Annotated in this window: 47 protein-coding genes and 1 pseudogene; 40 read left to right on the forward strand and 8 right to left on the reverse strand. The window is 63.9% G+C overall.

Annotation, left to right across the window (positions count from 1 at the left end; all coding sequences use genetic code 11):
• The coding region (locus VGH41_RS16430; RefSeq protein ID WP_331598550.1) for a hypothetical protein at window positions 1–201 on the reverse strand (201 nt) is incomplete at its 3' end.
• 77 nt (window positions 202–278) lie between these two features.
• On the opposite strand from VGH41_RS16430, the pseudogene VGH41_RS16435 reads away from it, so the two are divergent.
• Window positions 279–374: pseudogene (locus VGH41_RS16435) on the forward strand (hypothetical protein); the annotation flags it as partial.
• Window positions 375–394: 20 nt separating this feature from the next.
• Here VGH41_RS16435 and VGH41_RS16440 read toward each other — a convergent pair.
• Window positions 395–907, reverse strand: coding sequence for a LysR substrate-binding domain-containing protein (locus VGH41_RS16440; RefSeq protein WP_331598615.1), 513 nt, complete (start codon window positions 905–907; stop codon window positions 395–397).
• A 427-nt stretch (window positions 908–1,334) separates the two neighbouring features.
• On the opposite strand from VGH41_RS16440, the gene VGH41_RS16450 reads away from it, so the two are divergent.
• The 6 genes from VGH41_RS16450 (at window position 1,335) to VGH41_RS16475 (ending at window position 8,132) form a co-directional block, all read left to right on the forward strand.
• A complete protein-coding gene (locus tag VGH41_RS16450) occupies window positions 1,335–2,234 on the forward strand; it encodes a LysR family transcriptional regulator (protein ID WP_331598551.1) in 900 nt (299 codons plus the stop codon).
• 129 nt (window positions 2,235–2,363) lie between these two features.
• The gene (locus VGH41_RS16455; RefSeq protein WP_331598552.1) at window positions 2,364–3,050 is read left to right on the forward strand and encodes a histidine phosphatase family protein; all 687 of its coding nucleotides are present in this window, start codon (window positions 2,364–2,366) and stop codon (window positions 3,048–3,050) included.
• Between the two features lie 23 nt (window positions 3,051–3,073).
• The gene (locus VGH41_RS16460) at window positions 3,074–4,093 is read left to right on the forward strand and encodes a phosphotransferase (protein WP_331598616.1); all 1,020 of its coding nucleotides are present in this window, start codon (window positions 3,074–3,076) and stop codon (window positions 4,091–4,093) included.
• A 42-nt stretch (window positions 4,094–4,135) separates the two neighbouring features.
• Window positions 4,136–4,900, forward strand: coding sequence for an SDR family oxidoreductase (locus VGH41_RS16465; protein WP_331598553.1), 765 nt, complete (start codon window positions 4,136–4,138; stop codon window positions 4,898–4,900).
• 66 nt (window positions 4,901–4,966) lie between these two features.
• Window positions 4,967–6,211, forward strand: coding sequence for an acyl-CoA dehydrogenase family protein (locus VGH41_RS16470; RefSeq protein WP_331598555.1), 1,245 nt, complete (start codon window positions 4,967–4,969; stop codon window positions 6,209–6,211).
• Between the two features lie 769 nt (window positions 6,212–6,980).
• Window positions 6,981–8,132 (forward strand): porin, encoded by a 1,152-nt coding sequence (locus VGH41_RS16475; protein WP_331598556.1) that lies wholly within the window; start codon window positions 6,981–6,983, stop codon window positions 8,130–8,132.
• A 55-nt stretch (window positions 8,133–8,187) separates the two neighbouring features.
• Here VGH41_RS16475 and VGH41_RS16480 read toward each other — a convergent pair whose 3' ends face one another.
• Complete coding sequence (locus VGH41_RS16480) at window positions 8,188–8,880, reverse strand: Crp/Fnr family transcriptional regulator (protein WP_331598557.1); 693 nt, start codon at window positions 8,878–8,880, stop codon at window positions 8,188–8,190.
• A gap of 397 nt (window positions 8,881–9,277) precedes the next feature.
• Between VGH41_RS16480 and VGH41_RS16485 the strand changes: the two genes are divergently transcribed.
• The 6 genes from VGH41_RS16485 to VGH41_RS16510 all read left to right on the forward strand — a co-directional run bounded on the left by VGH41_RS16485 (window position 9,278) and on the right by VGH41_RS16510 (window position 15,992).
• Window positions 9,278–10,921: a fatty acid--CoA ligase gene (locus tag VGH41_RS16485; protein WP_331598558.1), complete on the forward strand. Its 1,644-nt coding sequence runs from the start codon at window positions 9,278–9,280 to the stop codon at window positions 10,919–10,921.
• A gap of 30 nt (window positions 10,922–10,951) precedes the next feature.
• Window positions 10,952–11,416 (forward strand): MaoC family dehydratase, encoded by a 465-nt coding sequence (locus VGH41_RS16490; protein ID WP_331598559.1) that lies wholly within the window; start codon window positions 10,952–10,954, stop codon window positions 11,414–11,416.
• Between the two features lie 47 nt (window positions 11,417–11,463).
• Entirely contained in the window at window positions 11,464–13,182 is a 1,719-nt protein-coding gene (locus VGH41_RS16495) for an alpha/beta fold hydrolase (RefSeq protein ID WP_331598560.1), read from the forward strand.
• Window positions 13,183–13,241: 59 nt separating this feature from the next.
• Window positions 13,242–13,664, forward strand: a complete 423-nt coding sequence (locus VGH41_RS16500; protein WP_331598561.1) for a TIGR01841 family phasin — start codon at window positions 13,242–13,244, stop codon at window positions 13,662–13,664.
• 199 nt (window positions 13,665–13,863) lie between these two features.
• Window positions 13,864–14,706: a poly(3-hydroxyalkanoate) depolymerase gene (phaZ, locus tag VGH41_RS16505; protein ID WP_331598562.1), complete on the forward strand. Its 843-nt coding sequence runs from the start codon at window positions 13,864–13,866 to the stop codon at window positions 14,704–14,706.
• An 83-nt stretch (window positions 14,707–14,789) separates the two neighbouring features.
• On the forward strand, window positions 14,790–15,992 hold the full coding sequence (locus VGH41_RS16510) for a DUF445 domain-containing protein (RefSeq protein ID WP_331598564.1): 1,203 nt from the start codon (window positions 14,790–14,792) through the stop codon (window positions 15,990–15,992).
• A 29-nt stretch (window positions 15,993–16,021) separates the two neighbouring features.
• Here VGH41_RS16510 and VGH41_RS16515 read toward each other — a convergent pair whose 3' ends face one another.
• A complete protein-coding gene (locus VGH41_RS16515) occupies window positions 16,022–18,775 on the reverse strand; it encodes a LuxR C-terminal-related transcriptional regulator (RefSeq protein ID WP_331598565.1) in 2,754 nt (917 codons plus the stop codon).
• 384 nt (window positions 18,776–19,159) lie between these two features.
• On the opposite strand from VGH41_RS16515, the gene VGH41_RS16520 reads away from it, so the two are divergent.
• From VGH41_RS16520 to VGH41_RS16575, 12 genes are all read left to right on the forward strand, one after another.
• Entirely contained in the window at window positions 19,160–19,909 is a 750-nt protein-coding gene (locus VGH41_RS16520; protein ID WP_331598566.1) for an electron transfer flavoprotein subunit beta/FixA family protein, read from the forward strand.
• A gap of 15 nt (window positions 19,910–19,924) precedes the next feature.
• A complete protein-coding gene (locus tag VGH41_RS16525; protein WP_331598567.1) occupies window positions 19,925–20,872 on the forward strand; it encodes an electron transfer flavoprotein subunit alpha/FixB family protein in 948 nt (315 codons plus the stop codon).
• Window positions 20,873–20,886: 14 nt separating this feature from the next.
• A complete protein-coding gene (locus tag VGH41_RS16530; RefSeq protein ID WP_331598568.1) occupies window positions 20,887–22,677 on the forward strand; it encodes an acyl-CoA dehydrogenase C-terminal domain-containing protein in 1,791 nt (596 codons plus the stop codon).
• Between the two features lie 124 nt (window positions 22,678–22,801).
• Entirely contained in the window at window positions 22,802–23,503 is a 702-nt protein-coding gene (locus VGH41_RS16535) for an OmpW/AlkL family protein (protein ID WP_331598569.1), read from the forward strand.
• A 498-nt stretch (window positions 23,504–24,001) separates the two neighbouring features.
• Window positions 24,002–24,241, forward strand: a complete 240-nt coding sequence (locus VGH41_RS16540) for a YtcA family lipoprotein (protein ID WP_331598570.1) — start codon at window positions 24,002–24,004, stop codon at window positions 24,239–24,241.
• 39 nt (window positions 24,242–24,280) lie between these two features.
• Window positions 24,281–25,372 carry a multidrug transporter subunit MdtN gene (gene mdtN, locus VGH41_RS16545; protein ID WP_331598571.1) on the forward strand — a complete coding sequence of 364 codons (1,092 nt, stop codon included), beginning with the start codon at window positions 24,281–24,283 and terminating at the stop codon, window positions 25,370–25,372.
• Window positions 25,369–27,606, forward strand: coding sequence for an FUSC family protein (locus VGH41_RS16550; RefSeq protein WP_331598572.1), 2,238 nt, complete (start codon window positions 25,369–25,371; stop codon window positions 27,604–27,606). The genes mdtN and VGH41_RS16550 overlap by 4 nt, the downstream gene beginning before the upstream one ends.
• Window positions 27,607–27,612: 6 nt before the next feature.
• Window positions 27,613–29,142, forward strand: coding sequence for an MdtP family multidrug efflux transporter outer membrane subunit (locus VGH41_RS16555; protein WP_331598573.1), 1,530 nt, complete (start codon window positions 27,613–27,615; stop codon window positions 29,140–29,142).
• 186 nt (window positions 29,143–29,328) lie between these two features.
• Entirely contained in the window at window positions 29,329–29,766 is a 438-nt protein-coding gene (locus VGH41_RS16560; protein ID WP_331598574.1) for a MucR family transcriptional regulator, read from the forward strand.
• Between the two features lie 176 nt (window positions 29,767–29,942).
• Window positions 29,943–30,422 (forward strand): helix-turn-helix domain-containing protein, encoded by a 480-nt coding sequence (locus VGH41_RS16565; RefSeq protein ID WP_414696672.1) that lies wholly within the window; start codon window positions 29,943–29,945, stop codon window positions 30,420–30,422.
• 2 nt (window positions 30,423–30,424) lie between these two features.
• The gene (locus VGH41_RS16570) at window positions 30,425–30,823 is read left to right on the forward strand and encodes a DUF3331 domain-containing protein (protein ID WP_331598575.1); all 399 of its coding nucleotides are present in this window, start codon (window positions 30,425–30,427) and stop codon (window positions 30,821–30,823) included.
• Window positions 30,824–31,036: 213 nt separating this feature from the next.
• Window positions 31,037–32,818: a LuxR C-terminal-related transcriptional regulator gene (locus VGH41_RS16575; RefSeq protein WP_331598576.1), complete on the forward strand. Its 1,782-nt coding sequence runs from the start codon at window positions 31,037–31,039 to the stop codon at window positions 32,816–32,818.
• A 16-nt stretch (window positions 32,819–32,834) separates the two neighbouring features.
• On the opposite strand, the gene VGH41_RS16580 is transcribed toward VGH41_RS16575, so the two are convergent.
• Window positions 32,835–35,888: an ATP-binding protein gene (locus tag VGH41_RS16580; protein ID WP_331598577.1), complete on the reverse strand. Its 3,054-nt coding sequence runs from the start codon at window positions 35,886–35,888 to the stop codon at window positions 32,835–32,837.
• Window positions 35,889–36,131: 243 nt separating this feature from the next.
• Here VGH41_RS16580 and VGH41_RS16585 point away from each other — a divergent pair, with 243 nt between their 5' ends.
• The 5 genes from VGH41_RS16585 to VGH41_RS16605 all read left to right on the forward strand — a co-directional run bounded on the left by VGH41_RS16585 (window position 36,132) and on the right by VGH41_RS16605 (window position 45,583).
• A complete protein-coding gene (locus VGH41_RS16585) occupies window positions 36,132–39,230 on the forward strand; it encodes an ATP-binding protein (RefSeq protein WP_331598578.1) in 3,099 nt (1,032 codons plus the stop codon).
• Between the two features lie 218 nt (window positions 39,231–39,448).
• Complete coding sequence (locus tag VGH41_RS16590; protein ID WP_331598579.1) at window positions 39,449–41,158, forward strand: thiamine pyrophosphate-dependent enzyme; 1,710 nt, start codon at window positions 39,449–39,451, stop codon at window positions 41,156–41,158.
• A gap of 430 nt (window positions 41,159–41,588) precedes the next feature.
• Window positions 41,589–43,766: a TonB-dependent siderophore receptor gene (locus VGH41_RS16595; RefSeq protein WP_331598580.1), complete on the forward strand. Its 2,178-nt coding sequence runs from the start codon at window positions 41,589–41,591 to the stop codon at window positions 43,764–43,766.
• A 25-nt stretch (window positions 43,767–43,791) separates the two neighbouring features.
• Window positions 43,792–45,012: a PepSY-associated TM helix domain-containing protein gene (locus tag VGH41_RS16600; RefSeq protein ID WP_331598581.1), complete on the forward strand. Its 1,221-nt coding sequence runs from the start codon at window positions 43,792–43,794 to the stop codon at window positions 45,010–45,012.
• A 112-nt stretch (window positions 45,013–45,124) separates the two neighbouring features.
• Window positions 45,125–45,583: a hypothetical protein gene (locus VGH41_RS16605; RefSeq protein WP_331598582.1), complete on the forward strand. Its 459-nt coding sequence runs from the start codon at window positions 45,125–45,127 to the stop codon at window positions 45,581–45,583.
• A gap of 28 nt (window positions 45,584–45,611) precedes the next feature.
• Here VGH41_RS16605 and VGH41_RS16610 read toward each other — a convergent pair whose 3' ends face one another.
• From VGH41_RS16610 to VGH41_RS16620, 3 genes are all read right to left on the reverse strand, one after another.
• The gene (locus VGH41_RS16610) at window positions 45,612–46,400 is read right to left on the reverse strand and encodes an SDR family NAD(P)-dependent oxidoreductase (RefSeq protein ID WP_331598583.1); all 789 of its coding nucleotides are present in this window, start codon (window positions 46,398–46,400) and stop codon (window positions 45,612–45,614) included.
• Window positions 46,401–46,490: 90 nt separating this feature from the next.
• Entirely contained in the window at window positions 46,491–47,876 is a 1,386-nt protein-coding gene (locus VGH41_RS16615; RefSeq protein ID WP_331598584.1) for a hypothetical protein, read from the reverse strand.
• Window positions 47,877–47,977: 101 nt separating this feature from the next.
• Window positions 47,978–48,307 (reverse strand): hypothetical protein, encoded by a 330-nt coding sequence (locus VGH41_RS16620; protein WP_331598585.1) that lies wholly within the window; start codon window positions 48,305–48,307, stop codon window positions 47,978–47,980.
• Between the two features lie 152 nt (window positions 48,308–48,459).
• Between VGH41_RS16620 and VGH41_RS16625 the strand changes: the two genes are divergently transcribed.
• The 10 genes from VGH41_RS16625 (at window position 48,460) to VGH41_RS16670 (ending at window position 57,544) form a co-directional block, all read left to right on the forward strand.
• A complete protein-coding gene (locus tag VGH41_RS16625; protein WP_331598586.1) occupies window positions 48,460–48,888 on the forward strand; it encodes a DnaJ family domain-containing protein in 429 nt (142 codons plus the stop codon).
• A complete protein-coding gene (gene tadA / locus VGH41_RS16630; RefSeq protein WP_331598587.1) occupies window positions 48,885–49,637 on the forward strand; it encodes a tRNA adenosine(34) deaminase TadA in 753 nt (250 codons plus the stop codon). The genes VGH41_RS16625 and tadA overlap by 4 nt, the downstream gene beginning before the upstream one ends.
• A 27-nt stretch (window positions 49,638–49,664) precedes the next feature.
• The gene (gene ldcA / locus VGH41_RS16635; protein ID WP_331598588.1) at window positions 49,665–50,591 is read left to right on the forward strand and encodes a muramoyltetrapeptide carboxypeptidase; all 927 of its coding nucleotides are present in this window, start codon (window positions 49,665–49,667) and stop codon (window positions 50,589–50,591) included.
• Between the two features lie 322 nt (window positions 50,592–50,913).
• The gene (locus tag VGH41_RS16640) at window positions 50,914–51,630 is read left to right on the forward strand and encodes a GntR family transcriptional regulator (protein ID WP_331598589.1); all 717 of its coding nucleotides are present in this window, start codon (window positions 50,914–50,916) and stop codon (window positions 51,628–51,630) included.
• 358 nt (window positions 51,631–51,988) lie between these two features.
• The gene (locus VGH41_RS16645; protein ID WP_331598591.1) at window positions 51,989–53,473 is read left to right on the forward strand and encodes an NCS1 family nucleobase:cation symporter-1; all 1,485 of its coding nucleotides are present in this window, start codon (window positions 51,989–51,991) and stop codon (window positions 53,471–53,473) included.
• Window positions 53,474–53,507: 34 nt separating this feature from the next.
• Window positions 53,508–54,281, forward strand: coding sequence for an aspartate/glutamate racemase family protein (locus tag VGH41_RS16650; RefSeq protein WP_331598592.1), 774 nt, complete (start codon window positions 53,508–53,510; stop codon window positions 54,279–54,281).
• 192 nt (window positions 54,282–54,473) lie between these two features.
• Window positions 54,474–55,424, forward strand: a complete 951-nt coding sequence (gene puuE, locus VGH41_RS16655) for an allantoinase PuuE (protein ID WP_331598617.1) — start codon at window positions 54,474–54,476, stop codon at window positions 55,422–55,424.
• On the forward strand, window positions 55,421–55,942 hold the full coding sequence (gene uraD, locus VGH41_RS16660) for a 2-oxo-4-hydroxy-4-carboxy-5-ureidoimidazoline decarboxylase (protein ID WP_331598593.1): 522 nt from the start codon (window positions 55,421–55,423) through the stop codon (window positions 55,940–55,942). The genes puuE and uraD overlap by 4 nt, the downstream gene beginning before the upstream one ends.
• 79 nt (window positions 55,943–56,021) lie before the next feature.
• The gene (gene alc / locus VGH41_RS16665) at window positions 56,022–57,035 is read left to right on the forward strand and encodes an allantoicase (RefSeq protein ID WP_331598594.1); all 1,014 of its coding nucleotides are present in this window, start codon (window positions 56,022–56,024) and stop codon (window positions 57,033–57,035) included.
• Complete coding sequence (locus VGH41_RS16670) at window positions 57,032–57,544, forward strand: ureidoglycolate lyase (RefSeq protein ID WP_331598595.1); 513 nt, start codon at window positions 57,032–57,034, stop codon at window positions 57,542–57,544. Before alc ends, VGH41_RS16670 begins: the two co-directional genes overlap by 4 nt.
• Window positions 57,545–57,671: the final 127 nt, after the last annotated feature.

Genomic DNA, 57,671 nt, shown 5'->3' on the forward strand with positions numbered 1-57,671 from the left:
GATAGCATCAGCCAGCGTAAACCTGGCCGATGGCAAGGCTGACCTGCTGCTTCCCGCCTCGCCGACGCCATGCTCCAGCAGGATTTTCTGGCGCGTTTCCCAGCGTTGCGCTTCCGCTTCGGTCCCAAAGCTCTGGGTGACCGTACGGCCATTGACGGTGACACGTACCTGGAATTTGCCACCACGTACACGAATACTCATTGCTCTGACCCCTTGGACAGAGCCTGGACAGGGACATACTGAAACGGCGAAAACACCCGTCAGGCAGTGCTTCCAGCCATGTGTCGAACCGGATCATCAACGAGGTGCGGGGGATCAACCGCGTCGTGTATGACATTTCGGGCAAGCCGCCGGAGACGATCGAGTGGGAGTGATCCCCGCGCTCACCTCCACCTCAAAGCGTGCCGCTCGCGCTGCGTAGCGCGGCACCGAAGATGCGAATCGCTTCCTGCATCGATGGGTCGCGCACCCGCGTGTAAGTCGCAATCTCGATGGGTGCAAGGGGCGGTAGCCCGAAACGGCTGCCGACGTCGATTGCGCGCGGCGGGCAGCCGCGTCTGGTCATCGGCGCAACGGCAAGCCCCGCCAGCACCGCGGCGCCGACAGTGCCGATGCCGCCGCCAACGAACACCTCGGTCCATTTGATGCCGGCTTCGTCGAGCGCTTTCAAGGCGTTCTCACGAACGCCGCAGGGCGCGGATAGCGAAGCAATCCGCAAGGGCTCGTCTGGGTGATGCGACCACTGAGGCGCTGCGAACCATCCACATTGTTCGATGAACAGGCGCTCCGCGTCACGCCTTGCCGGGTCGCGTCGCGCAAACGCAGCGTCGAGTTCGCCGGCGTCGTAGGCCGCGAGCATCTCACTGGAGGCGCCAATCCTGATTTCGACGCATAAGGTCGGGTCAATTTCACATCAACCCGAGATGGCGTGATTTCGGGCGGTTCCCGATCCGGCGCGCCGACATTGTGCGTCTCCAGTAACCGGGTGCATTTTCGTTTTGCGCGCGGCCTGGCCGCTCGACGGCGGTATCCGGCCCGGCCAGGACGGACTGAAAGCCGTGGCGCTGGGCGCGCACGGCACGATGGCCGCTGGGCCTTTCTCTACGGACTGGCGGCAGAAGACGAGAAAGGCCGAAGACGCAGTGTGGAAATCATCGCGGCGGAACTCGATACGACAGTGGCATGATGCGGATACGCGGACATCACGTCGGTTGGACCGGAGATTCTCGCGGCTCCTCAATTGCCCCGCTTTTAGCGAGCTTTGTGGTGCCGAGGCGAGTGCCTGAACAAGATGAGCTGGAAATCCAGTGCGAGCGGCGTCGGGGAATTCGAAAATGGGCCTGTCAAAAGTTGATCTGAATCTATTCGTCGTCTTCGAAGCCGTCTACCGAACGCGCAACCTGACGCGCGCAGCGGAGTTGCTGTTTATCAGTCAGCCAGCTGTCAGCAATGCGTTGGCGCGCATGCGCAAGGCGTTCGACGACCCGCTGTTCGTCAGTACGTCGGCGGGCATGATACCAACGCCCGTTTCGGAAAACATCATCGGACGGGTTCGTGAGGCGCTGCAACTGCTTGATTCGAGCACTCACGCCGGAGGACAGTTCGATCCCGCCTCGTCTGAGCGCACCTTCCGGCTCAGCATGACCGACCTCACGGAGGCGCTCCTGCTGCCTGCGCTGGAGGAAGTGCTGCAGCGCCTCGCGCCCGGCATCCGCATCGAAAGCTACTTCACCACGCGTAGAGAGGTTCCGGAAGCGTTGGCCAGCGGTGCGGTCAATCTTGCGATCGACGCGCCGCTGCTCGACGACCCCTACCTCGAGCAGGAGCCGCTCGGCCGCGACCGGTATGCATGCATGCTGCGCCACGACCATCCGTTTACGGGAAAGAGGCTGACTATCGATGATTACCTCGGGTTCGGTCATATCCACGTATCCAGCCGCCCTCAGGGACCGGGTCTCGTCGATGCGGAACTGAACCGGCTAGGGCTCAGGCGCTCGATACAGACGCGCGTTCAGCACTATCTGGTCGCCCCGCTGATCGCGATGCGCACCGATCTCGTCCTCACCGCACCGCTGGTGCTCCTGCAGCGCTACGACGCGCGAATCCTCGATCTGCCGTTCGATCTTCCTGATCTGGAGTCGCATTGCTACTGGCATCGAAGCGTGACGGGGGATCCGGCGCACCGTTGGCTGCGCGAGCAGATTGGCCGTCTCATGGGGGAAATGAGCCAGTAGCCGGGGCCTATGGCCGTCGCGGCAGTGGCGTGAAGTGTCACGAAAACTTATAGCCAGGTATCACAACAATCAATTTCCTGAATGCCGCAACGCCAGGTATTCTGCTATCCATACTGCAACGAGGATGGCATGGCAGAACTCTATCTGGTACGGCATGGTCAGGCGTCGTTTGGCGCGGACAACTATGACGAGCTATCACCTTCCGGTCATACCCAGGCAGGTTGGCTCGGCGAGTACTTCGCGCAGGCGAAATTGCGCTTCGATCGTATTGTCATCGGCACCATGCAGCGGCATCGGCAGACTGCGGATGCCATTCTTGCCGCAATGGGTGGCCTGCAAGCCGAGATCGCACAAGACGCCGGTTTGAACGAATACGATTTCCAGGCATTGTTCGCAGCCCTCGGCGAGGAAGGCACACCACCGGGTTCGTCAGCAGGCCGCTCTGCCTTCAGTTCAAAGAAGGACTTTTACAAGGGGCTCAGGCACGCGCTGCAGCTGTGGGCCGATGACCGTTTGCCGGGCCCCGTTCCCGAGACATGGCAGCAATTCCAGATGCGTGTTCAGCGTGCGCGCCTCGACATCCAGCGAGCCGGTGGCAAGCGCGTTCTGGTGGTGAGTTCGGGTGGTCCGATCGCGGTCACGGCCCAGCAGGTTCTGCAGGCGCCCAATGCCACCGCGATTGCATTGAACATGCAGATTCGAAACAGCAGCGTTTGCCAATATGTCTTCAACGACAGTGCGATGTCGCTGGTCAGTTTCAACGCAGTGCCTCATCTCGAACGTGCCGAGCGGCATGAATTTGTCACCTACGGCTGAGCTCCAGTCGCAACTGCAGCAACATCATGAATACCAGCCTCCAATTCGATATCGAAGATCTCACCCGTTATCTGACGGCGCACGTGGCCGGCTTTCAAGGGCCGCTATCCGTCGAGAAATTTCCCGGCGGACAATCCAATCCGACCTTTCTTCTGAAGGCGCAAAGCGGTCGCTACGTGCTGCGGCGTCAACCTCCCGGCACGCTGCTCAAGGCCGCCCATGCCGTTGACCGTGAGTTTCGCGTGCTATCGGCGCTCGGCGCGACAGAAGTTCCTGTCGCCCGTGCCTGGCATCTTTGCGAGGACCGTGGCGTCATCGGCAGCCTGTTTTACGTGATGAGCTACGAAGACGGGCGAATCTTCTGGAACCCGGCGCTGCCCGAAGTACCTGTCGAGGCACGTGGCTCCATTTACGACGCACTGCTCGGTACGATGGCGGCTCTGCACGAGGTGGATATCGACGCAGTCGGGCTATCGGACTACGGGCGTCCCGGCAACTATTTCGCACGTCAAATCGACCTCTGGACGAGGCAATATCGTGCTGCGCAGACCGATGCTCTGGAGCCGATGGAGTCGCTGATCGCGTGGCTGCCCGCCCACTGTCCGGCGGAAACCGGAAAGCCTGCGCTCGTGCACGGCGATTTCCGGATCGACAACCTCATTTTCAGGCACGATGCGCCGCAAATTCGCGCCGTTCTCGACTGGGAGCTGTCCACGCTCGGCAATCCGCTGGCGGATATCGCGTACTTCTGCATGTGTTTGCGGCTGCCGCCCCAAGGCCATATCGCCGGGCTTGCGGGCTTGAATCGAGCGGCTCTGGGCGTGCCTGACGAGGCGTCGATCGTCGAGCGGTATTGCGCGCTGCGGGGAATTTCGACAATCGAGAACTGGAACTTCTACCTGGCGTTCAGCTTCTTCCGGCTCGCCGCCATCGCACAGGGTGTGAAGAAGCGGGCTTTGAGCGGTAACGCATCGAATGAAAAGGCGCGCCAGGTGGGCGAGATGGCTGGGGCGCTTGCGAGGATGGGCACGGACCTGATCTGACAACAGACAGGAAGCCGGAACGTAGATTTATGGAGACTGATTGTGACTACTAATCTGTTTGATCTGAAAGAGAAGATTGCTCTCGTAACGGGCGCGAGCCGAGGTATTGGTGAGGAGATCGCCAAACTGCTCGCCGGGCAGGGTGCCCACGTGATTGTGTCGAGCCGCAAGCAGGAAGACTGCGAATCTGTAGCACGCGCGATCAGGGACGCGGGCGGCAGTGCGGAAGCGTACCCGTGCCATGTCGGGCGAGTCGAGGACATTCTCAGGATTTTCCAGCATATCCGTGCACAGCATGGGCGTCTCGACATCCTCGTCAACAACGCCGCGACCAATCCGTACTTTGGCCATATTCTCGACACCGATCTTTCGTCATTCGAAAAGACCGTGGAAGTCAACCTGCGCGGTTACTTCTTCATGTCCGTGGAGGCGGGCAAGCTGATGCGGGAGCACGGCGGTGGCGCGATCGTCAATACGGCTTCGGTCAATGCACTGCAGCCTGGCGACGGTCAGGGAATCTATTCGATCACCAAAGCCGCCGTCGTCAACATGACGCGCGCCTTCGCCAAGGAGTGCGGGCCGTTGGGAATTCGAGTGAATGCGCTGCTCCCGGGTTTGACCAGAACCCGCTTTGCGGGGGCGCTGTTCGAAGATCAGGATACCTACAAAAACTGGGTGTCGCAGATCCCGCTGCGGCGCCATGCTGAACCTCGCGAAATGGCGGGAACGGTGCTTTACCTCGTGTCCGACGCCGCGAGTTATACCAATGGGGAGTGTGTCGTCGTCGATGGCGGACTGACGATCTAGTGACGTCGTCGAAGCACGGTCCCCCGACGCGTCGACGGTATTAACCAGGATTATGGAAGAGTAAAAATGGATTTCGCCTACACACCGAAAGTCGAAGCGCTGCGCACACAACTGCGCACGTTCATGGACACGCATATCGTTCCGCGTATCCGGCAGTGGCACGAAGAAGTGAGTGCCGGTCAATATCCGGTTTCCTTTATGGAGGACCTGAAGCAGCGGGCACGCGAAGCGGGTCTATGGAACCTGTTTCTTCCGCATCTGCGCGATGATGAACCCGGCACGCGCCTGACCAATCTCGAGTACGCACCTCTGGCCGAAATCATGGGGCGCGTAGCGTGGGCGTCGGAGGTGTTCAACTGCAATGCGCCGGACACGGGCAATATGGAACTGCTCCATATGTTCGCCACGCCCGCGCAGCGCGAAACGTGGCTCAAGCCGCTTCTCGACGGCAAGATCCGCTCGGCGTTTGCAATGACGGAGCCGGCGGTCGCCTCCTCGGACGCGACCAATATCACGACGTCGATTCGCCGCGACGGGGACGATTATGTCGTCGACGGTCGCAAGTGGTTCATCACGAATGCGGCACACCCGAATTGCACGCTCTTCATCGTGATGGGCAAAACGGATCCGGAGGCACCGAGCCACGCCCAGCAGAGCATGATTCTCGTGCCCCGCGATACACCCGGCGTCAAGGTGATCCGCAATATCACGGTGGTCAATCACATGGCGCCGGAAGGGCACTGCGAGATCGAGTTCAAGGGCGTGCGCGTACCCTGCTCGAATCTTCTCGGCGAAGAGGGCAGCGGCTTTGCGCTCGCGCAGGCGCGCCTCGGGCCGGGACGGATTCACCATTGCATGCGTTCGATCGGCGCCGCGGAACTGGCGCTCGAGTTGATGGTGGAGCGGGCCCAGGCACGCACGGCATTCGGCAAGGCGCTGTATCAGCATGGAAGCATCGCTGAAGGGATCGCGAAGTCCAGAATCGAAATCGATCAGGCGAGGCTGTTTGTTCTCAAAACCGCATGGATGATCGACAACGTGGGGGCTAAGGAGGCCCGCAAGGAGATCTCGATGATCAAGGCGCTCGTGCCGGGCGTTCACACCGCCGTATGCGAGCGGGCGATCCAGGTGTTCGGCGCGATGGGACTGAGCCCCGACACGCCATTGGCCGATAGCTGGACGTGGGGCCGTGCGTTGCGCTTCGCGGATGGCCCGGACGAGGTTCATCTGCAGAGCATTGCACGCATGGAACTCAAGGGGCAGCCCTACGAGCCGGGAAAAGACAATCCCTATCTGATCACGTCGGTCTGATGATCTGGATTACGTTCCAGGCTGTGCGTTGAAGTTGAGTCAGTGACCTCGCCGGGGCGCTCGGGAATTCCGGCGCCCCGGCGAGACGGCTGGCGCCCGTCGTCCGATCCCTCCAGCATGGGCCGCGTGTCTTCCGACGGTTCTGCGCTGAGTACGCTTTCAATCGTGTTCATCCCGCCGGACACCGCGTATTGCGGTGACCAGAGCCCTCCCGAATCGCCCTTGTCCCGACTCGCTTCCCACGCTGCCAGCGAGGTATTCCCGTAGATGCCGACCAGCGACAGCCGGTGATCGACGATTGCCGGCGGAATATCCGCAAGCAGGTTCCGGAGCAGGGCGTTGCAGCGCTGATAACCCTGATTCCACTTGTCCGCTCGCCAGTTTCAGAAGACGGTCGGCTGGATTGATTTGTTGCTTGGGCGACGCACTTTACCGGGTTCATAGGGTTATCCCCCCGAGCCTCTCCAACACGATGGAATAAGGCGCGCCGCGGTGGCCGATGCATTCGCCGCACGAAAAGTAATTTTTCTGGCAGTCGTGGCCCAAGTTTCCACGCAAGGTGTGGTTGTGGACACACCGCGTTGATTCGCGTGTGCTGCCAGGAGATGAGGTTTGCGCCGATCCGGCTGTCTCATCAGGGCATCGCGGGCTCATCGACTCGCGCAGCAGGAACAGATCAGGCGCGCGTCTTCAGCCGGTATTGGCCACGTTGCAGGCGTGAATTACATCATTCGTAGTACGACATAATCATAAGATTGGAGCATAAGGCATGTCGAAGGTAAGGAGATTGTCCGGAAAAGAGCGGCATCGGCGCAAGGCCGGCCTGTTGGCGGCCATCGTGTCTGGCGCGACGCTGTACTCGGTCTCGGCAGCGGCGCAGTCGTCGGTGACGCTTTTTGGCGTCGTCGACGAGGGAATTCGCTACTCGACTCATGCGAATCCGCAAGGCGATTCTCGCGTGCAGATAGGCAACGGTGCGAGCGAGAGTCTGTGGGGATTCAAGGGAACGGAAGACATTGGTGGCGGAACGAAGGTCGTATTCGAGCTCGAGAACCGCTTCTTCCCGAACAGTGGTGAAACCGACCCCGCTTATCCGTTCTTCAATACGGCTTTTGTCGGACTGCAGTCGAGCAGTTATGGAAAGTTGACCATGGGGCGTCAGATCAACCCGCTTGCTGACGCTGTTCTGGGTGCCTACATCACCAATCCCTGGTTGCCGACCTTCTATCAGTTCCGGCCGGAAGTGATGATGGCCCAGGGCGTGTGGACCAGCAACATGGTCAAATACGCGGCACGCTGGCAATACGTGACGGCGGAGGCGTCCTATGCATTTGGCGGCAACGCAGGCGCGTTTGGTTCGGGAAGCCAGATTGGCGCATCGATTGTTTATGTGCCTGCCATACCCTTGCGCCTGGCAGCCGCGTACCTGGACTCGCGCGACGCCGTCAACACTTCCGCGCATCTCAAGTCCTGGACGGCCGGCGGCTCATATTCGTTCGGCGATACGACGGTCATTGCCGGTTGGGCCGTGAACCGGGAGGACGCCGGATTCGTCGGCAATTTCCCTAACGGTCCGTTCACCCCGCAGGAATTGACCGCGCTCAAATTCAATACCTTCAGTGCCCGGCAAATGTTCTATGGCGGCGTCACACAGCTGATAGGGGACGCCACGCATCTTTCCGCGAATGTCTGGCGCACGATCCAGACCGGCAAGACGCAATCGGCCGACGGCAACGCGACGCAATTCCAGCTGGTCGCGGACCATAACTGGTCAAAACGTACGGATACCTATCTGGAAGCCGATTACTCGCTGTACCGCGGCGGCATGGTAGGCGCCCAGTTCCAGGGGATCAATGCGCTGAGCTCGTCGTACACCACAACCCAGCTGAGCATCATGGCCGGCGTGCGGCACATTTTCTAGGCTGCAGGCGGGATGACGGGAGCCGCAAGGATGAAGGGGATGCCAACAAGCGCAATTACGGATGATCCTGAAAGGACGCGAGAATGTCTTTCGAGCATATTTCGATTCGTCCATACCGCAGAGCGATCGCGCCTTGTTCGGCCATTGCCTTCAGCTCCAGCGAAAGCGTCTGGCGCGTGATGCCGAGCATCATGGCCAGTGTGTCCTGCGAGACGCTGACGTTCTGGCGGCTCTGCGGCCATGTTGTGACATCGCCCGACGCAAGCAGCAGCAGGCGCCGGGCGACGCGTGCGCGCGTCGAGTGGAGGGTCGCGTCTTCGACCAGGCGATAGAGCCAGTTCATGTGGATGGACTGCAACTCGGCAATGGCCCGGAGGAACACTTGACTCTGCATCAGCTCGTCAAAGGCGGGTGTGCCCACCACGAAGAGGGTCGATCGCTCGATTGCCACGACATCCCGCGCGCGTGGCTGACGACCGGCCATGGAAGTCTGCCCAAACCAGTTGCCGGCTTCGATGACGGCCAGGATCGCCTCCTTGCCGTCTTCGCGTAGCGTGAAGGCTTTGAGTCTGCCGCTCTTGAGACCGCAGAAGCCAGTCGGCACGTCGCCGCGGCGAAACAGATATTCGCCCGGGTGCAGCGTGATCAGTTCGCTCCGCTGGATCAGGGCCTCCTGCTCGCTGGCAGGCAAGGAGCAGAACCACTGGTTTGTCCGGATTTCTTCGGACGTGTCGGTCATCAGTGCCATTTCGAAGCATTCGATGTACACAGGTGCTGAAAACGCGGCGCACTCGCACGTCTGTGGAGTGTGCCGCGTGCCTGTTAGACCGGCTGGCGGTGGGTCCCGCAACCATGATCGGGTTCGGGCCGCTGATCGGGAAAATCAATTCATTCTATACGTGCTGAAAATTGCAATGCAAGTCCAGATGCTGCGTTACGGGTTTGCATGGGCGTCGTGATAACTCATTGAGCGGGCCACGGAACGCCTGTCCCCCGCTTGTCTCCGCGACACTCCCCCATTCAGGGGGTGTTCCGCGAGTCCCGACACTTGGATGATTGTCACCACGCAAGTTCACAGCAAGCCGGGAAAAAATAACATCAGCAGCACCCGCTTGCGATCCATTTTGGGAATGAAGGAGATACAGATGCAGGACGAATTCAACACGCCGGCGGCCAACGCCTACGCCTATCCGTTGCTGATCAAGCAACTGCTGCTCACACCGTTCGTCCAGTCGCAGGACGAGGAGATCGTCTACCGGGATCAGTTCCGGATGACCTATTCGACCTTGCGCGAGCGGATCGCACGCCTCGCTAACGGTTTGAGCCAGCTCGGCGTGCAGCACGGCAGCACCGTTGGGGTGATGGACTGGGACAGCCACCGCTATCTCGAGAGCTATTTCGCCGTGCCGATGATGGGCGCAGTCTTGCAGACCGTGAACGTGCGTCTGTCTCCGGCAGAAATCGCCTACACGATCAACCACGCCGGCGCGCAAGTCCTGCTGGTCCACACGGATTTTCTGCCGGTGGTCGAATCGATCAGGGACAAGCTGGAAACAGTGCGGACGTTTATCCTGATCGACGAGCCGGGCAGTGAAGCTTGTGAACACAGTATTCCCTTCTCCGCTGAATACGAGTCGATGCTCAGTGCGAGCAGCACGAGCTACGTGTTTCCGGACTTCGACGAAAACACTCGCGCGACGACGTTCTACACCACGGGCACGACGGGTCTTCCCAAGGGCGTCTATTTCACGCATCGGCAGCTGGTGCTGCACACCATCACGCTGATGGCGGCACTCGCGAGCCCGGTGTCGGGACAGCGTTTTCATCGCGGCGACGTGTACATGCCGCTCACCCCGATGTTTCACGTCCACGCCTGGGGCATGCCGTACATCGCCACGGTGATGGGTGTGAAGCAGGTTTACCCGGGACGCTATTTGCCGGACCGGCTTGCCCGGCTCGTGCGCGACGAGGGCGTCACGTTCTCGCATTGCGTCGGCACGATCCTGCATATGCTGCTCGCGTGCGAGGAGGGCAAAACGACGGACATGAGCAACTGGAAGGTCATCATCGGCGGCGGCGCGTTGCCGCAGGGCCTCGCCAAGGCGGCTGTGGATCGGGGTATCGACGTGTTCGTCGGTTACGGCATGTCTGAAACGTGTCCGGTATTGAGCCTCGCGCAACTGCCGCCTGGCGCCGAACTGCTCGACGCCGACGAGCAGCTTCGCCTGCGCTGCAAGACCGGCCTGCCGGTTCCTCTGGTGGATCTGCGGCTGGTCGACGACAACATGGACGAACTCGCTCACGACGGCAAAGCGACTGGCGAGATCGTCGCGCGCGCACCGTGGCTCACGCAGGGCTATCTGAACAATCCCGAGGCTTCACAGCAGTTGTGGGCCGGCGGCTATCTGCACACGCAGGACATTGCCAATATCGATCCGACCGGCAACATCCAGATCACCGATCGTCTCAAGGACGTGATCAAGTCCGGCGGCGAGTGGGTGTCATCGCTCGAAGTCGAAAATCTGATCTCGCGCTACGAAGGTGTTTCCGAAGTGGCCGTGATCGGTATCAAGGACGACAAGTGGGGAGAGCGGCCCGTCGCGCTAGTCGTGCTCAAGGAGGGAGTAGCGGTCACCGAGGACGACATCAAGCAGCACGTGCTGTCGTTCAGCACGTGCGGGAAGATTTCCAAATACGCGGTGCCGCAGATGGTGAAGTTCGTCGATGCGCTCGACAAGACAAGTGTCGGCAAGATCAACAAAAAGTGGCTGCGCGAGCAGTTCGCCTGATTGTCAAACAGATTGCGAGGAGTGCAAACGATGAACATGGAGAACTACAGCGTCGCCACCATTGGCGAGTTCGTGGGCCGCGAGTTGGGCGTATCGGACTGGGTGGTTGTCGATCAGGCGCGGATCAACGCGTTCGCCGGGTGTACGGGCGACACCCAATGGATTCACGTGGACGAGGAGCGGGCCAAACGTGAGAGCCCGTTCGGCGGCACGATCGCACACGGCTACCTGACCCTGTCGTTGCTGGGAGCCATGGCGATCGAGATCGGCATCGTTCCGGCAGACGCCAGGGCGGGCCTCAACTACGGTCTCGACAAGGTGCGTTTCATGACACCGGTGAAGGCGGGTGCGCGGGTGCGTAGCCGGGTCTCGCTCGTGTCGGCGGAGCACAAGGGCGGCGGCCGCGTCCTCATCAAGACCATGAACGAACTGCAGATCGATGGCGAGGACAAGCCGGCACTCGTTGCAGAAACCCTCGCGATGCTGGTCGCGTGATCCATGACGTCTGGCGTAGCGCAAGATATTCCGCAAGGAGCAGCAAAATGGCAGTAACCACTGAAAGCCCGCAACAAAGCCCGCAACCAAACGACAAGGCCGACGATCTCGCCGCTTCGGCGGCGGAGGGAATGCTGGGCCCCAATCCGTTTGTCGGTCTGCGCCCATGCGATATCGTCGCAACCGCGCAGAAAATCGGCGCGCAGGCATGGCGCCAACCGGGCCTCGTCCTGGAGCAGGAGGCGGCTCTCGCTCGCGAGCTTTTCGGGCTTTTCTCGGGCAACACGCACGCGACTCCGCCCAAGGGCGACAAACGCTTCACCGACGCTGCATGGCAGAACAATTCGCTGTATCGCGCAACGCTGCAAGGCTACCTCGCGTGGCGAGATGCCCTGGGCGGTTTCGTCGAGCGTTCCGGACTGGATCCGGCAAACAAGGAACGCGCGCGCTTTGTGATGTCGCTCATCACGGACGCGGCGTCTCCCACGAACACGCTGCTGGGCAATCCCGCGGCACTCAAGAAGGTGATTGATACGGGTGGCGCGAGCCTCGTGGACGGTGCGAGCAATGTCGTGATGGACCTGCTCAAGAACCACGGTATGCCTGCCCAGGTCAACAAGACGGCCTTCGAGGTAGGCAAGAACCTCGGGACATCCACAGGTGCCGTGGTGTTTCGCAACGAAGTGCTGGAACTGATCCAGTACGCGCCGACGACGCAGCAGGTCTATAGCCGCCCGCAACTGATCGTGCCGCCGCAGATCAACAAGTTCTACATCTTCGATCTTTCCGAGGGCAAGAGCATCGTCGACTATCTGGTCAAGAACGAGCTGCAGGTGTTCGTCGTCAGCTGGCGCAATCCGACCGCGGCGCAAAGCCACTGGGATCTGGACACGTACGTCAGCGCGCTGCTCGAAGCGATTACGGCCGTGCGCGAGATCACCGGGTGCGACGACGTCAATCTGCATGGCGCCTGTTCCGGTGCGATGACGATCGCGGCCTTGCTTGGACATCTTGCGAGCCGGGGTGACAAGACGGTCAATGCCACCACGCTGATGGTCGCCGTACTCGACAATATCGCCGACTCGCAACTCGGTCTCTTTGCAACGCCTGAAGCGATTGCGGCGGCCAAGCAGCACAGCATTTCACGCGGCGTGCTGGCGGGCGAGGAAATGGGACGCGTGTTCGCCTGGATGCGGCCCAACGATCTGGTGTGGAATTACTGGGTCAACAACTACTTGCTGGGCAATGCGCCGCCTGCGTTCGACGTCCTTTACTGGAACAACGACACGACCCGGCTGCCGGCGAAGCTGCATGGGCAATTGCTCGACATTTTCACGCAGAACCTGTTCAGCAAGCCGGCGGGACTGACGATCCTGGGCACCCCGATCGACCTGTCCCAGGTCAACTGCGACAAGTACGTGGTGGCGGGCATGACGGATCACATCACGCCGTGGAAGGGGGTGTACAACACCGCCACGACGTTTGGCGGCAATACCCGTTTCATCCTCAGTTCGAGCGGTCATATCCAGAGCCTGATCAATCCGCCCGGCAACCCGAAGGCCAAGTACTACCTGAATTCCGAACTGCCTGCGAACGCCGATGCGTGGCTGGCCGGCGCACAGACGCAAGCGGACTCGTGGTGGGGCAACTGGCGCGACTGGCTGGTCGCCCGCTCCGGTGAGAAGCGGGCAGCGCCTGCGACATTGGGCAGCAAACGGCACAAGGCCGGCGTCAAAGCACCCGGGACCTACGTTTCGGAAGCCTGACAGGTCCGATTACCGGACAGAGAAATCCATTTTTTATCAACCTATCCAAGGGAGTCATCATGACCGCAACCAACCCCAGCAATATTTTCGGCGAATATACGAAGCTCATTACGCAGTTCAAGCTGCCTGGCGTCGATGTAGCCGCCCTGCTCGAGTCGCGCCGCAAGGACATTGAAGCGCTCGCCGAGGCGAATATGACCGCGCTCTCGGGTGTGCAGCAACTCGGCCAGAAGCAGATGGAAATCGCCCGTTCAACAATGACGGAACTGCAATCGCTCGTGACCCGCTTGCGGTCGCCCGGCAGCGAATCCGCTGCGGCAGCGGGAGAAGGGGTTCAGAAGACCTTGCAGAAGGCCTTCGTGGACATGCAGGAACTCGCGGATGCGGCATACCGCGCGCAGACCGACAGTATCGCCGTGGTCACGAAGCGCTTTGCTGAGCATGTCGAAGAACTGAAAGCGCTCATGCAGCCGAAGAAGTGATCTCGGGGCGGTGCGAGTCGCAACCGTAGCGAAGCCATGTTGCATGGGACCAGAGTAGGAGCTTTGCATGGGACCAGAGTAGCGCGCTAGAGCGCGAACTCTGGCCGACAGCTAAAGCGCGAACTCTGGTCGACCGCCTTGCATGGGACGGAAGCAGGTGCTAAAGCACCAACTCCCGTCGACACATAGGATCAATCGGATGACAGAACTACAAACAAGCCCGGAGTTTCTCGACACCATGCAGATTCAGACGATCGATCTGGACGGCCAGTTGCTGCGCGTCGCAATCCGGCAAGGTAGCGACGCCTCGCCGCCGCTGCTCGTGTTCAACGGCATCGGTGCGAATCTCGAACTGGTCGAGCCGTTCGTTGCGGCTCTGGATGACGTGACGGTCATCATCTTCGACGTCCCCGGCGTCGGCGGCTCGCCTGTTCCCTTGATGCCGTACCGGTTCTCGACGCTTGCCGTCCTGTCCGACAAACTCCTCACGCGGCTCGGTTACCCGGACCCGGTCGATGTGCTCGGCGTATCGTGGGGCGGGGCGCTCGCCCAGCAGTTCGCGCACCTGTACCCGCGGCGCTGCCGCAGACTGATTCTCGCGGCCACGTCGCCCGGGGTGATCATGGTGCCCGCGCGACTGTCGGTGCTGTCAAAACTGATCGGGCCGCGACGCTACACCGATCCGGCTTACCTGCGCCAGATCGGAGCTGAGATATACGGCGGCGCGTACCGCCGCGATGCCGCGCTGCTTGAAGCGCACAGCCGCCACATCCAGGCGCCGCGCGGCCGTGGCTATCTCTACCAATTGCTGGCTGCCTCGGGTTGGACCAGCTTGCCGTGGCTCGGCGCGCTGCGGCAAACGACACTCGTGATGCATGGAAACGACGATCCGATCGTGCCGCTCACGAACGCCAAGATCCTCGCCGCAAGGATTCCCGATGCGACCCTGCACGTCATAGACGACGGCCATCTCTTTCTGATCACGCGTGCAACTGAAGTCGCTCCAATAGTGAAGCGTTTCCTGCGGCAGGAGGCGCGTTGAGCTTCGTGACGCAAAGAGAAGGGAATTCCGGACGCGCGCAGCTGGATCCGGCAGAAACCGGGAAACGGCTTCGGCTGGAGCGTATGCGCACGACGGCAACCTGTTTGCTCGCGGCAATGATCGGACTGCTACTCATCTGTGTGGCCTGGCAGGCTGCGCATCCGTGGCTGGCGTGGCCGCGTGCCTTTGCCGAGGCGGGGACGGTCGGTGCGATTGCGGACTGGTATGCGGTCGTCGCTTTGTTCCGCCATCCATGCGGGATTCCGATCCCGCACACGGCCATCATCCCGAAGAACCAGCAGCGCATCGCCGAGAGTCTGGGGAGTTTCGTCGAGCAAAACTTCCTGACCCCCGAAGTCATCCTCGGGCGACTGAGTGGTTTCAACGCGGCACAGGCGCTGGCGGGGTGGCTCACGGTACGCGAAAACAGCGCGGTGATCGCGGATGTGATGGCTGGCTCGCTTCCCCGCCTGCTCGAGGACATCGACGAAAAGGATGTCGAGCATCTGTTCGAGCGCCTCGTGATTCCGCGCTTGCGCACGCTCGATGTATCTCGCACGGCCGGCCAGCTCCTGAAGATACTGACCGAAGGCAAGCGCCATCAGCCTTTGCTGGATCGCGGCCTGAGTGCCGCGCAGGCGTGGTTGAGCAGCAACGTGGATCTGATCAAGGCGAAGTTCAGCGAGGCGTCGAAATACACGCCGGCCCCGCTGGACGCGTACATCGTCAACAAGTTCGTCGAAGGCATCGTCGCGCTCATCCATGAGGTCGTGGCGAACCCGGAGCACGAGCTTCGGCGTCAGTTCGACGCGGCGGTGCGCGATCTATCCGGGAACCTGCAGCGCTCGCCTGTCTATCGCCGGTTTGGCCGGCTGTTGCTGCGCGACTGTATCCGGCACCTTGAAAATGGCCGCTATTACGGTGTCCTGCTCGATCACCTGCGCGCGCACGTGCTTGCCGATCTCGGCGGCAAGGACTCCGTCGTGCGCGACATGCTGGCCGGTACATTCGTATCCATCGGCCATGGCCTTGCGAACGAGCCATCCATCCAGCACAAGTTGAACGCATGGTGGCTCGACATTGCCGGCCTGCTCGTGCGGCGCCATCGCCATCAATTGTCGGCGTTGATCACCGACGTCGTGAAAGGCTGGGACGAGAAGGAGGTGAGCCGCAAGCTCGAAGCCGAGATAGGCCGGGACCTGCAGTTCATTCGAATCAACGGCACCTTTGTCGGCGGCACGGTGGGCGTCCTGATCCATGCCTGTGTATCGCTGGTCTGGCGATAAGCCGGGTACGTGGCGCGCCGCATCGGCGGCTAGCCGTGTTTGACGAGTCCGAGCGCCTGTGCGCGTGCGACGGCTTGAGCGCGCTTGTCGACCGCGAGCTTGGTGAAGATGTTCTTTACATGAGACTTGACCGTTTCAGGGGTGATTCCGAGCGTGCGCGCAATTTCCTTGTTCGACTGTCCTTGAGCGATCAATTCGACAATGCCGCGCTCACGGGAACTGAGGCGCTCCTGCTCGGCTTCCTGACGCGGTTTGCTGCCGGGTTCGTGCTGTTCCAGCCAGCGATCCAGCAGACAGTCGAGCCAGCTCACGATGACCTGCGCGTTGCCGGTGGTGCGGGCCGTGTCGCGCGCCAGCTTCAATAGCGGGCCAATCTCCGGCCCGTGATCGACGATGGACTGACAGACCCCGGCGGGCGCGGCGATGGTCGCAACGTCGTGGAAGATCTCGAGCGCCCGCTCGCGTTCGCCCGCATTCAGCCACGCGAGCGCGAGGAGCGTGCGCAAGCGCAGCGCCAGATAGGTTCCGTGCAACTGTTGAAGACGCTCCAGTGCTCCGCTCAAAATCCCGACCGCCTCGGGTATCTGCTGTCGCCGTATCGCGAGGCACGCAGCCGCGAGGTCCCGATAGTTTTCGATCTCCGGCGACACCGGAGTCGCCGGCTCTACGGCAGAGCTGGCCAACTGCCGCAACTGCGCCACGCACGCGCCCGCTTCGGTAAGCCTGCCTTCTGCAAGATTCAGCCGGGTTCGTTCGGCGAGCGCAGCGGCAATCAACCGGTTCCATCGGCGTGCCTGACCCAGTGCCTGGGCGCTGTCGAGCAACGCATACGCATGCGCAAAATTGGCGCGCGCCACGGCGATTCGAATGAGTATCCGGTAGCTGATCAGCACGCTGTCGAGAAACACCGCAAGTTCGATCACCGGCATGAGTTCGACGAGCAGCGCTTCGGCTTCGTCCAGCCGTCCCTGCTCGTATCGCAATTGCGCAATCATCGGCGCGCACAGCGCCGCGGCGATCGACTGCGGGCCCGAATGGTGCACGGCGAGCGCCATTGCTTCATTGAAACGGCGCTCCGCGAGCGGAAACTGCAACTGCTGCATTTCCACATGGCCGAGCAGGCAGAGCCGATACACCGAGGAGAACACGCTGCGCTGATCTTCCTCGATCGAGTCGGGAATCCACGGTGTGGCGTGAAGGGCCTCGAGATGCCCCGCTTTCCAGTGAGCGAAGCGGGTCACGTTCGAGATCACGTTGGTGGTCCAGGAATCGCGCGAGGGCCGCTCCAGATAGTGTTGCGCGAGCGCGAGCGCCCTGTGCGGGTCGTCCTGCAGCGCTGCCAGTGCTGCGCGAATCGCGACGCACTCCGAGCGGACGCGCTCGGCGTCGGCCCCCTGGCCGGCGGCATCGCGTTCAATCGAGTCCAGCAGCGGGAGCGCGTCGTCGAAGCGCATGGCGAGTACCGTGCCCCAGGCCATCGCCAGCGTGACCGTGACCTGGGCCCGCATCAGGTCGGCGGGGAATTGACGCTGCCAGCCGACCAGCGTGAGCAGATCGCCCCGTTTGAGGAGCGACATGGCGCAGTGTTCCATGAGGCGAATGGCGTCGCCGGTGGCGCCGGCCGCAATCGCATGCCTGACCGCGTCGGTCCACTGCTGCTGGGCCGCATACCATTGCCACGCGCGCCGATGCAGTCCGGTGATTTCCTCGTGATAGCGGGCCTCCAGCCGACGCCGCAGATACTCGGCCATCAGCGGGTGATAGCGGAACCAGTGTCCTTCCAGATCGAGCGGCTCCAGCAGCAACTGGCGCGCGACGATGGCATCCAGCATGACCTGGCCTGGCTTCACGCCGGTGACCGCCTCGCACAGCGGTGCGCTCAGATGATCGAGGATTGCCGTACGCAGCATGAAATCGAGCATCTCTGCAGGCAGGGACTGGAGGATGTCTTCGAGGTAATCCGCGAGCGGCCTTGATGCGCCAGTCGGAGCGTTGGCACGCCAGCCGCGGGGGCGATCGTCCTGGGCCAGCACCGAAGCGGAGATGCGCAGCGCGGCAGCCCAGCCTTCGGTGCTCGCGAAGAGCGACTTCATGTCGGTCGTGCGGAGCTTGCCGGGACATTCGTGCTCGACGAAACGGCGCGTTTCGTCGAAATTGAATCGCAATGTGGACGCGTCGATCTCGAGGAGCTCGTTGCGGGCTCGCAGCTTCGCCGTCGGAAGCGGGGGATCGGTTCGGGTGCACAGCACCACGTGGACCTGCGAGGGTGCGTTGGCGATGAAGAGCGACATCGCTGCGTGAATCGGTGCTGCGCTGATCAGGTGGTAGTCGTCGATGAAAAGGTAGACCTCGTCGTCGACATCGACGAGTTCGTTGATCAACGTCGACGCGAGCGAATTGGCCGGCACGAACGACGCTTCGGCGGTCAAGCCGATCACGGCGGCGCCGACGTTGCCGCAGGCTTGCCGCAACGCATGCGCGAGATGATTGAAGTACCGCGCGGGCTCGTCGTCTTCAGCGTCCAGAGAGAGCCAGGCGACCCGCGCGCTGCTCGTTGCCAGCGCGTTTATCCAGGTGAGCGCAAGTGAAGTCTTGCCAAAGCCGGCGGGAGCCTTGATCACCGTCAGACGCTTCATTTCGGTTTGCGCCGCCAGAGAAGCAAGGCGCGGGCGCTCGATCAGGCCGGTGGGCAGGCGTGGCGGAAAGACCTTCGTGGCGAGGAACAGCGGGGGCCGCTGCGGGGGCGGCGCTTGTGTCGCTTGTGTCGCTTCTGTCACGTGCATCAGCTGCTCCAGGCGTACGGGTTGACCCTGGCTGCCATCCCCCGTCCATGCAATCGTGCTCCCCTTTAAGGGGGATTCTGCGCGGTGCTGCGCTCAGACACTATGGGTTCCAGCGAGGAGGCACGCAGTTCCACAGCTGGACAACGGTGCGGCACGCCGGCCGGTCATCGGGAATGGCCCCTCGGCGGGCGCCCTGAACCGGTGTCTTGCTCACCAAATGATACGCCCAACCATCTTCCGGGTGAGACGTGTCTACCGCGGCGGGTCGTATTGCGGCGCACAAACTCCGCGCGGCGGCGCGGGTCCTGCATGAACAAAACGAAACCTTGAGCGACTGGTTCACGCGGACGGCGTGACGCAGTCCTGATCGAAATGGAGTAGGCAATGAAAGTACTGGTTCCTGTCAAACGCGTCGTCGATGCGAATGTGCGTGTCCGCGTGAAAGCCGACGGCAGCGCCGTCGACATCGCGAATGTGAAGCTGTCGATGAATCCCTTCGACGAAATCAGCGTGGAAGAGGCCGTGCGTTTGAAGGAAGCCGGTGCGGCAGCAGAGGTCGTCGTCGTGTCGTGCGGGGTGCAAGGGTGCCAGGAAACGCTGCGCACGGCGCTTGCGACCGGCGCCGATCGCGGCATTCTCGTCGAGACTGACGCCGAGTTGCAGCCGCTCGCCGTGGCGAAGCTGCTCAAGGCGCTGGTGGATAAGGAGCAGCCGCAACTCGTGATGCTCGGCAAGCAGGCCATCGACGACGACGCGAACCAGGTCGGCCAGATGCTCGCGGCGCTGCTCGGCTGGCCGCAGGCGACCTTCGCATCGAAGGTGAGCGTCGAAGCCGGCAAGGCGCTGGTGACGCGAGAGATCGACGGCGGACTCGAGACGCTCGAAGTCGATCTGCCGGCCGTCGTGACCACCGATCTGCGGCTCAACACGCCGCGCTATGCGACGCTGCCCAACATCATGAAAGCGAAGAAAAAGCCGCTCGAGGTGGTGACGCCCGCGGCTCTCGGCGTCGATATCGCGCCGCGGCTGACCACGCTGAAGCTCGCGGAGCCGGTGAAGCGCGAGGCCGGCACGCGCGTCGCCGACGCCGCGGATCTGGTGGCCAGGTTGAAGCACGTGGCACACGTCATCTGACCGGAAGAGGAAACCATGTCCATACTCGTTATTGCAGAACACGACAATCAGACGCTCAAGTCTGCGACCTTGAACACCGTCAGCGCCGCTGCGCTTCTTGGCGAAGACATTCATGTTCTCGTCGCCGGCTCGCAATGCGCGAGCGTGGCCGAACAGGCCGCGCGCGTCACAGGCGTCACCCGCGTGCGGGTCGCCGATGCGCCGCACTATGCGCATCCGCTCGCCGAGAACCTGGCTGCGCTGATCGCGACGCTCGCACCCGATTACAGCCACGTGCTGGCGGCCGCCACGACCACCGCGAAAAACGCGCTGCCGCGTGTGGCGGCGCTGCTCGACGTCGCGCAGATTTCCGACATCGTGGCCGTCGAGTCCGCCGATATCTTCGTGCGCCCCATCTACGCGGGCAACGTGCTGGCTACCGTGCGCAGCGCGGATCGCATCAAGGTCATCACAGTCCGCACGACGGCCTTTGCGGCGGCTGGCGCCGAAGGTGGCGCGGCGCCGCTCGAGGCGCTTGCGCCAGGCGTCGAGGTGCCGGGCTCACGGTTCGTGAGCCAGCAACTGACCCGCTCCGAGCGTCCCGAGCTGACATCGGCGCAGCGCGTGATCTCGGGCGGCCGCGGCATGGGCGCCGGCGAAAACTTCGCCCTGCTGGAAGACATTGCCGGCAAGCTGGGCGCGGCGGTCGGCGCCTCGCGCGCCGCGGTGGATGCCGGCTTCGCACCGAACGACTATCAGGTGGGCCAGACCGGCAAGGTCATTGCGCCGCAACTCTATATCGCGGTCGGCATCTCCGGCGCGATCCAGCATCTGGCCGGTATGAAGGACTCCAAGGTGATCGTCGCGATCAACAAGGACGAGGAAGCGCCGATCTTTCAGGTTGCCGACTATTGGATCGTTGGCGATCTCTTCAAGGTATTGCCTGAGCTGTCCGCCGAACTGGACAAACTGCAACAGAACTGATTCCGGAGACCACGATGAGCACCTATATTGCACCGCTGCGCGACATGCGCTTTGTGATGACGGAACTGGCCGGACTCGGCGAGTTCGCTTCCTTGCCGGGCTTCGACGAGATGAGCCCCGAACTTGCCGAGGCCGTCCTCGATGAAGCGGCGAAACTCGCGACCGAAGTGCTGGCGCCGCTCAACAAATCCGGTGACGCACAAGGCGCACGCCTGACCAGGGACGGCGTGGTGGCCGCGGACGGTTTTGCGGCGGCGTACCGGCAGTTCGTCGCAGGCGGCTGGAGCGGTCTGTCCGGCGACCCGGAATTCGGCGGCCAGGGGTTGCCTGAACTGCTGCATGCGGCGACGGTCGAGATGTGGAATTCGTCGAACATGGCGTTCGCTCTGTGTCCTCTGTTGACGGCGGGCGCCACCGAGGCGCTCAGGCAGCACGGCTCCGAAGAGCTCAAAGGGCGCTATTTGCCCAATCTCATCAGCGGCGAGTGGACCGGCACCATGAACCTGACCGAGCCGCAAGCGGGTTCGGATCTCGCCGCCGTGCGCACCAAAGCGGTTCCCGAAGGCGACCACTATCGCCTTTATGGGCAGAAGATTTTCATCACGTGGGGCGATCACGATATGACGGGCAACGTCATTCATCTGGTCCTCGCCCGCACGCCGGATGCACCCGAGGGCGTGCGCGGCATTTCGCTCTTTGTCGTGCCCAAGTTCCTGCTGAACCCCGATGGTTCCCCCGGACAACGCAACGACGTGCACTGCGTCTCGCTCGAACACAAGCTCGGCATTCACGCGAGCCCGACCTGCGTGATGAGCTTCGGCGACCAGGGCGGAGCGATCGGTTATCTGGTGGGCCAGGAGAACAAAGGTCTCGCGCATATGTTCACGATGATGAACGAAGCGCGCCAGAAGGTCGGCATTCAGGGACTCGCGATGGCGGAGCGCGCTTATCAGCAGGCCCGCGAATACGCGAAGGAACGCGTCCAGGGGCGCCCGGTGGCCAGCAAGTCGGGCGGTGCGGTTGCCATCATCCATCACCCGGATGTGCGGCGCATGTTGATGACGATGAAATCCCAGATCGAAGCGATGCGGGCTTTCGCCTACGTGATGGCCGCGGACATGGACCGCGCTCACCGTGACCCGGACTCCGCGGCGCGCGCCCGCCACCAGGCGCGGGTCGATCTTCTGATTCCCGTGTTGAAGGCGTGGTGCACGGAGTTGGGCGTCGAGATTGCGTCGATGGGTTTGCAGGTGCATGGCGGCATGGGCTACATCGAAGAGACGGGCGCATGCCAGTTCCTGCGCGATGCGCGCATCGCACCGATCTACGAAGGCACGACGGGCATCCAGGCTGCCGACCTCGCGGGCCGCAAGCTCGCCTCGGATCAGGGCGCGGCGATGGCCGCACTGATTGCGCAAATGCGTGAGGCCGTACTGGAGCTCACGCACGGCACGGATTCGCAAGTCGTGGCGATCGGCACGGCGCTCGCGGCCGGTGTAGATGCGCTCGACGATGCCACCGCCTGGATGCTGAACGCCTTCGCGACCCGGCCCGACGCAGCGCTTGCCAGTTCGGTCGACTATCTGATGCTCACCGGTTACGTATGCGGCGGGTGGCAGATGGGCCGCGCCGCGCTGGCTGCCTCGAGAAACGGCGCAGCGAATGAAGATCCGGATTTCCATCGCACCAAGCTCGCTACTGCGCAGTTCTACGCCGACAAGATCTTGCCCAAGGCAAATGCGCTTCTGGAAACCATTCGCAGCGGTGCATCGGGCGGAGCGAACCTGCCGGTCGAGCAGTTCTGAGCGGCGACACAAGAAAAAGCGGCGATGTGAAAGCAGTGATATGTAATGCGAAATAAATGGGTAGGAGACGATGAGAAGACTTGCATGCCTTGCACTCATACCGTGCGCGATAGGTTCCAGTGCGATGGCGCAGAGCGCGGGCAGTGTCATCACCAGCGTGGGTGGCACCTGGCTCGACTTTGGCGGGTCTTCCTCGACATCGCTGCAAAGCAGCTCGGCTGCGGGCACGTTCACGTCGGCGGGAACGGGTGGTCAGATCCACAACACGTTCACGTTCGAGCTTTCAACCGCCTACTTTGTGACTGACCACCTTGCGCTGGACCTGGCAACGGGCGTACCACCCAAGCTGAAGCTCTATGCGCAGGGCACGGTCAAACCATTCGGGGCCGGCGGACCCTCGCTCGGGCTGGGAGATCTGCAGCCGCTCGCCACGACCCGCTCGTGGCCACCCATTCTTTTCGTCAAGTATTTCTTCGGCGACGCGCAAGCGAAGCTGCGCCCGTTTGTCGGACTCGGCGTGAACTACACGTGGTTCTCGCATACCGAACTCAATCCGACCTTCGGCGGCGCGCTCCAGCAGGCTGCGGGGCCGGGCGGACAGGTCAGGACCTCGCTCAGTTCTTCATGGAACCCCGCGTTCGATGTGGGTGCCTCTTACAACTTCAGCAAGAACTGGTACGTGACTGCGTCGGCGACCTACCTGCCTCTGAAGACGGATGCGACCGTCAGTGCCGTGGCTGCCAACGGTCAGACGGTGCTGTCCAGCAAAACGCACATCACGGCGAATCCGTGGATCACCTTTGTGGGCATTGGCTACCGCTTCTAGCATGAACGAGGGTGGGTGCCGGCGCTTGCCCAATACACCGGTGCACTGGTGCACCAAGGCACCGATGCGTGCAAATTCGATACGTCACCGTGCGAATCCTAAAGCAAACCCGGGCGAGCCACGACACCATGGTCGCAGTCAACCCGAGGCCGCCGTCTCACGTGCCCGCAGGCCTCGTCACCGGGAGAACTGGATGCTGAAGGGATACACCGTGCCGCGCACGCCGACGTCGTCAGCGCACGCCAGGAACTGATCATGCCGCCGATGACCACCGTCGGTGAAGCCTGGCATTTCGGCCTCTTCATGATGAAGGCGGTGATGGACGGCCGCGGCGGCGAGCTGATCGATCTCGCGAAAGTCAACCTGACGCGCTGAAACGGAATGCTTCATCACGGCCATCAGGGGGAGACGGCAATGTCGAGTAGTTTGCGCCGTGCGCGTTGGCGCCGTGCGCGTGGGCACCCTGCGCGAGGGCGCCCCGCGCGCCATGCGTGGGCGATGCTGATGTCGTGCGCGCCGCTCGCGGCGTGCAGCGACGCGCCTTCGGTCGGCGTGCTGGGCGCGTATTTTCCGGACTGGCTGTTCTGCGTCGGGGGGGGCACGGTGCTGGTCGCGTGCGTGCACGTGCTGCTGACGAAGAATGGCCGTAGCGGATGGCTCGCGCCGCCCGCGATCGTCTACCCGGCGTTGACGGTGCTGTTTTCGATCGCGCTCTGGGTAACGGTCTTCAACCTGTAAGCCCTCTCAACTCTTTTATCTTTAGCAGACCGTTCGACCATGACCGCTGCCCACAGCACCGACGCAGCCAAGCAGCGTCCGCGAACCTGGCCCGCCATATTGCTGATCGTGCTGGCCGCGCTCGCCGTATTTGCCGTGATCTGGCGCGTGGATACCGTGCCGCGCACCGATGACGCGTATGCCTATGCCGACACGATCGGCGTGTCGCCCGAAGTCAGCGGCAAGATCGTGACGCTCGCGGTGCGCGACAACCAGGCGGTGAAACAGGGCGATCTGCTGTTCGAGATCGATCCGCGTCCGTATCAGTTCGCATTGGAGCGTGCACAGGCGTCGCTCGCGCAACTCGATGCGCAGATTCCGCTGACGCAGCGCACCGTCAATGCGCAAGGATTCAGTTCCGACGCTGCCAGATCGGCGGTGGTGCGCGCACAGGCCGCCGCGAAGCAGGCGGGGGACACACTCGCGCGCATGGAGCCGTTGATCGCGAAGGGTTACATCTCCGCCGACGAACTGGAGCGCGCCCGCACCGCGCAACGCTCGGCGCTCGCCGAACTCGCGGCCGCGCAAGCGCAGGCGCGCGAGGCCCAGGCGGCGGTCAGCAGCGTCGCCGCGCTGGTCGCGCAGCGCGCCGTGCTGCAGGCCGAAATCGCGACGGCGCGTCTCAACCTCGAATATGCGACGGTGCGCGCGCCGTTCGACGGCAGCGTCGTCGAGCTGCGCACCTCGGTCGGGCAATTCGTGTCCGCGCAAAAACCGGTCTTCACGCTGATCGATACGCGGCACTGGTACGTGGTGGCCAATTTCCGCGAGAACGAGCTCGGCAACATCCGGCCCGGCACGCACGCGACCGTGTATCTGATGAGCAATACCCGTCTCCGTTTCAGCGGGTCGGTCGACTCGATCGGCTTCGGCGTCGAACCTCAGGACGGCGGCGGCACCGCGAACGGTCTGCCGAACATTCAGCGCAGCATCAACTGGGTGCACGTCGCGCAGCGTTTTCCGGTGAAGATCCGGGTTGATCATCCGGACCCGCAACTGTTCCGCATCGGCACGTCCGCCGTCGCCGTGCTGCAGCCCGGCCGGCGCGACAATAGCGCGAGGCGCGCGAGGTCCGACGGAGCGCCCTCATGAGCGGCCTCGACGGGGTCGGGCGGCGTCTCGCATGGCCGCGGCCGCTGACGGAACTCGCGGCCTTCCTGCGCTACGAACTCGCCGCATTTCCGGGGCGCGGCAACGTGACGCTGCGTTGCGTGCTCGGCAGCGCGATCGTGATCGTCGCGTCGATGACCTTGCAGGTCCCCGAGCTGGCGCTGTCGCTGATCGTGGTGTTCTTCGTCACCCAGGCGAACATCGTATTGACCCGAGTGATCGCACTGAATCTCGTGATCGGCACGACCTGCGCGATCGCCTGCACGGTCGCGCTCTACCAGCTGGCGTTCGGCTACCCGCTGCTGCGGATCGTCATCGCCAGCGCGATCTTTTTTTGCAGCACATATCTGATGCGGGCGGTGACGAAATTCGGGCTGGTTTTCTTTCTCGTCTCGCTGATCGTGATTTACGCGCAGAGCTTCGGCGATCTGACCGACAACACGGAAGCGCTGGTACGTAGCCTGCTGTGGGTGTGGTCGGCGGTCAACTACGCGGTTGCCCTGTCGCTGATCATCAATACGCTGTTTTTGCCGGCCGAACCGGAGCGGCAGTTGCGCGCCGCCATGCAACGGCAGCTCGCCATGGCCCATGCGCGGCTCGCCGCTGTGCTCGACGCGCAGGCGCCGGTCATGCGGATCGGCGCGCTCGATGTCCAGCGCGGCGCACTGGCGTTGCAGAAGCTGTTGCGCTTCTCGACCATGCGTCAGCGCTTCAGCAAGGAGGACGTGACGGCGCGGCTGGCCTGCGTGACCGCGGTATCGCGCATCGTCGAGGCTGCGGCGGTGCTGCCCGGGCAGGTCGTCGCGCGCGGTGCCGGGCAGATCGATGCGATCCGCGCGGTGCAGGACGAACTGGTGTCGCTCGGCCACGCGATCGGCGACGACGCGCAATGGCCACACTGGCGTGCATCGCAAGAAGCGCCGGCAGCGACGTCGATACCGGCGCTCGCTGCGATCCAGCGCTCGCTCGACGCACTCGCCGAGGCCACGCGGGGCCCCGCAGCGACGCCACCGGGCGATGCGGCCGCCAGCGCCGCAACGGCACAAGCGGCACAAGCGGCACAAGCGGCACAAGCGGCACAAGGGGCACAAGGGGCACAAGGGGCACAAGCGGCGAAGCCAGCGCAACCAGCGCCGGTCTCTGCGCTGCTTGAAGCGGATCTCTTCACCCATCCGCGCTATGCTCGCTTCTCGTTGCGCACGCTGCTGTCGATGCTGATCTGCTACGTGTTCTACAACGCGGTGAGCTGGCCGGGCATCCACACGATCATGCTGACCTGTCTGGTGGTCGCGCTGCCGAGCCTTGGCGCGTCGAGCCGCCATGGCCTGCTGCGGATCAGCGGCGCGCTGGTCGGCAGCGCGCTGGCGCTGTGCATGGTCGCGTTCGTGATTCCGCACCTGGAGAGCGTGACAGGGCTGCTGCTGATGAGCCTGCCGGTGATCGCGCTCGGCGCCTGGGTGTCGGCGGGCTCCGAGCGCATCAGCTATGCCGGGATCCAGATCATGTTTACGTTTGCGCTGGCCTTGCTCGAATCGTTCTCGCCGCCGTCCGATCTCACCGAAATTCGTGACCGCATCGTCGGCATCCTGCTAGGCGTCGGCGTGGCAACCTTCATCCAGATGTCGCTGTGGCCGGAAGGCGAAGCGGATGCGTTGCGCGCACAACTGGCGGCGGTCCTGCGCAAGATCGCGGCGCTGGCGCGCGTCGATGCGAAGGCGATGGCGAGCGGCCCGCAGGCGACGGATGCGTCGGCGGTGGTCGCAACGTGGGCCTTGCTGGCGGACTGCGAGACGGTGCTGGCGCGCGTCGCGCTCGAACCCGACTGGCGCGAGGGCGAGACGGCGCGCATCACGCTGCTGTCGCAGACGGTGCTCGCGCAGAGCCGCACGATGCTCGTCGCGCTCGAAGCCTTTCACGACGAGGCGATGACCGACGCGTCAAGCGGCGCGTCGATGGAGCGCGCTGCGCAGTTTCAGTCGGAGTTCGCGGATGCACTGGAGCACTATGCGTTACAGCTCGCCGCCGAACCGCCGGCCGCGACGCCGCCGGCGCCGCTCGGCTCGCCGCGACTGCGCGTGGCGCCGGCCGAGGCCGCGCATGTGGCTGGAGAAGCAAGGCTGGACCGGCACGCGCGGCGGATCGATGCGGCGCTTGCCGGCTTGCCGGGCTGGTCGGTGGGCGGCCCCGCGTCCGGCGCATTCGCGAGTGTGGGGTGAGCGGTGATGATGCGCTTCGTCTACCTTCTGCGCCGCTGTCTGACGTGCTTATCGATCCCCCGACCGGCTGCCCGGCTGGACCGTTGGCTCGCGGCCGGCGCGCTACCGTTGCTGGTCTCGTGCGCGATCATCCATCACGACAGTCCGCCCGCCGCGATGATCGCGCCGCAACAGATCCGTCTCGCCGACGACATCCACCTCGCCAGCGAAGGCTGGCCGTCGGCGCGCTGGTGGGAGCAGTATCACGATCCGCAGCTCGACATGCTCGTCGAACTGGCGCTCACCCATGCGCCGACGCTCGCGATTGCGCGCGAACATGTCTCGCAGGCGAGCGCGCAGGTCGAACTGATCCGCGCGGGCTCCGGCCTGCAGATGTCGGCACTGGCCGAGGCCGATCGCGAGCGGGTCTCAGGCCACGGTTTTCTCAGCGCGTATGCGTCTCACGACCCGGCGATCGGAGCGTTTGGGCCGTGGTACTGGACCGGCCTCGTGGGCCTCGCTGCTCACTACGACATCGACGTCTGGGGCAAGCAACGCGATCTCGTGCGCGCCGCCATCGGCGAGCAGAACGCGCGGCGCGCCGAGGCGGCGCAGGCGGAGCTCGAACTGTCGGCCGGCGTCGCGCAGCTCTACTACAGCATCCAGATCACCTACGCGAATCTTGAGCTGTTGCGGCAGCTTCGCGAGGTGCGCGCATTCGAGCTCGATACGCGCACGGCGCGGCACGCACGCGGCCTCGAAGCACTGACGCAGAGCGCCGACGCGCGCGCGCAGTTGCTCGCGATCGATCAGCAGATCGCCGCAAGCGAGGAGCAGATCGTCCACGCGCGCGAGGCGTTGCGCTCGCTCGCGGGCGTCGGACCGGACGAACTGCCAGCGCTTGCGCCGGAGCCGTTGCCGGCGCCGGCCGACGCGCTGCCGGCGACGCTCTCGTACGAGCTGCTCGCGCGCCGCCCGGACCTGCAGGCGATGCGCTGGCTCGTGCAGGCGTCGTTCGAGCGCATCGATGCGGCGAAGGCGGCCTTCTATCCGAGCTTCGATATCACCGCGTTCTTCGGTTTCAACGCGCTGCGCATGCGCGATCTGTTCATGCATTCGAGCCAGCAGATCAACTTCATCCCCGGCCTGACCCTGCCGATTTTCGACGGCGGCCGGCTGAACGCGAACCTGCACGGCGCGCGTACCGCCAGCAACACGCTGATCGAGCAGTACGACCAGGCGGTGCTCGCCGCGGTGCGCGAGGTCGCGCAAAGCGGTAGCCAGATCGATGACCTCGACCATCGCGCGCAGTTGCAGCGCGACCGGATCGACGCGTTGCGCTTCGCGAGCGACAGTGCCGAGGCGAGCTACCAGACCGGCCTCGGCGACCGGCTCACGGCGATGCAGGCGAGGGCGCCGGTAATCGAAGGGCGCCTCGGGCTCGTGCAACTGACCGGCGACGAGATCGAGGCGGGCATCGTGCTGACAAGGGTGCTCGGAGGCGGCTATCGCAGCGACGATCTGCCGGGGCATCTGGCCGACACGAAGGCGCAATAGTGGGCCATGCGCCGGGTGCGGCGCTGCTGCCGGTCGTCCGTGTGAGCGCGGCGACCCCCGTTCGGGGGATGACGCGCCACGCCTGCCGATCCCGACGCGGCCGGTGAGCCGCCTGGCTGGGAGCCGAGTCATGACGAAGCGCGATGTTCCGGAAATCTGCTCTTCACGCCAGAACAGGCCGCGCTGGTGCCGGCAACTGTTAAGCCGGCGAGGCCGGTCGTGATGGAGGACATCGACCTGATCGCGCTCACGGCGGCAATCGTGACCGGCTTCGTGTCGCGCAATCCGGTGCCGGCATCCGAGCTGCCGACGCTCATCTCGAGCACCTACGCCGCGCTGGCCGCATTGCGCACGAGCTCGACGCCGGCCTTGCAGCAGCGGGCCGCGGTGCCGATCGACGAATCGGTACACGACGAGTACCTCGTCTGTCTCGAAGACGGACACAAGCTGAAGTCGCTCAAGCGCTACCTGCAGCGCCACTTCGCGATGACCCCCGACGAATACCGCGCGAAGTGGGGGCTGCCCGCGGACTACCCGATGGTCGCGCCGGCCTATTCGGCACTGCGCTCGTCGATCGCGAAACGCCAGCTCACGGGTGCCATCAAGCGGCGTCGCGCTACCTGAGTGCGCGCCGGCGAGGCACGCTGCTGCCGTCGCGCTCACCCGACGAGGGGATGTCGCCGCGCCGCCGGACTGCGCAAGATAAGCGCTGTCGCTATCCGCCTTGGGAAGGTCCGGCTTGCATGACGGACGCATCACGGGTGTCGATGGCCATCATCTCGCATAGACCGGAGGCGCTCATGATCACGCAGACATCGAATGCTGCAGCCAGCAACGACGCGGCGGCTTTTGCCGCCGGGAACACGCCGCAGGAGCTGCGGCGCGCGGCTTCGCTGCCGAAGTGGCGTCTGCGGCGCGCGCTCGATTTCATCGAAGCGAATCTCGCGCAGCCGATCGGCCTTGCCGAGCTCGCCGCCAGCACGGGCCTCACCCGCATGCATTTCGCCGCGCAGTTCCGCTCGACAACCGGTTATTCGCCCTATGCGTACCTGCTGCGGCGCAGGATCGAGCATGCCCAGACACTGCTGCACTCGTCGGCGCTGAGCGTGCTCGACGTCGCGCTCAGTTGCGGCTTTGGTTCGCACGCGCATTTCACGACCGTGTTCGGGCGCATGGTCGGCGAGCCGCCTAACAGCTGGCGGGCCCGCATGCGCGGCGCGGGGCGGCCCGGGGAGCCGGTTGGACCGAACGCGGCGCGCCGCAGCGAGACCGGAGCCTGATCATGCAAACCGACCGGGCGGATGACGAATGCTGGCGCGCGGCGCTGCGCCTGCTCGACGGCGGTTCGTGCGAGTGGGCCGCCAGCCGCCTCGCGCTGTGCCGTGCAGCAGCGCCGGCGCGCCGCGCGCCGGGCGACGCGTGGCGCGAACGCGTGGTGCGGGTGGTCGAGCGCGTGTCGGCGGGGCTCGTGGTCGTGTGCTGGTGCGACGCGACCGCCTGCCGCTACGGCGATCAGGTGTGGAAGGCGGATATCGCGAAGCGGCGCGGTCGCTGCGCGTTGTCGGATGCGCCGATTGCCGCCGGCGACGCAATCTATCGTCCGCGACCGGGGCGGCCGCGTCCCGTCAACGCAGCCGCGATGATGCTGGCCTGCGAGGTCGAACGCGTGTCGCCCGGTTGACCGCCGGATGGATTACAACTCCCGGTATTGGTCGCTTTCGTTTCGGTTTCGATAGGAACAACACCGGGGTCGACGCCGGCCAAGACCGGCTAACAACCCATCCTTTACCAAAAAAGAACCGAATCATCACGCTTTTCCGGACGGTCATGTCTAGTCTGGATGGCAGCGCGTTCGTCAGGCGGTTGCGACGAACGGTGTCCAACGGAGCGTCGAATGAACGAGGCGTTTGTCTTCGAAACGGATCAGGAAGCTGGGGAGCGTCAACCCTGCGCGGCACCACCACGGGCGCGGTCCGAGGCCCTCGCGACGCGCGGGCTTCATGTCATCCCGCCCGCGTCGGTGGAGGTCGACGAAGTGCTGTCATTGGAGCGCGTCGAACGGGCGCGGCCGGTGGTGAAGGTTGGGCGCATCCATCTCTATCTTGCGCGCGCGTGGCAGATGCTGATCCGCTTGCGGGCCGCCGAAGCGCTCCTGATTGCGCAGCAGATCGAAGCGCAGGTCGGTCCGTTGTCGTCCCCGGCTCCGATTCCGGTCGCACTGTCCGTGCGTTGCGAGATTGCGGCTGTGCGGGCCGCGGCGTTGTTGCTGCAGGACGACGCGGGGGCGGCACTGGCCGCCGCGCTTTCCGCTCTACGGCTTGGCGCGGCGTCACCTGCCGCGCACGTCGCGCTGATGGTGTGCCGCTGCGTGTACTGGCGCCTCGGAGACCCCGAGAGTTTCTACGCGGTGGAACGCCTCGGACCAGGCGAGCCGGGCGCGCAGTCGGGCCGGCTGCGCGCGATCACGGCGATGTACGACCTGGCGCTCGATGCCGCGAGCGAATTCGCCCAGATGCATTTCCATGCCGCGCGCGTGCTGGCCGACGACGCGCTTGAGCTCGCACGGCGCAGCGGCCTCGGTCCGGCGGCGCTCGATGCGCTGCCCGCCTGTGTGATGGCGCAGGTGCTGTACGAGGAGGGCCGCGTCGACGAGAGCGAGGCACTGGTCGCGGCACGGCTGCCGGGGATCCGGCAGGGCGGCGCGATCGAAGGCGCGCTGCGCAGTTATGGACTGCTCGCCCGCATCGCGGCGAACCGGCGGCAGCCGGGGCAGGCGCTCCTGCTGCTGGCCGAGGCGGACGCGCTGGGCACGAAGCGCCACTGGCCGCGGCTGCGCGCCGCCAGCCTCGCGCAGCAGGTCGAGATCCATGTGGCCGCGGCTCGCCTCGACCAGGCGGCGCTCTGCGCACAACGGCTCGGCGCGCTGGACGGGCAATGCGGCGCGGCAAGCAGCAGCGCGCGCTTCGAGATCGCGCGCTACCACGTGCTCGCGCGGGCGCGCCTGGCACTCGCGCAGTCGCATGCTTCAGGATCCGCGCAGCCGCATGCCGCAGGCTTCACGCAGCCCCATACCGCGCTCGATCTCGCGGCGCTGCGGCAGCTCCATTGCGATACCGTTCTGCGCCGCGATTTATACGGCGCGGCGTCGATCGCGCTGTTGCTGGTCGAAGCGCTGCTGGTCGCCGGTCGGCGCGATGAAGCGATCGAGGCGCTGGTCACGCTGCTCAGGCAGGCGGCTGCGGTGGGACTGCAGCAGACCCTGGTCGACTGCAACGAGCGTGTGGCGATGCTGATCGACGGGATCGTGCGCGGGTCGATCGTGCCCGCCGGCGAGGTCCGCGAACTGCTTCCCTACGCGGGCGCATTGATGTCGCGACGCAGGCGTGGTGTCCCCGGCATGCAGGCGGGGCGTGATACGGCGCCGGATACCGCGCGAAGCGTCGCCGCCCTGGGCCTCACCGAGCGTGAACGCGCGATCATCGCGCTGATGGGGCGCGGCCTCACCAACAAGCAGATCGCGGTGCGGCTGTGTATCGCGCCCGAGACCGTGAAGTCGCACGCCAAGCATCTGTACGCGAAGCTGTCGGTCAAGAACCGGCTCGAAGCGGTGACACTGGCAAGCCGTCTCGGTCTCGTGCGGCTCTCCGGATGGGGCCATGCCGAGCCGGGCCTGTGACTGGCGCGGCACGCTCCTAGCGCGCTTCGAGCGTCTCGCGCAGACGATGGCCGCTCGGCAGCGTCGCGGCGAGGGCGTCTTTCAAGTTCTGGCTGAGCGTTGCGTGGCGGTGGGCCGCTTGCGTGTCGCCGGCCAGTTCGCAGGCACGCGCAGCGGTGCGCTGGATGTGCCAGTCGGCGAGCGGTGTCCGGTAATCACGCGTCGCGTCGAGCGCATGCTGCACGCAGCGCAGCGCGTGGTTCGCATCACGCTGTGCGCAGGCGACCCGCGCGCGCATGTCCCACGCGAAGCCCTGCCATGTGCGCTCTTCGATACGGGACGTCAGTTCGACGAGCCGGTCGGCATGGACGAGGGCCGCGTCGAGATCGCGCTGCGCAAGGGCGACGCCCGCGAGTCCCCATTCGAGCGGCAGTCGCCAGTACCAGTCGAAGATCACCGGCTGCGTGTCCATCCGCTGCATGACCTGTGTGAGGGCTTCGTGCGCGGCGTGCGTATCGCCGCGGCCGAGCTGTGCGAGCCCCGTCAGCAGCAGGCATAGCCGGTATTCGGCCGGCAGGATCGATTTGCCGCTGCCCGGTTCGGGCGACTTACCGGCCAGCACCTGCGTGCAGGATTGCAGCATCGCGTCGAAATCCATTGCGTGGAACTGCACCCAGCAGCGATACAGCGTGAGCGTATCGGCGCCGTAGGGGTTGCCGTTGTGCGCGAACATCGCGATGGCCTTGTCGAACTCGCGCTGGGCGCGGCCGAATTCGCCGAGATAGAGCAGCGTCCACGGCACACCCAGATGCACCATCCAGGTTGCGCGCGCCATGTTGAACTCGGGACGGTTGGCGTCGTTCTCGACGAGGAAACGGTAGTTCGCGAGGATGGTGTCCTGGGCTTTCTGGTAGTGCGACGACACGAGGCAGACCATGGCGTATTCGCACAAGGACCAGGCGGTCGTATAGGGATCCTCACCGGCGCGCAGGGGGACGAGCGCGGCCTCGCAGCGCGCGATGTCTGCCGCGCACCAGCCGCGGACCCACATCCGCCATACGTAGCAACTGATGCGGGTGCGGGCCTGCTGCTGCGGACTGGTTTGCCGGGCGCTCAGCGCGAGCGCTTCTTCGATGATCTGGCTGCAGCGCGCCTGGTCACGCCAGCTATAGGCATACGCGAGACTCAGCAAGGCACGGCTCTGGATGTCGATCAGGCCGTGCTGCGCGGCACGCTCGGCGAGCTGTTCGCAGGTTTCCCGCGCGCGCGAATCGTGGGCCGCCGCGAAGATCGAAGCGCGGCCCTCCAGAAATTCCGTTTCCGCCGCGGCGCGCGCTTGCGCAGGCAGGTTGGCCGCGAGCATCAGCGCGCGGTCGAGAACCGCGAGCGCGTCGTTGTAGGCGAGACGCTTTTTCGCCGTCTGGATTGCAATGCGCAGATAGCCGAGCGCGGCTTCCCAACGCTTCGCGGCGGCGAAGTGCTGCGCGAGTTCTGCGGCGAGCGCAGCGCGCTCGTCCGGCGCGAACAATGCCTCGAGCGCCTGCGCCACCTGCAGATGCGAGCGGGTGGTGCGCAGCTGACCTTGCCGCTCGTAGAGGGTCTGCCGGTACATCGTGTGGCGGAATGCGTAGGTGCAGGCGGCCAGACTGTCATCGAGCGTCGACCACGGCTCGCGCCGGATGAAGCTTTCCTGACGGCAAAGCGCCTCGCAGATATCCTCGAAATGCTCCTGGCTCAGGCCGGCGGCCGGCGCCGCGGTGGTCGCGCTAAACGCGAGGCCGGCGACGCTCGCGCCTTCGAGCGCGCGTTGCTGGTCGTCGGTGAGCCGCTGGATGCGATGCTCGATGACCTGGTTCAACGTGAGCGGCACTTCCAGCCGCACTTCCGAGGGCGACAGATGGAGCTTCCAGCCTTCGGGCGTGGATTGCGCGATGCCTCGCTCGACCAGGTGATCGAGCGTCGCGACCATGAACAGAGGGTTGCCGCCGGAGCGTTCGCGCACCAGCTGGGCGAAGCCGTTCGCAGTGTCGGGCCGCACAGCGCGCGGGCCGCCCGTCAGATATTCGGCAATCGCGCCTTCGCTCAACGGTTCCAGCACGATGTCGTGACACAGCTTCTGCAGTCCCAGATCGCGATTCAACCGGCATAACGGATGTTGCGCGAGTTCGGCGTCTTCCGGCCGGTACGTCGCGATCACCATCAGGCGAGCGCCGCTGCGGTGGCGCGCCAGCGCCGACAGCATGTCGACGGTCGAATAATCTGACCAGTGCAGGTCTTCGAACACCAGCGCGAGCGGACGCTGCAGCGACAGCGCGTCGAGGAATTCGCAGATCTCGCGCAACATGCGCCCGCTTGCCGCGCCGATCACCTGATGCTGCAGCTCGGCGCGGTATTGCTGCGGGACCGAGCCGAGCATCTGCAGCGCCCAGGTCGGCGCGATCGACACCAGCGTGCGCATGATCAGCGGGCCCGCTTCGCCGCGCGTCAGCTGCGTCAACGCGTCGAGCACCGGGTAGTACGGTTCGATGCCGCCGTAGCCTTCGATGCAGCGCCCAAGCGAGGTCAACACAGTGACGTCGCCATCGAGCGACGCGAGGAACCGGTTGACGAGCGTGGTTTTGCCGATGCCCGGTTCGCCCGCCACGAACACGATCCGCGATGCGCCATGGCGTGCTTCGTCGAACAGCGTCTTCAGGCGGTTCAGTTGCGCCGTGCGGCCGACGAATCCGCCGTGACCGACCTTGTCCGCCTCGCGCGCGCCGTTGCCGGAACCGCCCGAGAGCGGCGCAATGAAGCGATAGCCGCGGCCACGCTGGGTTTCGATAAAGCTTGGATGTCCCGCATCGTCGCCGAGCGCCGCGCGGATGGTCAGCATGTGGGCCTTCAGCACTTCGGGCTGAACATGCACGTTCTGCCACAGGGCATCGAGGAATTCGTCGTGGGTAATGAGCCGGCCTGGGTGCTCGACCAGGTATTGCAACATGTCGTAGGCGCGCGGCGCCAACGTGAGTTTGCGGCTCGTGCCGTCAGGCGCGCATTGCCAGACGCAGCGGTTGGCTCGATCCAGCCGAAACGGGGGGAAATCGATCACGTAGGTTCTCCGACCGAACAGCAACACGACCTGGTTGCCGCGATTCTATACTGCGCGTGTCGGTCACGCGGACTGGACCATTGCATGAGCCGATCGACACCAAAGATTCACCCTCGGGGATTTTGGCCGTCTTACCCTGACGGCCGCTGTGGACGCCTGCCGCGCCATACCGCACCGCAGTGCTCACGCATGTCACCCCGCAATCCATTTGAGCCTGATAGAGGCATGAGGAGCAAAGTGGATATGAAGGCCCCGTCGAGTACGTTTTCTTCACTCAGTTTCGAAGGCTTTCGTCTGGATACGGTGAACGAATGTCTGTGGCGGCTCGATTCCGACGCGACGCCCGAGCGGATCGAGCTGACGCGCAAGACCTTCGGTGTCTTGCGGTTTCTGATCGAGAATCGCGGCGCACTGATTACCCACGACGCGCTGCTCGAAGCGGTGTGGCCCAATGTGCACGTGCAGCCCGAAGTCGTGAAGAGCCACATTCAGATGATCCGGGCACGGCTTGGCGATAGCGCCCAGCGTCCTCGCTACATCGAAACCTTGCGCGGGCGCGGCTATCGTTTCGTCGCGCCGGTCAAGGCGCCCGCCGCGGAATCCGTGGGCGCCGCAAGCGAGGAGCGCTTCGGCCGCTTTGCGGGGCGCCGCGGCGAACTCCAGCAACTGCGTGCCGCAATGGAGCAGGCCCGCGCCGGCAACCCCCAGCTGGTGATGCTGGCTGGCGAGCCCGGCATCGGCAAGACCGCCTTGCTCAGACAGTTCGTCGCCGCCGAACGATTCGAGCATGACGAGGTGCGGATCGCGCAAGGGCAATGTGTCGAGGGCTATGGCGGCACGGAACCGTTTTATCCGGTTCTGCAGGCGCTCGGGCAACTGTGCCAGGCAAGCGGCGGCAGCGAAGTCGTGCAGGCACTGGTGAGGCTCGCGCCCACGTGGGCCTGGCAGCTTCCGGGTCAGGTGGCGAGCCAGGTGCGCGAGTCGTTGCATCGGCAGATTCTGGGCGCGTCGCGCGAACGGATGTTGCGAGAGATCCGCGGCTTACTAAGCTTTCTGACGCGGTCGCAGGCGCTGCTTCTGATCTTCGAAGATCTTCATTGGGCCGACTTCTCGAGCGTCGATCTGCTGGCGGCACTGGCACGCGAGCAAGGCGCGCTGCGCCTGATGGTGGTCGCCACCTACCGTCCGGACGAGGCCGCGCTCGCGCAACACCCCATCGAGCAGCTGCATCACGAGCTGTCGTTGAGAGCCCTATGCCGCGATCTGACGCTTGGCCCCTTGCCTCGCGACGCGGTGGTGGCATGGCTGACCGACCGCGATCATGTCGACCCTGCCGGGGAAGAACTGTCTTATCTGATCGCGCAACGTTGCGGCGGTAATCCGTTGTTTATGCAGGCGACCCTCGCCGATCTCATGGAGCGCAACCTGTTGCGCAAGACGGCGACAGGCTGGCGGCCGCTCGCGCCGCTGGCGATGCTCGGCGCGGCCGCGCCGCCCACGATCACGCGGACGCTCGAAGGTAGAATCCGGCGCCTCGCCGCCGACGAGCGCAATCTGCTCGAAGCCGCCAGCGTGGCAGGGCTCGCGTTTTCATCCGCGACGGTGGCCGAAGCAGCGGGGTTATCGACGGAACAGTTCGACGATCTGTGCGAAACGCTGGCACGCACCCAGCGCTTCATTCAGCGCTGCGGAGTGAAACGCTTACCCGACGGCGCAGCGGCGGCGCTGTTCTGCTTCGACCATGCGCTGGTACGCCACGCATTCTATGGACGTCAGGGGCTGACGCGGCGCTCACGTTTGCATCGGCAAATCGCGCAGCGGCTCGAAGCGATCTATCCTCGTGACCAGAGAGCGGAGGTGGCCTACGAGCTCGGGCAACATTTCGCTGACGCGAGGGACTGGCTCAAGGCAATCGACTATCTGCGCATTGCGCTGCAAACCGCGAAGCTGCGTTTTGCGTATCGCGAGGCGCACGCGATTCTCGACTTTGCGGCTTCGCTCACCGCAAAGCTGCCGGCCGATTTGCGTCCGCTCAAAAGTTTTGAGTTTGCCGAGGCGCGCGCGTCGCTTTATGCGGCGGCACATGACCCGCGCGCCGAGGCCGCCTGGATCGAACTGGAGCAGCAGGCCCGCACGCTTGCCCGGCTCGATGCGCAATTACGCGCCATGCTCGGCCTCGCCTACGTCTTCAGCTGGAGCGACAGGCAACGTTGCATCGAGGTGCTCGACGCCGCGCTCACGCTCAGTGCCTCGCATCCCGACCTGCGCGTCAGTGCGCTGGTTCGCGTGAGTGCCTACGTACGCCGTATCTGGACCGACGGCTGGTCGCATGCCGATCTGACCGAGTGCGAGAGCGCGTTGCGCGCACTGCGCGAAACGGGCGATCCCTTGCTGATCGCCCGGGCGAATCTGGAATACAGCATGCTGTGCATCATTTCCAGCCGCTACCGCGAAGCGCTCGGAACCGTGCGGGCGAATTACCAGATCCTCTTCGAGCATGCGGTGGCACATCCGGGCTTCGACCTCGCAAGGGCGACGTGGATGCTCCGTCTCGGTACGCCCTGGGCTCAGCTTTTCCTGGGCGAGCTGGGCCGGTCGATGGAGTCGTTCGACGAGGGTATGGCTTCATTCCGCGAAAATGGCGACTATTTTGCGGCGCGCACACTCGAGGTCTATCGGGGCTGGTTACTGTTGCACACGCTGGAGTACGAGGCGGTGATCGACATGTACGAACGCTTCGTCCCGGCCTCGCACCCGGCCGCTCAGGCGAGCGAAACCGGCCACGGCGCACTGCTGCCCGTGCAACATCGGTCGTGTCTCGTGCTCGCGGGCCTCGCGTATATAGGACTGGAGGACAGTGCACGCGCCGCTGCGCTGTTTGCCGAGGCGCAACGGCAGATTGACGCCACACCTATCATGTTCGACTGGTACTGGCGCCTCGCCATCGAACGGGGCAGTGCCGAGGCCGCGCTGCTGGCAGGCGATCATCGTGGCGCGCGATCACGCGCAGAGGCTTTCCTGACACTCGCGCTCGCCACCGAAGACCGCACGTGGCAGGCGCTCGCCTGGGAAGTCGCGGCACGCGAGGCGCTGGGAAGCGGCGCAAAGGTTCTGGCATTGGAACGGATCGGTGCCGGCTTCGCGGCCGCGTCAGGATTCGAAACGCCGCTGGCGGACTGGCGTCTTCACCGCACCGCGGCAGCGATTCACGAGGCTTGTGGCGACCCCGGCGAGGCGCAGGTTCAACAGCGTCTGTTCATTGCGACGCTTCAGCGGCTGTCGGATTCCTTGCGGCGCGACGCTCGGATCGGCCGCCGTCTGCTGGCTCTTTCAAGCGGCTGACACACGCATTTTCACGCATGAGAGACGGGAGAGCCGCGGGGGAGCCGCGAGGGCGCCGATCCCCCCTCAGGGTGATATCGGCTGATCCGGAGTCCAGGCAAGATGGGTCGATCGTCCCGCCAGTGAAAGCAGCGCGACCGGCAGTGACGAACTGCGGGCCTGCGATTCACAACGGCGGCGGATCATATCTTGTATCGGGCATCTTCAGGAGAGCCGACATGAGCAAAAAAGTTGCCGAAATCATTGTGGACACGCTCGCCTCGGCGGGCGTCAAGCATTGCTACGGGATCGTGGGCGACACGCTGAATCTGATCGCTCATCACATCAACGAGAGCGACATCGAGTGGGTCCATGTGCGCCATGAGGAGGCGGGCGCGTTCGCTGCCGAAGCCGAAGCGCTGCTGACCGGCAACCTGACGGCCGTGGCGGGAAGCTGCGGCCCGGGCAGCCTGCACTTCATCAACGGCCTCGTGGATGCCAACCGCAATCGGGCGCCGGTGGTTCTGATCGCAACCCAGGTGGCGAGCGAGGAACTTGGCTTCAACTTCCCGCAGGAAGTCGACTTCAAGGCGATCTACGGTTCGTGCAGCGTGTTTTGCGACATGATCATTACGCCGGAACAGGCCCGGCGCAAAACCGTGATTGCCTGTCAGACCGCCATTGCCAAAGGCGGCGTGGCGGTGCTGATCGTTCCGGTCGACATCGCCCATGCGGATGCGAGCGACAACGTGCCGTACTCGGTCCACACGAATGTGCCTGTGGTCCGGCCGAGTGACGCTGATCTCGATCGTGTAGCTGAGATCCTCAATGCGGGAGAGAAGATCGCGATCTATGGCGGCTCGGGATGCCGTGGCGCTCACGCTGAAATCCTCGCGGTCGCCGAGCGGCTCAAGGCGCCGATTGCGCACACCTCCCGCGCAAAAGACGCGCTCGAACACGACAACCCGTACAACGTCGGCATGACGGGCATCATCGGCGGCGAGGCCGGCTATCTGGCGGTATCCGAATGCGAGACCTTGCTGCTGCTCGGCGCCGACTTCGCGTGGCGGCAGTTCTATCCGGAGAAGGCCAAAATCGTTCAGATCGACATGGCACCCGATCATCTCGGCCGCCGGCATCCGGTTACGCTAGGACTGGTCGGCGACATCAAGTCCACCATGGAGGCATTGTTGCCGCGCCTCAAACCGCGCACGTCAACCGGGTTCCGCGACACGCTCGTCGAGCGGCATGCCCGCGCTGTGGAAACGCATCGGTCCAAGGCCGTGGCGTCGAACCGCGGCACGATTCCGCCAATCTATCTGACCGAGCTGATCAACCGGCACGCCGCAAGCGATGCGCTTTTCTGCGCCGACGACGGTACGCCCACTGTCTGGCTTTACCGGCATATCGACACGAACGGAAAACGCCGGGTGTTTTCGAGTCTGCTGCACGGCACGATGGCGGCAGCCCTGCCGATGTCGATGGGTCTGCAAAAGTGCCAGCCGGGACGCCAGGTGATTTCGATGTCCGGCGACGGTGGGCTCGCCATGCTGTTCGGTGAACTGATGACGGTCGTGCAGGAGAAACTGCCCATCAAGGTGGTGGTGTTCGACAACGGCAAGCTTGGCTTCATCGACATCGAGCAGAAGTCCGAAGGCATGCTGCCGCTCTATACGAACCTGCAAAATCCGGACTTCGGCAAGGTCGCCGAGGCGATCGGACTGTGGGGACGCACGGTGGCGAAAGCCGACGAACTCGAAGACGCGGTCGTCGCATGGCTGAACGAGCCCGGCCCCGCGCTGCTGAACGTCAAGGTGGATACGATGACGCTCGTGATGCCGCCGAAGATCGAGTGGGGCTCGGCATACGGGATGGTCCTGTATTCAGCGAAGGCCATGCTGCAGGGGCAATCCGCCGACGTGTTCGCCATGATCCGCGAGAATTTATAAGACGTGCTGGATTGGGCGGGGCGCGAGTGGGCGTGTCACACGGGCACCAAACGGAGGTGACCCGGACGCGAGCCGGACGCGAGCCCGGGCGTAACGAGCCGCACACCACTATCCGCAAGACAAGTCCAGTCGTAGCAGGACTCCAAACGCGGCACTTCGGCGCCGCGTTTTTCATTTGCGCCGCACTCCGTGAACCGGCCGGGCCCGAGCGGAGAAATTCAAGGCGAAAGACCCCGCCGCAGCAAAACAACGCCCGTAGCAACGGAAAGCCATTCGCAAGAATCTTGTTGCAGATGAGAATCAATCGCATTATCATCTGCAGCCTGTAGTTAATTTTCCACTTAATAAACCACCCGCTTCGAGCGCGTTCATCCAGTGCGTCATTGACGTCTCTGGCTGTACACGCACGTCTGCGCGCAATTCAAACAAAATGCAGAACCCGACTACCGTCCTTCGTCCGAGCTTCTCTCGCAGCACCCGCCGTACTCCGTCGCTCCTCAGTGCAGCCCTGCTGGCCAGCGCCGGATTGACCCTGTCGACGCTGTCGACGCCCGGCAGGGCTCAGGAAGTAGCGGGCGACACCGTCACGTTGCCGGCCTTGAGCGTGACCGCCTCGCGCGATATCACGACGGCACAGGTCGATACGGTCAGCGCCGGTGCGCTGGGTTCGCGCAAGCAGATCGACACGCCGTTTTCCACGCACGTCGTGACGAGCGAGGAGGCGCAGGACCTGATGGCGGCGACCGCCAACGACCTCTACAAGTACGACCCGGCGGTGTCGGTCAGCAGCGACAACCGGATCAGCGAAAACTCGATGTTCACGGTGCGCGGCCTGCCGATCGACACGCTGAACGGCATCAAGGTCGACGGCCAGAGCTTCCCGTCGTGGGACACGGACCTGTCGCTCGAACCGTTCGAGCAGGTCGAGTTGCTCAAGGGCCTGTCTGGCTTCATGTATGGCTTCGGCTCGCCGGGCGGCATCGTCAACTACGTGCTGAAGCGGCCCACGGACGAGCCCTATCGCAGCATCTCGATCGGTTACGAGACGGCCGGCGTGTTCAGCGAGAAGGTGGACCTGGGCGGGCGCTTCGGCATCGACAACCGCTTTGGTTACCGGCTGAATCTGGTGAACGAAGATGGCAATACCGCCGAAACCAACGGCCATGTGCGCCGCCAGGTGGCCTCGCTTGCGTTCGACTTCCGCATCACCCCGGATCTGACCTGGAGTGCCGACGCGTTCTATCAGAAGCGTAAAACCAACGGCACGCTGTTCGGCCTGATGTTCGGCCCGGGTGTGGGCATTCCCGACGCGAGCGCGGTCACGCACGATCTCACGCAGCCGCAAAACTACTACCAGACGGAGATGGCTTCGGTTGGCACCGGTCTCGACTATCGTCTCTCGGACAACTGGCATGCCAGCCTGAAGTACCGCTTCGCGAAAGAGAACCGCACCAACTCCGACAGTCTGCTGTTCGTGAGCGACAACGCGGGCAACTACTCGAATACGCTGTACGCCGCGCTGACGCGTTATTTCTATCAGAACGTCGATGCGATGGTGCAGGGCAAATTCAACACGGGCAGCATCAGCCACGACGTGGTGCTCGGCGCGGGCTTCCAGTCGCAAACCAGCGAATACAGCAACAGCGAAGGCTGGAACGACGGCTTTGCGCTCGGCACCGGCAACATCTACGGCAGTTCGTTGCTGACCAATGCCGACGTCAATATTGGCGAGGACCTGTACCGCCAGTCGCGCACCACCCAGGCGGCGGTCTATGCGAGCGACACCGTGCAGTTCACCTCGCGCATCTCGGCGCTGCTTGGCCTGCGCTACACCCAGTTCCACCAGTTCGTCTACGATCCGGGCAGCGTGGTGACTTCGCGCTACAGCGCGGACCCGGTCACGCCCACCGTCGCGCTGATGTTCAAGCCGGACGCGTATTCGACGCTCTATGCAAGCTACGTGGAGTCGCTGGAGCAGGGCGGTTCGGCATCGAACACCAATCTCAACTACCCGGCCACCTTCGGCCCGCTGAAAAGCAAGCAGTACGAAGTGGGCTTCAAGACGGATCGCCGCAAGTGGGGCGCCGACATCGCACTGTTTCGCGTCGACCAGGGCTACGACTACACGAATTCAGCCAACATCTACGTGCAAAGCGGCACGAAACGCTACACCGGCGTGGACGCGAGCGGCTGGGTCCAGCTTGCCAACGACTGGCGCCTGCTGGGCGGCGTGATGTGGCTGGATGCGAAGGCCGTGGACGTCGACGATCCCACCATCGAAGGCAAGCGCGTGTACGGCGCGCCGCGCTTCACGGCGACGGGCCGCGTCGAATACAACCCGTCGTACTTCCGACCGTTGACGGTGGCGTTCGGCGGCAAGTACGTGGGCAGCATGGCCGTTGATGCGGCGAACACGCAATTCGTGCCGTCCTACGTGACCTACGACCTGAGCGGCAAGTACGAAACGCGGGTCGCGGGCAAGGACCTGACTTTGCGCGTCGGAATCAACAACCTGTTGAATCGCCGCTACTGGACCACCGCATGGGGTTATTACGTGTCGCCGTCGCCGACGCGCACCGCGGTCGTCAGCGCGACGATGCAGTTCTGATGAACGCGTACTGGATGGCGTGCCCATGAGATCGATTCTCGTGCGCCTGCACCGATGGTTCGGGATCGGCACGGCGCTGTTCCTGTTCCTGTCCGGACTGACGGGCGCAATCATCGCGTGGAATCAGGAACTCGATGCAGCGCTCAATCCCGAGTTCTACTACGCGCAGTCGCATGCACCGGCGCTGTCGGCGCTGGAACTGGCCAACCGCGTTGAGGCGGCGGAGCCGCGTCTGCGCGTAACGTATTTGCCGCTCGGTATCGTGCCGGGGCAAACGCTGCAAATGCGCGTGGCCGGACGCGAGAATCCGCAAACGCATGAGCCTTACGAGCTCGGCTTCAACCAGATCGCGGTCGATCCCGGCACAGGTGTCATCCAGGCACGCCGCGACTGGGGCGCGTTGTCCGTCAAGCGGGCGAACCTGCTGCCGTTCGTTTATCAGCTGCACTACACGCTGTACCTGCCCACCACCGGCAACGGAATCGCAATCGGCGTGTGGCTGCTGGGCATCGTCGGGATCGTCTGGTTGTTCGACAGTGTGATCGCGCTGGTTCTGGCATTTCCCAGCATCAAGACGTGGCGCAAGTCGTTCGCGTTCCGGATGCGCCGCGGCGCCTACACGCTTGCGTTCGACCTGCATCGCTCCGGCGGTGTCTGGGTGTGGGGGCTGTTAGGCGTGATCGCCGTCACGTCCGTTTCGATGAACCTCGAACGGCCGGTCATGCGTCCGGTTCTTTCGCTGTTTTCGAAGCTGGCGCCGGACCCTGAAAGCGATCCCCGACTGCTGGTCAAGCCCGCACCCGACGCGCCGATGCTGACGCGCGAGCGTCTGGTCGAGCTGGCGACGGCCGCCGGCCAGGAGACGAAGCTGAGCAACCCGCCTGGCGTGATCTTCGCGGTCCCCGCGCTCAATCTCTATGGCGTGGGCTATTTCAAACCCGGCAGCATGTACGCCGATGGCAGTCTGGGTAACCCGTGGATTTACTGGAACGCCACGACCGGAACACAGGTGGGCACTTCAGTGCCGGGCCGCGGCACGGCCGGTGACATCTTCCTGCAAGTGCAATTCCAGCTGCATTCGGGGCGCATTCTGGGGCTGCCCGGGCGCATCCTCATCAGCTTCATGGGCGTGATGGTGGCGCTGCTCAGCGCGACCGGTCTGGTCATCTGGTTCAGGAAGCTGAAGGCGCGGCGCAGTGTCGCGCAGCGCGTGAAGATCGGACGGAGCGCCGGGCGTGCGTCGTAACCCGGCCCAGGACGGATTCATTGTGGCAGCGCGCACGGTCATGCCAGCAACTGCGACCCGCCGACACGCCCGTCTATAATCCTTGTCCACCTGGACCCTGGAACGCCGACCCGTGAAAACGCTCATCGTCATCGCACTCGCTACGCTTGCACTCGTGGGCTGCTCGTCAGCCGAAACCCAGGCAGACAGGGACACGTCGTTTGCCCACTCCGAGAACCAGTTAGACAGCGCGCAACGTCATGCCACGGTGAGCTGCCGCGACCAGCCGCAATGCGACGAGGCCTGGGCCGCGACCAGAAGCTACGTCGAGCAGCATTCGGAGATGCCGGTGATTCGCGCCGACGCGCTCGCCATCGAATCCGACGTGCCGGGCAGTTCCGGCCACGCCGTCTACTCCGCGACTCGGGTGGCGAAGGGCGGCGGGGCGACCATCACGCTCTACGCGCAGTGCCGCGGCATGTACGGCGCGGATCACGCGAAGGGCTCGGACTACGACGAATGCGTGAAGAAAATCACCACCACGCAGAACGGCTTCGCGCTCTTTCTCGAACAGCATTTGTCCAGCCATTGACGACGCGCCCGGAGGTACCCGGCACACGTCACACGGTCTTCAACATGCCGCCGTCGACGAAGTACGCCGCGCCCACGCTGTAACTTGCCCGCTCGGAACACAGGAACACAATGAAATCGGCGAGCTCCGCAGGCGAGGCGAAGCGCCGGATCGGCGCGTGCTCGTCAGCGACCTGCTGAAGGTGGCCCTCCCAGTCGCCGCCGGACGATTGCGTCAGCTCTTTGGCGGTCTTGATCCAGTCCGGCGTCAGGATGAGGCCCGGGTTGATCGTGTTGACGCGAATGTTGTCCTTGATCAGTTCGTTGGCGAGATTCTTCGACAGCATCAGCAGCGCGGCTTTCGTGACGTTGTAGATCGGCTCGTAACCGAGCGGCTGGACCGCGCAGATCGACGCATTGTTGAGAATCACGCCGCCGCCGCGCGCTTTCATCAACGGCACGAGGCCGCGCGCGAGGCGTACCGCCGCCATGACGTGCAGCTCCCAGTAAGCCTGCCACTTGTCGTCGGGTGCCTCCATGATGGTTTCGTTGCTGCCGGTGCCGGCGTTGTTGAACAGGATGTCGGCGCCGCCAATCTGCTGCGCCGCCTTCACGATCTGTTCCACCCCTTCGACGGTTGCCACGTCGCACGCCACCGCCACGGCCTGCACGCCATGCTGGGCTGCGATCCTGGCGGCGGCGTCGGCGAGCCGTTCCGGCTGACGGGCGGCCAGCACCAGATTGACGCCTTCGGCAGCGAAGCCCTCGGCGACCGCCAGCCCGATTCCGACGCTCGCGCCAGTCAATACCGCCGTCTTTCCGCGCAGCTTCAAGTCCATGACTTCGTCTCCTGATCGTTAGTGAAAATAGGCTCGGCCATCTGTCGCGATGCGGCTTCTGATTTCGCGCGAGATCGGCACAACACGCGTCTATTGCACCACCGCGCGCTCCGTCATCAAGCGTTCGAAGGCATCGACGATACGTTGAACGGAGGCATTCTTGTGAGCCAGTTCGCCCGAGCTGCGCTCATAGTGCGCCAGCATGGTTGCGTTGGCTTCGAACACGAATACCTGGCCGTCCGGCAACAGCGTGAAGTCGATCCCGCCGTAGTCCAGATCCAGCCGCCGGCCGATCGCGCCGAGCGCCGCCATGGCGCGCTCGCCGAGCGCCGCGACGGGATCGCGCAGGAAGCGCCGCTCCTCGTCGAGCTTCCACGCGTGGCTTTCCATGTCGGCGGTGTAGTAATGGACCATCCACTGCGACGAGATGGCCAGGTGGTAGGGATACGCTACGCGGTCGACGAAGATCATCCGGTACTTGCGGTAATAGCCATCCGCCGAGCGGTAGTCGCGAAACGCCGTCAGATACTGCGCGCCTTTCAGTTCATCGAGGCGCTGCGCGAGTGCCGCAAAGGTTTCGCAGAGCACCAGTCCTTCGCCGCCGTGTGTCGCGGCCGGGCGCGCCAGCGTGGGCAGCGCGATGCCGTGATCCGCGAGCAGCGCGGCCAGCGCACCAACTGATCGAGGCCGCTCTTCGATGCGCAGACAGGGCGCGACCTGCACATCGCGCAGATCACCGAGCAACGCGGGCAGTCGATCTCGCGCTGTCCGGGCAATCGCGTGAAGCGGATTGAGCAGCGGACGCGCGCAGCGCGCTGCAAAACGCTCCAGCCGCTCTTCGAGTGGTGCAGCGACATCCGGTTCGCCAATCGCGTTGAAAACGAGGTCGAAGGGTGGAAGCTGCCCGTCTTCCGCGTCTTCTGCGTAGTCAATCGCGTACTTGATGCGGCAGTTGACCGCGCCCGGCAACAGCGTCTCGAACGGCACGTTGCCGGTGGTTCGGGCCGCGCACAGCACCAGCACATGACGCCGCTGGCCGGGAGCCGCTTCGATGAAGACCCGCTGGATCCGATAGGCGCGTTCCCGCCAGGCATGGGCTTGCGCGTCGCGTCCGGCGTTTGCGTGGATCGCTGCGAGGTTCTGGCAGGCAACGGCCATCTCTGGATCGAGCTTCAGGACAAGCTCGTACCAGCGTGCGGCGATCTCGTGATCGCCTTTCATGAAGTAACCGGTGGCGACGTCGCACAGATTGGCGGCGCCGGCGTCCGGCGAGCCGTCGGCGTAAGCATCGAGCGTGTGGGCGGCGATCAGGTGAGCCAGCGCGCCGAGTTCGTCGCCAGCGGCGCGCTTTTCTTCGGCCAGCGCGCGATGCGCGCCGGCGTCGAGCGACGCGGCGCCGGTTGCCTCGTCGCACGCTTGCGCGATCTCGTCACCGGCGCTTCGATCTGGGTGAATGGGGTGTGAATCTCGAGTCATATTCCTGCGGGATAGGCGTGATAGCGGCGCACCACCTGGCGCGCGCGGGATCCAGAGTACAGCCGTTCGTGCCCCTGTTGCAGGAATTTACGCACTGTCCGTCAGAAGCGCATGCCGGTGGCGCAAGCGCCCGCGAAGCCGCCGCCGCTACCGCCCGCGCCGCCGCAGAACACGCCGCATCCCGACAGGGCGCCGGCCGCGAGCATGCCGACGAGCACGGCGCGCAGAAGAGACCACCGGACCCGGCGGCCGACAAAAACCGGCATGGACGAGTGAGGACACGGGGCGCCAGGTGCGTGAACACGTTCCGGCAGGATCGACGGCGCGACGGGGGACGATGTGAGCAGGGCGGAACGCATAACGAATCGAAATCCAGTCACTGGAATAGAGGTTTTGGTCTTCTGCGAAAGCAGATCGTAAAGTCGTGCCATGAACCGTGGCACGAACCGCTCACCCTAACGCGGACCCAGGCATCCCTGAAATATGCGGAATCCGCACATCAGAGGGAATTGTCAGTTTGGGGACCGGAACTTACGCGTGGCTCCCTGATAGAATGCGTGAGCCGCAACGTAGTGGACTGCAGATGAGATTGCTTGACGCGTTAGTTGAACAACGTATAGCCGCCGCGGCAGCGCGCGGCGAGTTCGACGATTTGCCGGGTTCAGGCGTGCCGCTTGCCCTGGAGGATGACGTGCTGGTGCCGCAGGAAGTGCGCGTCGCCAACCGGATCCTGAAGAATGCGGGCTTCGTGCCGCCCGCCGTCGAACAACTGCGGGCGCTGCGCGACCTGCAGGAAGAGTTGAACGCGGTGAGCGATCCTGCCACCTGTTGCAGCCTGCAGGCGAAGATGCTGGCGCTGGATATGGCGCTCGAATCGCTGCGCGGCGGGCCGCTGGTGCTACCGCGCGAGTACTGCCGGCGCATCGCCGAGCGGCTCTCCGAACGCGCGGCCGGCACCGGCAGCGTCGATGATGCGGCGAACCTGCCCGCCAGTGAGCCGGGGGCGCGGTGAGCGCGCCGCTCACGCATTGCGCAACACCTTCAGGTTCGGCGGCTTCGACTGACACGCTCGGGCCGGCGGAGGCGCAGATGCCGTCGGCGGCCGCGCAACAGTGCGCTCCAGCATGCGGTGGCGGCGAGCAAGCCGAAGCGCTGTCCCCGCAAACCGCCGACGTCTGCGAGTCCCCCGTCGTTTCTGTCACCTTCTCCGCACGCGACCTCCATTTCATGAAGTTGGCCCGGGCCGCCGCCGAAGAGGCGCGCGCGGCCGGCGAAGTGCCGGTCGGCGCGGTTCTGGTGCGTGGCGACGAGGTGCTGGCGACCGGCTTCAATCATCCGATCGGCGCGCATGACCCCTCGGCCCATGCAGAAATGGTCGCGCTGCGCGCTGCCGCACAGTGCGTCGAAAACTACCGCTTGCCTGGCTGCGAGCTGTATGTGACGCTTGAACCTTGCCTGATGTGCGCCGGCGCAATCATGCATGCGCGGATTGCGAGAGTCGTGTTCGGCGCGCGCGACCCGAAAACGGGCGCGTGCGGCAGCGTCGTCGACGCGTTTGCGAATCCGCAGCTCAATCATCACACGACGGTGGTGGGCGGCGCGCTCGAAGACGAATGCGCGGACGCGCTGCGCTCGTTCTTTGCCGAGCGGCGGCGGGCTTCACGTGAAGCCCGCAAAGCGCGCGCAACAGCTGGATCTCGTGATACCTGTGAATCAGGTGACGCGGACGGGGACGAACTCCCACCGGCCGGGCCACTCTAAATCAGCAACCTCACCTTACCTGCGCCCATGATTGCCCATCGCACTTTCGAATTGATCGCACCTTCGGGTTATCCGAGCGACTCCGAAGCGGTTCGTCGGGCGCTGCATCGGTTGCGTGCGCAAGGACATCGCGTCGAGGGCGTGGGCGCGACTGAGCGCCGCTATCAGCGCTTTGCCGGGACTGACGGCGAGCGCGCCGCCGAATTGAACCGGCTCGTCGACCCGTCGCGCAAGCTGCCGGACATCGTGCTTGCGGTGCGCGGCGGCTACGGCGCGGTGCGCATCCTGCACGGACTCGACTATGACGGGCTGCAACGACGGCTCGCCGACCGCCCGCTGGCATTTGTCGGACATAGCGATTTCACCGCGGTCCAACTGGCCTTGCTGTCACGAGCAGGTCTGAAAACCTTCGGCGGCCCAATGCTGGCGGGCGACTTCGGCGCAGAAAATCTGAGCCAGTTCACCATGCAGCACTTCTGGTCGACCCTCACCAAACCCTCCATGACGCTGACCAGCACCGCGCCCCAGTTGCAACCGGTCGACGTCAGCGGCGTGCTGTGGGGCGGCAATCTCGCGGTCTTGTCCGGGCTCGTCGGTACGCCGTATTTGCCGCCGGTCGAAGGCGGCATTCTGTTTATCGAAGACGTGAACGAGCAGCCGTTCCGGGTCGAGCGGATGATTTACCAGCTGCATCTGGCGGGCATCCTCGAGCGGCAACAGGCGCTCGTGCTCGGCGATTTTTCGGGCGGCAAGCCCTACGATTACGACAACGGCTTCGACCTGGACACGATGATCGAGCACGTGCGCGCCGTGGTCGGCATTCCGGTGGTCACGGGGCTGCAGTTCGGGCATATCCCCGACATGCTGACGCTGCCGGTCGGCGCGGACGGGCATCTGGTCGCGGATGCGCACGGCTTCAAGTTGACGGCAACGGGCTATCCCTATCTGGGCTGAGCTCGACGGCGCGTAGGGCAGGCAAGAAAGCGGGCAGTCGCCCGCTTTGTTTTCGACTTCATAACGCAACTAACGGTCAGTTTTCACCGCACTCTCCGTGCATGCCCGCCCGTTCATTCCCGCGATTTTGTCGACAAAATCAGCCCGCAGAAAACGGGGCGGATCAGATTGACCCAGGGTGTGTCCCAATGCTGGCGGCCATCAGGCAATACTGGCGGGCCTGCTCAAGTTTTCGCGGCGCCGATTGTCGAAAATCCAGCGTAAAAATTGTTGACAATCTTTATGGCCGTCCTAACATGGCCAACATACCGGAACGCATATTATGTCGACCCCCTTCTCCGCCACCTCGAATGGTTCGAAACCCGAAGCGATTGCCGAGCGCATCCGCGCCGCCATTCTCGAGCATCGGCTGGCGCCAGGAGCGAAGTTGACAGAAGCACAGTTGTGCGAAGTATTCGGCGTCAAGCGCGGGCCGATCCGGCAAGCCCTGACGCAACTGGCGACCGACCGGCTCGTCGATCTGGAGCCCAACCGCGGCGCCTTTGTCGCGAGTCCGTCGCTGCAGGAAGTGCATGAAGTGTTCGAGATGCGCCGCATCATCGAACTCGCAGTCGTGGAGCGGATCTGCGCCGGGCATGGGCCGCGGCGTCTGAAGCATATCGGCGGCATGATCGGTCGCGAGCGCAAGGCGTTTGAGACGCGCGACTTTTCGGCATGGATCCGGCTGTCGGGCGAATTCCATACGGAACTCGCGGCGCTGACCGGCAACACGGTGCTGTGCGACTGTCTGAACGGACTGGTGGCGCGCTCGACCCTGATTTCGGCGCTATACGAATCGCTCGGGCGCAGCCCGTGCTCATTCGAAGATCACGAAGCCATTCTCGCCGCCCTAGACACCGGCGATGCGAAGGAGGCCGCGGCCTTGATGTCGCGCCATTTGCAAAGCGTCGAACTGAAGATGCTCGACCGGCCGTCAAGCGGCGCGGCCGATCTGCACGAAGTGTTCGGCGTACGACCCGGACCATCCGCAACAGCGTGAGGCGCGTGCCTCACGCGTAATGGTGAATGTTCTGCGTGGTAGTGCGTCATTGCATTGAACTCGAATAGCCGAATCATCGTAGCCAGGCGGTGTGGCGAAGCGCGCCCACGGCTTGCTCGCGGCCGCTCTTCCAGGGTGGCGCATCGGCAAACGTTTTGACGTGAGTCCGCGGCTCGCGTCGAAGCAATAACCACAAGTGCGTAAGTACGGATATCACCGCGGTGGTCGACATGAATACGTTAGGCATACTAAGTTATTTGTTTGACGAAAGAGACATGTCGGATGCAGTGCCCGTCGGTGAGCAATCGACGGTCCTTTAATCGATTGTCCGCATATCCCGGATCTCCCAGGAGGAGCCATGGCTCAGTTCAGTGCAGCGCCGCATAATCCCGCCATTCCCGCGTACAGTGAAGACGGTCCGGAACACAATCCCTCCTTGCCGGCCGGCTACAGCGAGCGTCTGTACAACGCAGATCTCGCGCCGCTGCGGCAACAGACCTGGAGCGCCTACAACATCTTTGCGTTCTGGATGTCGGATGTGCACAGCGTGGGCGGCTATGTGTTCGCCGGCAGTCTCTTTGCGCTCGGTCTGACGAGCTGGCAGGTGCTGATTGCGCTTCTGGTAGGCATCACGATCGTCAACGTGCTGTGCAACCTGATTGCCCGGCCGAGCCAGCTGAACGGCGTGCCGTATCCGGTCGCGTGCCGCTCGACCTTCGGCGTGCTCGGCGCGAATCTGCCCGCGGTGATTCGCGGCCTGATCGCGGTTGCGTGGTACGGCATCCAGACCTTTCTGGCATCGAGCGCGCTCGTGATCGTCGTGCTGAAATTCTTCCCGCAATGGCTGCCGTATGCGGACGTGCATCATCACGGCTTCATGGGGCTTTCCGCGCTGGGCTGGGCCGGTTTTATGCTGCTGTGGGTGCTGCAGGCGCTGGTGTTCTGGCACGGCATGGAAACCATCAAGAAGTTCATCGACTTCGCCGGGCCGGCCGTCTATGTCGTGATGTTTGTGCTCGCAGGGTACATGGTATGGCGCGCCGGCTGGCACAACATCGGCATCAATCTGGGTGGCGTCAAATATCACGGGCTCGAAGTGGTGCCGGTGATGATTACGGCCATCTCCCTCGTGGTGTCGTATTTCTCGGGTCCGATGCTGAATTTCGGCGACTTCTCACGCTACGGCAAAAGCTTTCGCAGCGTGAAGCGTGGCAATTTCTGGGGGCTGCCCGTCAACTTCCTGGCGTTCTCACTCGTCACGGTCATCACGACGGCCGCTACCTTGCCGGTGTTCGGCGAACTGATTACCGACCCGGTCGAAACCGTGGGCCGGATCGACTATCCGACGGCGGTCATTCTCGGTGCGTTGACCTTTACGATTGCCACAATCGGGATCAATATCGTAGCGAACTTCGTCTCGCCGGCTTTCGATTTTTCGAACGTCGCACCGCGCCTGATCAGCTGGCGCATGGGCGGAATGCTGGCCGCGGTGGCGTCGATCTTCATTACGCCGTGGAACCTGTTCAACAACCCGGCGGTGATTCATTACACGCTGGATGTGCTCGGCAGTTTCATCGGACCTTTGTACGGCATCCTGATCGTCGATTTCTATCTGGTGAAGCGTCAGAAAATCGTGCTGGACGACCTGTACAGCGTGTCCGAAACCGGCGCTTACTGGTATCGCAACGGCGTGAACTACAAGGCCGTCGCAGCGCTGCTGCCGGCAGCGCTGATTGCGGTCATCTGCGTGATGGTGCCGTCGCTGAACGGCATGGCGAATTTCTCGTGGTTTATCGGTGCGGCACTCGGTGCGGTGTTCTACCGCGCGCTGACTTACCGCTAACGTACTGGCAAGACCGCTGCAACAGGAGCTGTATATGCGCATCAAACTGATCAACCCGAACACCACCCAGCGCATGACGGATGCAATGGGGCGCTGCGCGCGCGAAGTCGTTGCCCCCGGCACGGAAGTGATCGCGGTGAGTCCGACCATGGGGCCGCCGTCGATCGAGGGCTATTACGACGAGGCGCTCGCCACGCCCGGTCTGCTGGCGGAGGTCGCGGCCGGCGAGCAGGAAGGCTGCGACGGCTACGTGATTGCGTGCTTCGGCGACCCGGGCTTGTACGCGGCGCGCGAGCTGGCTCGTGGTCCGGTGATCGGCATCGCCGAGGCGGCCATGCACGTGGCGAGTGTGCTTGCACCATCCTTCTCGGTCGTGACGACACTCTCACGCACCTGTAACATGGCCTGGCATCTGGCGGAACGGTACGGCATGACACGCTTTTGCCGTAACGTGCGCGCCACCGACGTAGCGGTGCTCGAACTCGACCAGCCGGGTTCGGAGGCGCGTCGCATCATTCTCGACGAATGCAGCCGCGCGCTCGAAGAAGACGGATCGGAGGCGATCGTGCTGGGCTGCGCCGGCATGGCCGAGCTGTGCGCGCAGATCCAGGACGAGCTGGGCGTACCGGTGGTCGAGGGCGTGACCGCCGCGGTGAAATGGGTGGAGGCACTGGTGGCGTTGCGCCTCGGCACGGCCAAGCGCGGCGACTATGCGCGGCCGCTGCTGAAACGCTACGACGGTGCGCTGGAATCTTTCAGCCCGACGGAAGCGCAGCCGAATCCGGCAGCGTCGCGTTTCAGGCGCTGATACGGACGCCTGAAAGCCGCCGCGCACATACATTCCGGCTGACACGCACTATCTGCCGGGCTGTATGGGCGCCCCCGGGTGTTTTCGATACACTGGTTCCACCAGGCGCTGGGCTACCCGACGGGCGTTTTTTCGCTGTTTCCGGCCTTCCGGCGCAACTTCTACGTTTCGTCACTACGCATTCGTCCAACCATGCCACTCGACTCGAACTATCCACGTGATCTGATCGGCTACGGCCGCCATCCGGTGCAGGCTAACTGGCCGGGGCAGGCGCGCGTCGCGGTGCAATTCGTGCTGAATTATGAAGAGGGCGGCGAGAACTGCGTTCTGCATGGTGATTCGGGCTCGGAGCAGTTCCTGTCGGAAATCGTCGGCGCGGCGGCTTATCCGGCGCGTCATATGAGTATGGAGTCGATCTACGAGTACGGTTCGCGCGCGGGCGTGTGGCGCATTCTGCGCGAATTCGAAAAGCGCGGTTTGCCGCTCACCGTGTTCGGGGTCGGCATGGCTATCGAACGCAATCCGGAGGTGGCGCGCGCCTTCGTCGAATTGGGGCATGAGATTGCATGCCACGGGTATCGCTGGATTCACTATCAGGACGTGTCGCCGGAGCGGGAGGCCGAGCACATGCGCCTCGGCATGGAAGCCATCCAGCGCGTCACGGGCGAGCGTCCGCTTGGCTGGTATACCGGCCGGGACAGTCCCAATACGCATCGTCTGGTGGCGGAATACGGTGGCTTCCTGTACGACTCGGATTACTACGGCGACGACCTGCCGTTCTGGATGAATGTCGAAGTGACGGGCGGCGCCACACTGCCGCATCTTATCGTGCCGTACACGCTCGATACCAACGATATGCGCTTTGCAAGCCCGCAAGGCTTCAACACGGCGGATCACTTCTTCACTTATCTGCGCGACGCTTTCGACGTGCTCTACGAAGAGGGCGATGAAGCGCCCAAGATGCTTTCCATCGGCATGCACTGCCGCTTGCTTGGGCGACCGGGCCGGTTCCGGGCGCTGCAGCGCTTTCTGGATCACATTGAGCGGCACGACCGCGTTTGGGTCTCGCGGCGCGTCGACATTGCGCGGCACTGGCGCGAACACCATCCTTACCAGCAGAATAACCGCGGGGCGACGGCATGAAAGCCATGCAATACACTCTGAACCAATTGAACCGCCTCTCCAGTGACGCCTTCGTTGCGGCGCTCTCGGGCATCTTCGAGCATTCGCCATGGGTCGCGGAAGTCGCAGCGGCACAGCGGCCGTATGCGAGCATTGACGCGTTGCATCGCACGATGTCGGACGCCGTCGAAACCGCCGGCGAAGCGAAGCAGCTTGCGCTGATCAACGCCCACCCGGAACTGGCCGGCAAGGCGGCCGTGCGCGGCGAACTGACGGCGGAGTCCACGCGCGAGCAAAGCGGCGCGGGCCTCGCGCATTGCACGCAGGAAGAATTCGACAAACTGGTTGCGCTCAACGCGGCGTATCGCGAGAAGTTCGGCTTCCCGTTCATCCTCGCGGTGCGGGGCTATGACCGCCACGGCATCATTGCCAACTTCGAAGCGCGCGTGAACAACAGCCGCGTGGATGAATTGCGCACGAGTCTCGACCAGATCTACCGTATCGCACGCTTTCGGCTCGACGATCTGATCGACGCGTAGCAGTTTGCGCGGGCCGATCCACGAAAGTCCCCCGAATCCAGGCGTTTTCTCGCACTAACAGACAGGAAGGAAGACAAAGATGGCACTCCCGATTCTCGACCCCAATGCACCGGACTTCACGCGCCGCTATGTGAACCTGGCGGACCCCCGTCTTGGCGCCAAGGCCCTTGAAGCGAGCGACGATTTCTTCGCGCCGAAGGAGCGCATGTTGAATCCGGAACCCGCCGTTTTTATTCCAGGCAAGTACGACGATCACGGCAAGTGGATGGACGGCTGGGAAACCCGTCGCAAGCGCGTGAGCGGCTTTGACTGGTGCGTCGTGAAGCTGGCGCGGCCGGGCGTGATCAAGGGACTTGATCTGGATCCCAGCCACTTCACCGGCAACTTCCCGCCGGCGGCTTCGGTGGAAGCGGCACGCGTCGTGGAGGGCGAGCCGAACCAGTCGACCCAATGGACGGAAATCGTGGCGTCGACCACGCTGCAAGGCAACACGCATCACTATCTCGAAGTGCACGCCGCGGAGGCATACACGCACCTGCGCGTGAACATCTACCCGGACGGCGGCATTGCGCGTTTGCGAGTGTACGGACAGCCGCAGGTCGACTGGGCCGGTGCGAGCCGCACCGAGCAGTTCGATCTGGCCGCCATGGAAAACGGCGCGTATCTGGTGGCCGCAAACAATCAGCACTTTGGCGCGGCTTCGACCATTCTGATGCCTGGTCGCGGCTTGAACATGGGCGACGGCTGGGAAACGCGCCGCCGCCGTGAACCGGGAAACGACTGGGCGATCGTCGCACTGGCGCAGCCGGGCGTGATCCGGAAGATCGAAGTGGACACCGCGCATTTCAAGGGGAACTATCCGGACCGCTGCTCGATTCAGGCGGCGTACGTCACGGGCGGCACCGACAGCTCGTTGATCACGCAAGCCATGTTCTGGCCCGTGCTGCTTGGCGAGCAGAAGCTGCAGATGGACAAGCAGCATTACTTCGAAAGCGAAGTGGCCGCGCTCGGCCCGGTCACGCACGTGCGCTTTAACATCATTCCGGACGGCGGAGTGTCGCGTCTGCGTCTGTGGGGCACGCTCGCATCATGAAAACGCTCGTCATCGAAGCGCTGACGAAGGCGGCGTTCGCCCCTTTCGGCGACGTGATCGAACTCGAAGGCGCGAGGCAGGTTCCCATCAACCTCGGCACGACCATCCGCTATCACGATCTCGCGAAAGTGGACGTGACAGATGAGGGCGGCCGCGCATTGGTGAACCTGTTTCGCGGCCAGCCGCGTGTGCTGCCGTTCGAAGTGAAGATGCTGGAGCGGCATCCGTTAGGCAGTCAGGCGTTTGTGCCGCTGAACGACAAGCCGTATCTCGTCGTGGTGGCGCCGGCGGGCCAACTCGATCCGAGGCTGATGCGTGCATTCGTGACGAGCGGATGGCAGGGCGTGAACTACGCGAAAGGCGTGTGGCACCATCCGCTGATCGCATTGGGCGAGGTGAGCGATTTCATCGTGGTGGATCGCGGCGGTGAGGGTCTCAATCTCAACGAGCAGGATCTGGCTGAGTCGTATTGGCTCACTGAGGATGCGGTAAATGCGGTGGCTGTCTGACACAGGCGCAGTCTTAACGCAGTAGCCGCGCAAGGAGTGAAAACGGAAACGCCCGCAGAGAATGCTGCGGGCGTTTTTGCATTGCGGATGCCGTTTTGGTCGATACGGGTCGAGGTTGACCCGCTCA

This window comes from Paraburkholderia sp. (genome assembly GCF_036488795.1).
In the GTDB taxonomy this organism is placed as follows: domain Bacteria; phylum Pseudomonadota; class Gammaproteobacteria; order Burkholderiales; family Burkholderiaceae; genus Paraburkholderia.

Bases quoted from the DNA above. Each gene is read 5' to 3' on its own strand.
- VGH41_RS16585 (WP_331598578.1), top strand. From the start codon at position 36,132: ATGAAGGCCCCGTCGAGTACGTTTTCTTCACTCAGTTTCGAAGGCTTT.
- VGH41_RS16575 (WP_331598576.1), top strand. From the start codon at position 31,037: ATGAACGAGGCGTTTGTCTTCGAAACGGATCAGGAAGCTGGGGAGCGT.
- VGH41_RS16510 (WP_331598564.1), top strand. From the start codon at position 14,790: ATGCGCACGACGGCAACCTGTTTGCTCGCGGCAATGATCGGACTGCTA.
- VGH41_RS16470 (WP_331598555.1), top strand. From the start codon at position 4,967: ATGGATTTCGCCTACACACCGAAAGTCGAAGCGCTGCGCACACAACTG.
- VGH41_RS16500 (WP_331598561.1), top strand. From the start codon at position 13,242: ATGACCGCAACCAACCCCAGCAATATTTTCGGCGAATATACGAAGCTC.
- VGH41_RS16525 (WP_331598567.1), top strand. From the start codon at position 19,925: ATGTCCATACTCGTTATTGCAGAACACGACAATCAGACGCTCAAGTCT.
- alc (WP_331598594.1), top strand. From the start codon at position 56,022: ATGGCACTCCCGATTCTCGACCCCAATGCACCGGACTTCACGCGCCGC.
- VGH41_RS16640 (WP_331598589.1), top strand. From the start codon at position 50,914: ATGTCGACCCCCTTCTCCGCCACCTCGAATGGTTCGAAACCCGAAGCG.
- VGH41_RS16565 (WP_414696672.1), top strand. From the start codon at position 29,943: ATGATCACGCAGACATCGAATGCTGCAGCCAGCAACGACGCGGCGGCT.
- VGH41_RS16600 (WP_331598581.1), top strand. From the start codon at position 43,792: ATGAGATCGATTCTCGTGCGCCTGCACCGATGGTTCGGGATCGGCACG.
- VGH41_RS16550 (WP_331598572.1), top strand. From the start codon at position 25,369: ATGAGCGGCCTCGACGGGGTCGGGCGGCGTCTCGCATGGCCGCGGCCG.
- uraD (WP_331598593.1), top strand. From the start codon at position 55,421: ATGAAAGCCATGCAATACACTCTGAACCAATTGAACCGCCTCTCCAGT.
- VGH41_RS16595 (WP_331598580.1), top strand. From the start codon at position 41,589: ATGCAGAACCCGACTACCGTCCTTCGTCCGAGCTTCTCTCGCAGCACC.
- VGH41_RS16555 (WP_331598573.1), top strand. From the start codon at position 27,613: ATGATGCGCTTCGTCTACCTTCTGCGCCGCTGTCTGACGTGCTTATCG.
- ldcA (WP_331598588.1), top strand. From the start codon at position 49,665: ATGATTGCCCATCGCACTTTCGAATTGATCGCACCTTCGGGTTATCCG.
- VGH41_RS16515 (WP_331598565.1), bottom strand. From the start codon at position 18,775: ATGCACGTGACAGAAGCGACACAAGCGACACAAGCGCCGCCCCCGCAG.
- VGH41_RS16650 (WP_331598592.1), top strand. From the start codon at position 53,508: ATGCGCATCAAACTGATCAACCCGAACACCACCCAGCGCATGACGGAT.
- VGH41_RS16495 (WP_331598560.1), top strand. From the start codon at position 11,464: ATGGCAGTAACCACTGAAAGCCCGCAACAAAGCCCGCAACCAAACGAC.
- VGH41_RS16615 (WP_331598584.1), bottom strand. From the start codon at position 47,876: ATGACTCGAGATTCACACCCCATTCACCCAGATCGAAGCGCCGGTGAC.
- VGH41_RS16475 (WP_331598556.1), top strand. From the start codon at position 6,981: ATGTCGAAGGTAAGGAGATTGTCCGGAAAAGAGCGGCATCGGCGCAAG.
- VGH41_RS16450 (WP_331598551.1), top strand. From the start codon at position 1,335: ATGGGCCTGTCAAAAGTTGATCTGAATCTATTCGTCGTCTTCGAAGCC.
- VGH41_RS16645 (WP_331598591.1), top strand. From the start codon at position 51,989: ATGGCTCAGTTCAGTGCAGCGCCGCATAATCCCGCCATTCCCGCGTAC.
- VGH41_RS16455 (WP_331598552.1), top strand. From the start codon at position 2,364: ATGGCAGAACTCTATCTGGTACGGCATGGTCAGGCGTCGTTTGGCGCG.
- VGH41_RS16610 (WP_331598583.1), bottom strand. From the start codon at position 46,400: ATGGACTTGAAGCTGCGCGGAAAGACGGCGGTATTGACTGGCGCGAGC.
- VGH41_RS16520 (WP_331598566.1), top strand. From the start codon at position 19,160: ATGAAAGTACTGGTTCCTGTCAAACGCGTCGTCGATGCGAATGTGCGT.
- VGH41_RS16570 (WP_331598575.1), top strand. From the start codon at position 30,425: ATGCAAACCGACCGGGCGGATGACGAATGCTGGCGCGCGGCGCTGCGC.
- phaZ (WP_331598562.1), top strand. From the start codon at position 13,864: ATGACAGAACTACAAACAAGCCCGGAGTTTCTCGACACCATGCAGATT.
- VGH41_RS16540 (WP_331598570.1), top strand. From the start codon at position 24,002: ATGCTGATGTCGTGCGCGCCGCTCGCGGCGTGCAGCGACGCGCCTTCG.
- VGH41_RS16590 (WP_331598579.1), top strand. From the start codon at position 39,449: ATGAGCAAAAAAGTTGCCGAAATCATTGTGGACACGCTCGCCTCGGCG.
- VGH41_RS16485 (WP_331598558.1), top strand. From the start codon at position 9,278: ATGCAGGACGAATTCAACACGCCGGCGGCCAACGCCTACGCCTATCCG.
- VGH41_RS16530 (WP_331598568.1), top strand. From the start codon at position 20,887: ATGAGCACCTATATTGCACCGCTGCGCGACATGCGCTTTGTGATGACG.
- VGH41_RS16670 (WP_331598595.1), top strand. From the start codon at position 57,032: ATGAAAACGCTCGTCATCGAAGCGCTGACGAAGGCGGCGTTCGCCCCT.
- VGH41_RS16535 (WP_331598569.1), top strand. From the start codon at position 22,802: ATGGCGCAGAGCGCGGGCAGTGTCATCACCAGCGTGGGTGGCACCTGG.
- VGH41_RS16625 (WP_331598586.1), top strand. From the start codon at position 48,460: ATGAGATTGCTTGACGCGTTAGTTGAACAACGTATAGCCGCCGCGGCA.
- VGH41_RS16480 (WP_331598557.1), bottom strand. From the start codon at position 8,880: ATGGCACTGATGACCGACACGTCCGAAGAAATCCGGACAAACCAGTGG.
- mdtN (WP_331598571.1), top strand. From the start codon at position 24,281: ATGACCGCTGCCCACAGCACCGACGCAGCCAAGCAGCGTCCGCGAACC.
- VGH41_RS16490 (WP_331598559.1), top strand. From the start codon at position 10,952: ATGAACATGGAGAACTACAGCGTCGCCACCATTGGCGAGTTCGTGGGC.
- VGH41_RS16620 (WP_331598585.1), bottom strand. From the start codon at position 48,307: ATGGCACGACTTTACGATCTGCTTTCGCAGAAGACCAAAACCTCTATT.
- puuE (WP_331598617.1), top strand. From the start codon at position 54,474: ATGCCACTCGACTCGAACTATCCACGTGATCTGATCGGCTACGGCCGC.